47 protein-coding genes, 3 pseudogenes and 1 riboswitch (2 of these 51 running past the window's edge) are annotated in these 45,847 nt (G+C 69.3%); of the genes and pseudogenes, 25 read left to right on the forward strand and 25 right to left on the reverse strand.

The genetic code is table 11. The features are described from left to right. Positions 1-518 carry the 3' portion of a zinc-binding alcohol dehydrogenase family protein gene (locus ACWPN3_RS25530; protein ID WP_492239942.1) on the forward strand. 508 nt of this gene lie to the left of the window's left edge, so 518 of the gene's 1,026 nt are visible here — the last part of the coding sequence; its start codon lies beyond the left edge, outside the window; the stop codon is at positions 516-518. 38 nt (positions 519-556) lie between these two features. On the opposite strand, the gene ACWPN3_RS25535 is transcribed toward ACWPN3_RS25530, so the two are convergent. Next, on the reverse strand, positions 557-1,450 hold the full coding sequence (locus tag ACWPN3_RS25535; RefSeq protein ID WP_109449595.1) for a LysR substrate-binding domain-containing protein: 894 nt from the start codon (positions 1,448-1,450) through the stop codon (positions 557-559). A 197-nt stretch (positions 1,451-1,647) separates the two neighbouring features. Here ACWPN3_RS25535 and ACWPN3_RS25540 point away from each other — a divergent pair, with 197 nt between their 5' ends. Further along, positions 1,648-2,184, forward strand: coding sequence for a hypothetical protein (locus ACWPN3_RS25540; protein WP_492239943.1), 537 nt, complete (start codon positions 1,648-1,650; stop codon positions 2,182-2,184). A gap of 5 nt (positions 2,185-2,189) precedes the next feature. Here the strand turns inward: ACWPN3_RS25540 and ACWPN3_RS25545 are convergent, their stop codons facing one another. Next, a complete protein-coding gene (locus ACWPN3_RS25545; protein ID WP_492239944.1) occupies positions 2,190-3,740 on the reverse strand; it encodes a helicase HerA domain-containing protein in 1,551 nt (516 codons plus the stop codon). Positions 3,741-4,354: 614 nt separating this feature from the next. Here ACWPN3_RS25545 and ACWPN3_RS25550 point away from each other — a divergent pair. Genes ACWPN3_RS25550 through ACWPN3_RS25560 form a run of 3 tightly spaced genes read left to right on the forward strand, consistent with a single transcriptional unit; the run spans position 4,355 to position 6,827 of the window. After that, on the forward strand, positions 4,355-6,223 hold the full coding sequence (locus tag ACWPN3_RS25550) for an EAL domain-containing protein (protein WP_492239945.1): 1,869 nt from the start codon (positions 4,355-4,357) through the stop codon (positions 6,221-6,223). A gap of 51 nt (positions 6,224-6,274) precedes the next feature. Next, on the forward strand, positions 6,275-6,550 hold the full coding sequence (locus ACWPN3_RS25555) for a BrnT family toxin (RefSeq protein ID WP_492239946.1): 276 nt from the start codon (positions 6,275-6,277) through the stop codon (positions 6,548-6,550). A gap of 31 nt (positions 6,551-6,581) precedes the next feature. Next, entirely contained in the window at positions 6,582-6,827 is a 246-nt protein-coding gene (locus ACWPN3_RS25560; RefSeq protein ID WP_014248848.1) for a helix-turn-helix domain-containing protein, read from the forward strand. A 22-nt stretch (positions 6,828-6,849) separates the two neighbouring features. On the opposite strand, the gene ACWPN3_RS25565 is transcribed toward ACWPN3_RS25560, so the two are convergent. The 6 genes from ACWPN3_RS25565 to ACWPN3_RS25590 form a co-directional block, all read right to left on the reverse strand. Beyond that, positions 6,850-7,626 (reverse strand): ABC transporter ATP-binding protein, encoded by a 777-nt coding sequence (locus ACWPN3_RS25565; protein WP_492241368.1) that lies wholly within the window; start codon positions 7,624-7,626, stop codon positions 6,850-6,852. Between the two features lie 5 nt (positions 7,627-7,631). Continuing rightward, positions 7,632-8,504 carry an ABC transporter ATP-binding protein gene (locus tag ACWPN3_RS25570; RefSeq protein ID WP_492239947.1) on the reverse strand — a complete coding sequence of 291 codons (873 nt, stop codon included), beginning with the start codon at positions 8,502-8,504 and terminating at the stop codon, positions 7,632-7,634. 4 nt (positions 8,505-8,508) lie between these two features. Then, entirely contained in the window at positions 8,509-9,429 is a 921-nt protein-coding gene (gene nikC / locus ACWPN3_RS25575) for a nickel transporter permease (protein ID WP_492239948.1), read from the reverse strand. Beyond that, positions 9,426-10,436 carry an ABC transporter permease gene (locus ACWPN3_RS25580; protein ID WP_492239949.1) on the reverse strand — a complete coding sequence of 337 codons (1,011 nt, stop codon included), beginning with the start codon at positions 10,434-10,436 and terminating at the stop codon, positions 9,426-9,428. Before ACWPN3_RS25580 ends, nikC begins: the two co-directional genes overlap by 4 nt. Positions 10,437-10,557: 121 nt before the next feature. Next, a complete protein-coding gene (gene trxB / locus ACWPN3_RS25585) occupies positions 10,558-11,562 on the reverse strand; it encodes a thioredoxin-disulfide reductase (protein WP_492261813.1) in 1,005 nt (334 codons plus the stop codon). Positions 11,563-11,677: 115 nt separating this feature from the next. Then, positions 11,678-13,606, reverse strand: coding sequence for a hypothetical protein (locus ACWPN3_RS25590; protein ID WP_492239951.1), 1,929 nt, complete (start codon positions 13,604-13,606; stop codon positions 11,678-11,680). Positions 13,607-13,812: 206 nt separating this feature from the next. Here ACWPN3_RS25590 and ACWPN3_RS25595 point away from each other — a divergent pair, with 206 nt between their 5' ends. The 10 genes and pseudogenes from ACWPN3_RS25595 to sigJ all read left to right on the forward strand — a co-directional run bounded on the left by ACWPN3_RS25595 (position 13,813) and on the right by sigJ (position 20,626). Then, complete coding sequence (locus ACWPN3_RS25595) at positions 13,813-14,454, forward strand: PadR family transcriptional regulator (protein WP_492239952.1); 642 nt, start codon at positions 13,813-13,815, stop codon at positions 14,452-14,454. Positions 14,455-14,490: 36 nt separating this feature from the next. After that, positions 14,491-14,799 (forward strand): DUF2218 domain-containing protein, encoded by a 309-nt coding sequence (locus ACWPN3_RS25600; protein ID WP_492239953.1) that lies wholly within the window; start codon positions 14,491-14,493, stop codon positions 14,797-14,799. A gap of 200 nt (positions 14,800-14,999) precedes the next feature. Continuing rightward, a pseudogene (locus ACWPN3_RS25605) lies at positions 15,000-15,456 on the forward strand (RrF2 family transcriptional regulator). A gap of 110 nt (positions 15,457-15,566) precedes the next feature. Next, on the forward strand, positions 15,567-16,526 hold the full coding sequence (cysK, locus tag ACWPN3_RS25610) for a cysteine synthase A (RefSeq protein ID WP_492261814.1): 960 nt from the start codon (positions 15,567-15,569) through the stop codon (positions 16,524-16,526). 154 nt (positions 16,527-16,680) lie between these two features. Continuing rightward, on the forward strand, positions 16,681-17,472 hold the full coding sequence (locus tag ACWPN3_RS25615; protein WP_492239954.1) for a hypothetical protein: 792 nt from the start codon (positions 16,681-16,683) through the stop codon (positions 17,470-17,472). A gap of 98 nt (positions 17,473-17,570) precedes the next feature. Further along, positions 17,571-18,359: a HesA/MoeB/ThiF family protein gene (locus tag ACWPN3_RS25620; protein ID WP_247873157.1), complete on the forward strand. Its 789-nt coding sequence runs from the start codon at positions 17,571-17,573 to the stop codon at positions 18,357-18,359. A 57-nt stretch (positions 18,360-18,416) separates the two neighbouring features. Continuing rightward, positions 18,417-18,881 carry a DsrE family protein gene (locus ACWPN3_RS25625; protein WP_492241369.1) on the forward strand — a complete coding sequence of 155 codons (465 nt, stop codon included), beginning with the start codon at positions 18,417-18,419 and terminating at the stop codon, positions 18,879-18,881. A 16-nt stretch (positions 18,882-18,897) separates the two neighbouring features. Beyond that, positions 18,898-19,155 (forward strand): hypothetical protein, encoded by a 258-nt coding sequence (locus tag ACWPN3_RS25630; protein WP_109449563.1) that lies wholly within the window; start codon positions 18,898-18,900, stop codon positions 19,153-19,155. Positions 19,156-19,253: 98 nt separating this feature from the next. Then, entirely contained in the window at positions 19,254-19,706 is a 453-nt protein-coding gene (locus ACWPN3_RS25635) for a carboxymuconolactone decarboxylase family protein (RefSeq protein WP_492239955.1), read from the forward strand. Then, on the forward strand, positions 19,703-20,626 hold the full coding sequence (gene sigJ, locus ACWPN3_RS25640; protein ID WP_492261815.1) for an RNA polymerase sigma factor SigJ: 924 nt from the start codon (positions 19,703-19,705) through the stop codon (positions 20,624-20,626). The genes ACWPN3_RS25635 and sigJ overlap by 4 nt, the downstream gene beginning before the upstream one ends. Before the next feature lie 76 nt (positions 20,627-20,702). Here sigJ and ACWPN3_RS25645 read toward each other — a convergent pair whose 3' ends face one another. The 4 genes from ACWPN3_RS25645 to ACWPN3_RS25660 all read right to left on the reverse strand — a co-directional run bounded on the left by ACWPN3_RS25645 (position 20,703) and on the right by ACWPN3_RS25660 (position 22,998). Beyond that, entirely contained in the window at positions 20,703-21,077 is a 375-nt protein-coding gene (locus tag ACWPN3_RS25645; protein ID WP_492239957.1) for a response regulator, read from the reverse strand. A gap of 76 nt (positions 21,078-21,153) precedes the next feature. Further along, entirely contained in the window at positions 21,154-21,900 is a 747-nt protein-coding gene (locus ACWPN3_RS25650) for an HAD family hydrolase (RefSeq protein WP_492261816.1), read from the reverse strand. A gap of 99 nt (positions 21,901-21,999) precedes the next feature. Then, positions 22,000-22,365, reverse strand: coding sequence for a hypothetical protein (locus ACWPN3_RS25655; protein WP_109449555.1), 366 nt, complete (start codon positions 22,363-22,365; stop codon positions 22,000-22,002). 120 nt (positions 22,366-22,485) lie between these two features. Beyond that, the gene (locus ACWPN3_RS25660) at positions 22,486-22,998 is read right to left on the reverse strand and encodes a Fur family transcriptional regulator (protein WP_492261899.1); all 513 of its coding nucleotides are present in this window, start codon (positions 22,996-22,998) and stop codon (positions 22,486-22,488) included. A gap of 460 nt (positions 22,999-23,458) precedes the next feature. Between ACWPN3_RS25660 and ACWPN3_RS25665 the strand changes: the two are divergent. Next, positions 23,459-24,586: pseudogene (locus tag ACWPN3_RS25665) on the forward strand (sensor histidine kinase); the annotation flags it as partial. A gap of 109 nt (positions 24,587-24,695) precedes the next feature. Here the strand turns inward: ACWPN3_RS25665 and htpG are convergent. Both htpG and ACWPN3_RS25675 read right to left on the reverse strand, forming a co-directional pair. After that, positions 24,696-26,576: a molecular chaperone HtpG gene (gene htpG, locus ACWPN3_RS25670; protein WP_109449551.1), complete on the reverse strand. Its 1,881-nt coding sequence runs from the start codon at positions 26,574-26,576 to the stop codon at positions 24,696-24,698. Between the two features lie 166 nt (positions 26,577-26,742). Next, complete coding sequence (locus ACWPN3_RS25675; RefSeq protein WP_492239959.1) at positions 26,743-27,387, reverse strand: MSMEG_1061 family FMN-dependent PPOX-type flavoprotein; 645 nt, start codon at positions 27,385-27,387, stop codon at positions 26,743-26,745. 114 nt (positions 27,388-27,501) lie between these two features. Between ACWPN3_RS25675 and ACWPN3_RS25680 the strand changes: the two genes are divergently transcribed. After that, entirely contained in the window at positions 27,502-28,212 is a 711-nt protein-coding gene (locus tag ACWPN3_RS25680) for a TetR/AcrR family transcriptional regulator C-terminal domain-containing protein (RefSeq protein WP_109449546.1), read from the forward strand. A gap of 24 nt (positions 28,213-28,236) precedes the next feature. Here the strand turns inward: ACWPN3_RS25680 and ACWPN3_RS25685 are convergent, their stop codons facing one another. The 6 genes from ACWPN3_RS25685 to ACWPN3_RS25710 form a co-directional block, all read right to left on the reverse strand. Then, positions 28,237-29,880 carry a hypothetical protein gene (locus ACWPN3_RS25685; RefSeq protein ID WP_492239960.1) on the reverse strand — a complete coding sequence of 548 codons (1,644 nt, stop codon included), beginning with the start codon at positions 29,878-29,880 and terminating at the stop codon, positions 28,237-28,239. Positions 29,881-29,974: 94 nt separating this feature from the next. Continuing rightward, positions 29,975-30,643, reverse strand: a complete 669-nt coding sequence (locus tag ACWPN3_RS25690; protein ID WP_109449542.1) for a glutathione S-transferase family protein — start codon at positions 30,641-30,643, stop codon at positions 29,975-29,977. A gap of 114 nt (positions 30,644-30,757) precedes the next feature. After that, the gene (locus tag ACWPN3_RS25695; RefSeq protein WP_109453048.1) at positions 30,758-31,219 is read right to left on the reverse strand and encodes a GNAT family N-acetyltransferase; all 462 of its coding nucleotides are present in this window, start codon (positions 31,217-31,219) and stop codon (positions 30,758-30,760) included. A gap of 150 nt (positions 31,220-31,369) precedes the next feature. Further along, entirely contained in the window at positions 31,370-32,647 is a 1,278-nt protein-coding gene (locus ACWPN3_RS25700) for a TAXI family TRAP transporter solute-binding subunit (protein WP_492239961.1), read from the reverse strand. 109 nt (positions 32,648-32,756) lie between these two features. Beyond that, positions 32,757-33,251 carry a HupE/UreJ family protein gene (locus ACWPN3_RS25705; protein ID WP_492239962.1) on the reverse strand — a complete coding sequence of 165 codons (495 nt, stop codon included), beginning with the start codon at positions 33,249-33,251 and terminating at the stop codon, positions 32,757-32,759. 119 nt (positions 33,252-33,370) lie between these two features. After that, entirely contained in the window at positions 33,371-33,931 is a 561-nt protein-coding gene (locus ACWPN3_RS25710; RefSeq protein WP_492239963.1) for a hypothetical protein, read from the reverse strand. 188 nt (positions 33,932-34,119) lie between these two features. On the opposite strand from ACWPN3_RS25710, the gene ACWPN3_RS25715 reads away from it, so the two are divergent. Continuing rightward, entirely contained in the window at positions 34,120-35,664 is a 1,545-nt protein-coding gene (locus tag ACWPN3_RS25715; RefSeq protein ID WP_492239964.1) for a Y-family DNA polymerase, read from the forward strand. A 33-nt stretch (positions 35,665-35,697) separates the two neighbouring features. On the opposite strand, the gene ACWPN3_RS25720 is transcribed toward ACWPN3_RS25715, so the two are convergent. Together ACWPN3_RS25720 and ACWPN3_RS25725 are read right to left on the reverse strand one after the other, a co-directional pair. Beyond that, positions 35,698-36,075, reverse strand: a complete 378-nt coding sequence (locus ACWPN3_RS25720; protein WP_492261900.1) for a methyl-accepting chemotaxis protein — start codon at positions 36,073-36,075, stop codon at positions 35,698-35,700. 496 nt (positions 36,076-36,571) lie between these two features. Continuing rightward, a pseudogene (locus ACWPN3_RS25725) lies at positions 36,572-37,915 on the reverse strand (FIST signal transduction protein); the annotation flags it as partial. A 116-nt stretch (positions 37,916-38,031) separates the two neighbouring features. Then, positions 38,032-38,131: riboswitch (TPP riboswitch) on the forward strand. Here ACWPN3_RS25725 and thiO point away from each other — a divergent pair. From thiO to ACWPN3_RS25750, 5 genes are all read left to right on the forward strand, one after another. Beyond that, positions 38,123-39,304, forward strand: a complete 1,182-nt coding sequence (thiO, locus tag ACWPN3_RS25730) for a glycine oxidase ThiO (RefSeq protein WP_492239966.1) — start codon at positions 38,123-38,125, stop codon at positions 39,302-39,304. Its footprint overlaps the riboswitch before it by 9 nt. Beyond that, a complete protein-coding gene (thiS, locus tag ACWPN3_RS25735) occupies positions 39,301-39,522 on the forward strand; it encodes a sulfur carrier protein ThiS (RefSeq protein WP_492239967.1) in 222 nt (73 codons plus the stop codon). The genes thiO and thiS overlap by 4 nt, the downstream gene beginning before the upstream one ends. A gap of 114 nt (positions 39,523-39,636) precedes the next feature. Then, positions 39,637-40,437, forward strand: a complete 801-nt coding sequence (locus tag ACWPN3_RS25740; protein ID WP_492239968.1) for a thiazole synthase — start codon at positions 39,637-39,639, stop codon at positions 40,435-40,437. 168 nt (positions 40,438-40,605) lie between these two features. After that, a complete protein-coding gene (locus tag ACWPN3_RS25745) occupies positions 40,606-41,049 on the forward strand; it encodes a PaaI family thioesterase (protein WP_098740586.1) in 444 nt (147 codons plus the stop codon). Positions 41,050-41,078: 29 nt separating this feature from the next. Next, positions 41,079-41,543, forward strand: coding sequence for a hypothetical protein (locus ACWPN3_RS25750; RefSeq protein ID WP_492239969.1), 465 nt, complete (start codon positions 41,079-41,081; stop codon positions 41,541-41,543). A 43-nt stretch (positions 41,544-41,586) separates the two neighbouring features. Here ACWPN3_RS25750 and ACWPN3_RS25755 read toward each other — a convergent pair whose 3' ends face one another. The 3 genes from ACWPN3_RS25755 to ACWPN3_RS25765 all read right to left on the reverse strand — a co-directional run bounded on the left by ACWPN3_RS25755 (position 41,587) and on the right by ACWPN3_RS25765 (position 44,366). Then, positions 41,587-43,758, reverse strand: a complete 2,172-nt coding sequence (locus tag ACWPN3_RS25755; RefSeq protein ID WP_492261817.1) for a hypothetical protein — start codon at positions 43,756-43,758, stop codon at positions 41,587-41,589. A gap of 129 nt (positions 43,759-43,887) precedes the next feature. After that, positions 43,888-44,133 (reverse strand): hypothetical protein, encoded by a 246-nt coding sequence (locus ACWPN3_RS25760; protein ID WP_492239972.1) that lies wholly within the window; start codon positions 44,131-44,133, stop codon positions 43,888-43,890. Positions 44,134-44,156: 23 nt separating this feature from the next. Further along, positions 44,157-44,366 (reverse strand): hypothetical protein, encoded by a 210-nt coding sequence (locus ACWPN3_RS25765; protein WP_492261818.1) that lies wholly within the window; start codon positions 44,364-44,366, stop codon positions 44,157-44,159. A 251-nt stretch (positions 44,367-44,617) separates the two neighbouring features. On the opposite strand from ACWPN3_RS25765, the gene ACWPN3_RS25770 reads away from it, so the two are divergent. Further along, the gene (locus tag ACWPN3_RS25770) at positions 44,618-45,331 is read left to right on the forward strand and encodes a response regulator (RefSeq protein WP_042696260.1); all 714 of its coding nucleotides are present in this window, start codon (positions 44,618-44,620) and stop codon (positions 45,329-45,331) included. 102 nt (positions 45,332-45,433) lie between these two features. Then, positions 45,434-45,847, forward strand: partial view of a 2-hydroxychromene-2-carboxylate isomerase gene (locus tag ACWPN3_RS25775; RefSeq protein WP_492261819.1) — the 5' portion only. 201 nt of this gene lie beyond the right edge of the window; only the first 414 of its 615 coding nucleotides appear in the window; the start codon lies at positions 45,434-45,436; its stop codon lies off the right edge, out of view.

Genomic DNA, 45,847 nt, shown 5'->3' on the forward strand with positions numbered 1-45,847 from the left:
CCATCCAGCTGGCCCGCCGGCTGAGCGGGGTGCGGGTGCTGGCCACCGCGTCGCGTCCGGAGACCGCCGACTGGGTGCGCGAGCTTGGCGCCCATGACGTGATCGACCACAGCCGGCCGATGGCGGAACAGGTGAAGGCGCTGGGACTGGCCGGCGTCGATTACGTCTTTTCCACCAATGCGACCGACCGCCATTTCCAGGATCTGGTCGAGCTGGTGGCGCCGCAGGGCCATATCGGCCTGATCGACGATCCGGAGCCCATCGACGTCCGCCTGCTGAAGCGCAAGAGCGTCTCGCTGCACTGGGAGCTGATGTTCACCCGGCCGCTGTTCCAGACCGACGACATGATCGCCCAGCACGAGCTGCTGACCGAAGTGTCGCGGCTGGTCGATGCCGGCACGCTGCGCACCACCCTGACCGAGACGCTGGGCCGCATCGATGCCGCCACCCTGCGCAAGGCCCATGCCCTGATCGAATCCGGCAAGGCCCGCGGCAAGGTGGTGCTGGAAGGCTTCTGATCAGCGTCTTCCGGCCTGTCCGCGCTTGCCCGGTCTTTTCAGCCGGCCAGGGCGAGCGGCGGGCGGGCCGGGCGCATCGCCGCCAGGCTTTCGACGATGAAGCCGACCAGCGGTTCGGCGAGGCGGCGGTTGCGCGGCGTCTCGCCGAAGATCGCCATTTCGACGTCGCCCAGTTCGGGAAGACCGTCCTCCACCCCCAGCCGGCGCACGCCGTCGGGCACCGAGGAGTCGCTGAGCACCGCCACCCCCAGCCCGGCGCGGACGGCGGCCTGCACCCCCATGACGCTGGCGCTGGTATAGACCACCCGCCAGGACCGTCCGGTCTCGCCCAGCGCCGCCAGTCCACGGTTGCGGAAGACGCAGGGCGCCGGCAGGGCGCAGAAGGGCAGCGGGCCGTCGTCCGGGATCTCCAGCCCGGGGGCGGCGATCCAGCGCATCGGCTCGGTCCAGATGGCCCGGCCGCGGGTGTCGCCGGCATCGCGGCGGGAGATGACGAGGTCCAGTTCGCCAGTGTCCAGGGCCGAGACCAGATCGCTGCACATGCCCACCCGGACGTCGATGTGCAGGCGAGGGTGCAGCTTCGTAAAGCGGCGCAGCACATGGGGCAGGTGGTCGGAGAGGAAATATTCGGCCACGCCCAGCCGAAGCTCGCCCTCCGCCGCCGGTTCGGCGAAACGGCGCACAGTCTCGTCGTTCAGATCCAGCAGGCGGCGGGCATAGCCCATCAGCAGCTCGCCGTCATGGGTCAGCGCCAGCGACCGGCTGGTGCGCTCGAACACCCGGCGGCCGAGCATGTCCTCCAGCTTCTTGATCTTGACGCTGATCGCCGACTGGGTGCGGCCCAGCCGCTCCGCCGCCGCGGTGAAGCCGCCGGCCTCCGCCACGGTGACGAAGGCCCGCAGCGCGTCGATCTCCAGGTCGGGCAGGGACATCGGCAATGCATTCCATATGGTGATCGTTTCCTGCCATCCTATCGGAAATGCTCATGGATGGCGAGCGGCGCATCGGGACACGGCAATCGGCATATGGCGGGCGTGCCGTTGAAGCGGGCCGGGGGCGTTCTCATTGTCAGAGCCCTCCGGGCCTTGCCGCCCGGCGGCCTGACGATCCTTGAGGAGAGAGACGCCCGATGACCCGTTTTTCCGCTCCGGCCGGCAGAGTGGCTTTCAAACATCTGGCCCTCGCACTTGCCGCTGCGGCTTCGCTGGCCGGCTGCCAGATGCCGGGCCTCACGCCGCCGCCGCAACAGACCGCCGCCCTTCCGCCGCCGGCCGTGCCCAAGCCGCCGCCGGAAGCCCGCGGCATCTGGATCGTCGGCAGCCCGGCCCTGCGCGGCACCGTCGATCAGGCCGCCGCCAAATACACCGGCGGTCCCGACACCAAGCCGCATCTCGACGCCCGCGGCACCGTCTCCGGCTTCCGCGCCTTCTGCGGCGGCGTCGGGCTGGACCATCCCGACATGGTGGCCTCCGACCGCCCGATCGGCGCGGCCGAGTATCAGCGCTGCCGCTCCGCCGGCATCACGATGACCGAATACGGCTTCGGGCCGAAGCGCTTCGTCTACGTCAAGGACTCGCACATGATGGCGGTCCCCGGCGTGAACGACTTCGTCGCCAGCTGGGGCCAGCCCGGCAAGCCGGTGAGTGCGCCCACCGCCGGAAGCTGAGGGGCTCACCCCGCCGCGAACAGCCCGCCCTCGTCGGCGGCGTCGGCGGCATCGTCGGCGTTGGGGTCGCCCAGCGCGGTTTCCCAGCCCAGCGCCGGCAGGGCGATGGCGCGGGTGTTGCCCAGGCCGCTGCGGCTGGCGATGAAGCCGCGCTGTTCCATATAGGTCAGCAGGCGGCGACCCCGCCCCTTCGACCGGCTGCCGCAGGCACGCGCCACGTCGGCGTCGGATGGGCAGGGGGCGTGGTCGAGGGCGGCGCGGGCCAGCAGCAGGAAGACCGGCTGGATGTCCTCCGCCAACGTCGCGGCGACCTCCGTCGCCCGCTGCCAGGCGGGATCGTCGCCGCTGCCGGCCCCGGCGCGGGCGGTCGCCAGACGGCGGCGGAAGGCGGGCAGGGCCAAGCGGTCGCCATCGACCCCGCGGCCGCGGCAGCGCACCAGGAAATCCTGGTACAGGACGGCGAGCGAGCGGTAGGGCGCCTCCGGATCGGCCAGAACCTCGGTCAGCACCTCGCCGTACTGGGCCTCGCGTTCGGCGGCCTGCTCCGGCGTTTCCACGGGCTCCAGCGGCAGCAGCGCCGGCTGTTCGGCGGCGCTGTCGTCGGGCGGCGGCGGGGCGGCCGCGCGGCCGCGCGCCAGCTGTGCCATCAGGTCGGCGCTGGCCGAGGTGGAGGGGCGGCGCACGTAGCGCGGCGGCTCCGGCCCGGTGGTGGTGAAGATCAGGTCGCGGGCGTCCTCCACCGGGGTGGTGGGCGGCGGCATCAGCGTCGGGCTGCCGGTGCGGCCCTGCGTTTCCACCGCGCCGATGCGCAGCGGCAGCGGCCGGCGCGACAAGGCGGGGCCGAGCGCGATGAAATGCCCGCGCTCCAGATCGCGGAACATCTCCGCCTGCCGGCGCTCCATGCCCAAGAGGTCGGCGGCGCGCGCCATGTCGATGTCGAGGAAGGTGCGGCCCATCAGGAAGTTCGACGCCTCGGCCGCGACGTTCTTCGCCAGCTTCGCCAGGCGCTGGGTGGCGATCACCCCGGCCAGCCCGCGCTTGCGCCCGCGGCACATCAGGTTGGTCATGGCGCCGAGCGAGACCTTGCGCGCCTCGTCCGACACCTCACCGGCGGCGGACGGGGCGAACAGCTGCGCCTCGTCCACCACCACCAGCATCGGGTACCAGAAATCGCGGTCGGCATCGAACAGCCCGCCGAGGAAGGCGGCGGCATGGCGCATCTGCATTTCCGCGTCCAGCCCTTCCAGGTTCAGGACGACGGAGACGCGGTGCTGGCGCACGCGGGCGGCGACGGATTGCAATGCTGCCTCGCTGTGCGCGTCGGCCTCCACCACCACATGGCCGAACCGTTCGGCCAGCGTGACGAAGTCGCCCTCCGGGTCGATCACCGCCTGCTGCACCCATGGGGCGCTCTGTTCGATCAGCCGGCGCAGCAGGTGCGACTTGCCGGAACCGGAATTGCCCTGAACCAGCAGACGGGTCGCCAGCAACTCCTCCAGGTCGAGAGTCGCGGCGCTGCCCGCGTTCGTCGCCCCCATGTCGATGCCGACCTTCATCCCGCTCGCCTCCCGCTCAAACCCGAACCGCCACTCTGAAAGAGGGGGCCTTCCTATAGCGCAGGCGGGCGCGGCGATACGAGGATTCGATTCGGGACAAGCCGGCCGGGGCCGGGCGATCATTCTCCGGCCGATTGAGCCGGAGCGGTGCGGATGAGCGCTCCGGTGGTGGGCTGGATCTTGCGGCAGAGGGCGGCTTGACCATATTCTTGCGGACAGGAGGGTGCGGCGCCAACCGCACCCTCCTGTCCGGTCCGGTTACTTCAGCAGATCGAGGATCGCCTTGATCAACTGAAGCACCAGGACCAGGAGTACGAGTGCTTTTTCCACTCAGTGCTCCCCGGTAGGTGGGACGCGGGCGGTGGCCACTCCGCCGCCCGGTTCCCACCATTGCATGCATAGCGATGGCGGGTGGAGCGGGTAACCGGCATTCCACCGCACCGTGTGCGTGAGTGGATCTGATCAACCAGAGTTTCCGGTCCGATCCGGCTCCCGCCTCTCAGGCAGGTAATCGCGTTGCACAACAACGTGACCCTTCGGTCATGAAACCGCAAACAAGCTCTGTTACAAGCGGATGCCGACCCCATGCGCGATCGGCGCTGGCGGACCGAGCGATGACTGTGCTGACCACCACAAAAGCCGGAGCCAAAACCGCAAGGCCGGACAGCGACCGTGCCGACTCCTATGGCGCGGGCTGGGACGCCGTCCGCTCCGCTGACGATGATGCCGCATCGTTCGATTGGGCCTCGGCGGTGGGATCCCTGCGCTATGCCTTCCAGCCCATCGTCCAGTTGCGCTCCGGCCGCTGCCATGGCTATGAGGCGCTGCTGCGCGGCTTCGAGCGCACCGGCTTCGCCAACGCGGGCGAGCTGCTGGACGCCGCCGAGGCCGCCGGCCTGCTGGCGACGGTGGAAACCGCGCTGCATGCCAAGGCGGTCGCCGCTTATCGCGCGTTGCCGGGCTGGAACGAGGCAAAGCTGTTCCTGAACCTGGACGCCCGGCTGATCGGCCGTCCCGACGCGCCCTGGCTTGCCCGCGACCCTGCCGCCTTGCGCAACAGCGGCATCGTGCTGGAGCTGTCGGAAAGCCGCCCGGTGCCCAGCGGCGTCGCGGTGGACGCGGCGGTCGACCGTTTCCGCCAGAGCGGGGCCGGCATCGCCATCGACGATTTCGGTGTCGGGCATTCCGGGCTGCGCACGCTGTACGAGGCGCGGCCCGATTATGTGAAGATTGACCGCTTCTTCATCGCTGGCATCGATGCGGACGCGCGCAAGCGGGCGCTGGTGGCGGCGCTGGCCGGCCATGCCCATGCGCTGGGCATCCAGATCGTGGCGGAGGGGGTGGAGACCGTCACCGAGTTCTACACCTGCCGGGATTTGGGCTGCGACTTCGCCCAGGGCTTCCTGATCGCCCGGCCGCGCGTCGATCTGGCCGCCCTGCCCAACCGCTATCCGGTGGTCGAGGATCTGAACCGCAAGGACCGCCGCCAGCCCAGCGAGTCGCACCGCCGCCTGTCGGAGGTGATCGAACGGCTGCCGCCGCTGCGGGTCGACTCGCGCAAGACCGAGCTGCTGGACTATTTCCGCCGCGACGGCAGCGCCGCCATCGCACCGATCATCGACGAGCATGACCGGCCGCTCGGCCTGATCCGCGAGCGCGACCTGAAGCGCTTCGTCTATTCGCGCTTCGGCGGCGAACTGCTGCGCAACCGCGGCCTGGGCGACCGGCTGGACGATCTGGTCATCCGCTCGCCGGTCTGCGACATCTCCACCCCGCTGGACCGGGTGATCGAGGCCTTCTCCACCGAGTCGGCGGCCGACGGCATCGTCATCGTCGAGGGCGGCGCCTATGCCGGCGTGCTGTCGAGCGGTGCGCTGCTGCGGCTGGTGCATGAGCGCAACCTGGCGATGGCGACCGACCAGAACCCGCTGACCCGGCTGCCGGGCAATGCGGCGATCCTGCGCCACATCGAAGGGGCGCTGGCCGACCCTGGCCGCGGCCATGTGCTGGCCTATCTGGATTTCGACAACTTCAAGCCCTTCAACGACAATTTCGGCTTCCGCCAGGGCGACCGCGCCATCCTGATGTTCAGCGAGCGGCTGAAGGCCTGGGCCGGCAGCGCCGGGGCGGCCATCGACGCCGACGCCTTCGCCGGCCATATCGGCGGCGACGACTTCTTCCTGGGCGTCAGCGGCGGCGCGGAGTGCGAGGTGCTTGCCCGGCTGGCGGAATTGCTGGCCCTGTTCCGCTCCGACGCCGAAAGCCTGTACGACGCCGAAACCAGGGTCAGCGGCGGCTTCCTGGCGAAGGACCGCTATGGCGCCGTGCGGCGCTTCCCGCTGCTGGCGGCCAGCGGGGTCGCCGTGGTGATCCCACCCGGCAGCGATGGGCTGACCCCCGACGCCATCAACGCCGCCATCGCCGATCACAAGTCCGCCGCCAAGGGGGCGGAGGACAAGCTGTTCGTGGTGCGGCTGGGTTGAAGTGACATCCCCCCTGGTGCAAACTCCGTCAATGACGTAGTATTGGTTTCCATGGGCGAGCCTTTCGATCCAGTCAAGAACCTGCTCAATCGCCGCAAGCACGGCTTGGACCTGTCCTTTGGGGCCGAGGTCCTTCGTGACCGCGATCTGATCGAAGCTCTCGATCTGTCCATGGATTATGGCGAGGAGCGCTTCAACGCGCTGGGCATGGTCAAAGGCAAGGTCTACGCCGTCACCTATACTGAACGTGCGGAGGGGGTAAAATTCATTTCCGTGCGGGAGGCCGACAAACGCGAAGCAGCCCACTATTTCAAGGCCAACGCTTGAGCAACGGCATCCTAGACCCAAGGTGATCCCGATGAGCGACCACGAAACTTTCACCGACGAGCAACTTGCCGCCATGAGGCATCCGCCTCTGGCGAAGCGGGTCCGTCGTTCGACCGGTCTGTCGCAGGAAGCCTTCGCCGAGCGCTTCGGCATTCCGCTGCGCACCTTGCAGGAGTGGGAGCAGGGGCGGCGGGAGCCTGATGCCGCCGTCGCGTCCTACCTGCGCGTCATCGAAAAACAGCCGGACATGGTCGCCCAGGTTCTGGCGGCCGAGTGAGTGCGAAGCGGAGGGCGCCCTCTCACGCATAATCCCGGAAGCTCTCCGCCGTCGCGCGGTCGTAGCCCTGGCTGGCACGCAGGAGCTGCAACGTGTAGGGCTGGCGCGCGGCACCGCGGCGCAACTCCTCGACGCTCATCTCCTCGACCAGACGGCCGCGGTTCATCACCGCCAGCCGGTCGCACAGGTTGGCGACGACGGCGAGGTTGTGGGTTACCAGCACCAGGGTCAGGCCATGCTCCGCCCGCAGCCGGCGCAGCAGGTTCAGGATCTCCGCCTGCACCGACACGTCGAGCGCCGAGGTCGGTTCGTCGAGCAGCAGGACCCGGGGTTCCAGCACCAGGGCGCGGGCGATGGCGACGCGCTGGCGCTGGCCGCCCGACAGCTGGTGGGGGTAGCGGAAGCGGAAGGCGGGGCCGAGCCCGACATCGCGCAGCACCCGGTCGATGCGGGCATCGGCATCGCCCAACCCATGGATGGCGATGGGTTCCGCCAGGATGCGGTCCACCGTGTGGCGCGGGTGCAGCGAGCCGTAGGGATCCTGGAACACCATCTGGCAGAGCTTGTAGAAGCCCGTCTGGCGCTTCGGCCCCTGTTCCGTGCCAGCGACGGCGATGCGGCCGGTCCACTCGTCGTTCAGGCCGCTGACCGCGCGCAGGACCGTCGATTTGCCGGAGCCCGACTCGCCGACGAGGCCGAAGCTCTCGCCTTCCCGCACCGACAGGGTGACGCCGTCCACCGCGGTGACGGCGTCGGCGCCCCGGCCGAAGCGGACCTGCAAATCCTGGATGTCGATCATCGTCATCAGGCTCCCCGCCCATCGGTCAACCAAGCTGGATCGCGGCTCAGCACCGGCAGGTCGCCCGGCGGCTCGTCGATCCGCGGCAGGCTGGCCAGCAGGCCGCGGGTGTAGGGGTGCTGGGCCGCGTGCAGTTCCGACGCGCGGCAGCTCTCCACCACCCGGCCGGCATACATGATCAGGATGCGGTCGCAGAAGGAGGCGACGAGGTTCAGGTCGTGGCTGACGAAGATCATGCCCATGCCGCGCTGGGAGCAGAGGTCGTCGAGGATCGCCAGCACCTGCATCTGCACGGTGACGTCGAGCGCCGAGGTCGGCTCGTCGGCGATCAGCAAATCGGGGTCGGGGATCAGCATCATCGCGATCATGATGCGCTGGCCCATGCCGCCCGACACCTCGTGCGGGTAGCGGTCATAGACCCGCTCCGGGTCGCGGATGCGCACGGCGGCCAGCATCTCCAGCGCGCGGCGCTTCGCCTCGGCGGCGCCGGCCTTGCTGTGGACGCGGTAGGCCTCGGCGATCTGGCGGCCGACGGTCATCACCGGGTTCAGCGAGTATTTCGGATCCTGCATGACCATGGCGATGCGCCGGCCGCGGATCTCGCGCAGGCGCCTGGGCGACGCCGCCAGCAGATCCTCGCCGTTGAAGGCCAGCCGGTCGGCGCTGACCCGGCCGGGCGGCGGCACCAGGCGCAGGATGGAGCGGCCGGTCATCGACTTGCCGGAGCCCGACTCGCCGACGATGCCCAGCTTCTCCCGGCCGAGCGAGAAGGAGACGCCGCGCACCGCCTCGGCCATGCCGGTGCGGGTGGGAAAGGCGACACGGAGGTTGGAGACCTCCAGCAGGGGGGCGTCGTGCGCCGTCTTGTTGTCGGCCATGGCTTCAGTCCCCCTTCGGGTCCAGCACGTCGCGCAGACCGTCGCCCAGCAGGTTGAAGCCCAGGCTGACGATGAAGATGGCGAGGCCCGGCATGGCGGCGACCCACCATTGCTCCAGCACATATTGCCGGCCGCTGGCGATCATCGCCCCCCATTCCGGCAGCGGCGGCTGGGCGCCGAGGCCGAGGAAGCCGAGACCGGCGGCGGTCAGGATTACGCCGGCCATGTCCAGCGTCGTCCGCACGATCAGCGAGGCGATGCAGAGCGGCATGATGTGGCCGAGGATGATGCGCAGGCTGGACGCTCCTTGCAGCCGGGCGGCGCTGATGAAGTCGGCGCGGCGGACGGTCAGCGTCTCCGCCCGCGCGATGCGGGCATAGGGCGGCCAGGAGGTGATGGCGATGGCGATCACCGCATTCTCGATGCCGGGGCCGAGTGCCGCGACGAAGGCCAGTGCCAGGATCAGCTTGGGGAAGGCGAGGGCTATGTCGGTGATGCGCATCAGCACGGTGTCGACCCAGCCGCCGAAATAGCCGGCGGCCGTGCCGATCACCAGACCGGCCAGCGGCGCCGTCGCCGCCACCAGCGCCACGATCATCAGCGTCAGCCGCGCGCCGTGGATCAGGCGGGACAGGATGTCGCGGCCGAAGGCGTCGGTTCCCAGCCAGTGGGCCGCACTGGGCGGCATCAGCCGGTTGTTCAGATCCTGGGCATAGGGGTGGTGGGGCGCCAGCACCGGCGCCAGTGCGGCGACGATGACCAGGGTCAGCACGATCAGCAGACCGGCGACGGCAAGCCGGTTGCGGCGGAAGGCGGTCCAGCCGGCCCAGGCACGGCCCAGCCGGGCCTGCGCACGGGACTGCGGCGTGTCGGTGGTCAGCCAGTCCCGCCAGCCGGCGGAGGAGGTATCGGTGCGCGCGGTCATCGGGCCCGGGGATCCAGAAGGCGGTAGAGCAGGTCGGACAGCAGGTTCAGCGCGATGAAGACCGCACCGACCACCAGCGTCCCGCCCAGCACCGCATTCATGTCGGCGCTGAGCAGCGAATTGGTGATGTAGAGGCCAAGGCCGGGCCAGGCGAACACCATCTCGGTCAGCACCGATCCCTCCAGCAGGCTGGCGTAGGACAGGGCGATGACGGTGATCAGCGGCACCGTGATGTTGCGCAGCGCATGGCCCCAGACCACGCGGGTCTCGGACAGGCCCTTCACCCTGGCGGTGGTGATGTATTCCTGGCGCAGCTGGTCCAGCATGAATCCGCGCGTCATCCGCGCGATGTAGGCGACGCAATAGAGGCCGAGGATCGCCGAGGGCAGGACCAGATGCCCGACCGCGTTCCAGAAGATGTCGGTATCGCCGGCCAGCAGGGCGTCCACCGTGACGAGGCCGGTCACCGGATCGACCATCCCCTCGTAGAAGACGTCGACCCGTCCGGGCCCCGGCGCCCAGTCCAGCTTGGCGTAGAACAGCAGCAGCGCCATCAGCCCCAGCCAGAAGATCGGCACCGAATGGCCGAGCAGACCGAGAAGGCGGATGGCATGGTCGGGCCAGCGCCCGCGGTTGACCGCCGCGAACACCCCGGCGGGGATGCCGAGCACCGCCCCGACGATGGCGGCGACCGTCGCCAGCTCCAGCGTCGCCGGGAAAACGCGCAGCACATCCTCCAGCACCGGGCGGGAGGTCAGCACCGAGGTGCCGAGGTCGCCTTGCAGCACGTCGCCGACATAGCGGAGGAACTGCTGCCACAGCGGCAGGTCGAGGCCGAGCTGCGTGCGCATCTGCGCGTAGCTGTCGGCATTCGCGCGGTCGCCGAGCGCCGACAGCACCGGATCGATCGGCACGACCCGGCCGATCAGGAACGTGACCAGCAGCAGGCCCAGCAGGGTGGCGGCCACCGTGACCAGCAGGGTCAGGCCGCGTTTCAGCGTAGGCAAGAGGACTCCCTCGCGATTGGACGCATCAGGGAATCACAGTCGGAGCTTTGTGCAAAGACCGTCAAGGGCGTAAGGGGGCGCCCCCTCTCCCGATTGGGGGGAGGGGGCGGACCGCTTCAGCTCACCAGGTCCCCGCCGGGCTCTGGTCGCCATGCGCGCCGGCGGCCGGCTCGTAGTGGGCGAGCCAGCGCTCGGCCTCCAGCGCCGCCATGCAGCCCATGCCGGCGGCGGTGACGGCCTGGCGGTAGACCTTGTCCTTCACGTCGCCGGCGGCGAAGACGCCGGGGATGTTGGTGGCGGTCGAATCGGGCACCGTGACGATGTAGCCCAACTCGTCCATCTCCACCTTGCCCTGAAAGATGCCGGTCGCCGGCACATGGCCGATGGCGACGAAGACGCCGGCCACCGGGATGACGCGCTCGTCGCCCGACTTGACGTTCTTGATGCGGACGCCGGTGACGGCGCGCGGGTTGCCCATGGTGCCGTCGCCCTCGCCGACGATCTCCTCGACCGTGCTGTCCCACACCACCTCGATCTTCGGATGGCGGAACAGGCGGTCCTGCATGATGCGCTCGGCGCGGAAGCCGTCGCGGCGGTGGATGACCGTGACCTTGCTGGCGTGGTTGGTCAGGTACAGCGCCTCCTCGACCGCCGAGTTGCCGCCGCCGACGACCGCAACCTCCTTGCCGCGGAAGAAGAAGCCGTCGCAGGTGGCGCAGGCCGACACGCCGAAGCCGCGGTAGATCTCTTCCGTCGAGATGCCGAGCCAGCGCGCCTGGGCGCCGGTGGCGATGATGACGCTGTCGGCGGTGTAGGTGTCGCCGCTGTCGCCCTTGCAGACGAAGGGACGCTTGGTGAAGTCGACGTCGGTGATCAGGTCGAACACCATCTTCGTGCCGACATGCTCCGCCTGCTTCTGCATCTGCTCCATCAGCCAGGGGCCCTGGATCGGATCGGCGAAGCCGGGGAAATTCTCCACATCGGTGGTGATCATCAGCTGGCCGCCCGGCTGCATGCCCTGGACCATCAGCGGCTCCAGGTTGGCACGCGCGGCATAGATGGCGGCGGTGTAGCCGGCCGGGCCGGCGCCGATGATGAGGACCTTGGTGTGGTGCGTGGTGGCCATGGGTCTGATCCCGCAGTGTATCGGCGAATGACGATGTGCGTGTTGGAACGGTTCTGAGCTTTGCATTACGGGCCGATTCACGCGTCAAGGCGAGTCCGCCTTTCCGCGATCGGTCCTAGAAGCCGAACATATGGTCGAGGCTGAAGGCGCTGTCACCGGCCGCAAGGCAGCCATGGTAGCCGAACAGGCGGCAGGTGGTGTCGCGGATCAGCACATAGGCGTGATCGCCCGCCGCCAACCGTTCCGCTTCCGTAAACATCTCGCGATAGCGCCAGAAATGCGAGCCGCCGCAGGGGATCGCCAGCCGCTTGCGCGCCACTTCCACCCCGTCGCGCCGCACCAGCACGAGGCCGGTGTCGGAGGTGGCATGCCATTGGGTCGAGGCAGGGTAGACGAGGTGGCAGAGCGTGTCCCACGGGTCGGTGCCCAGCCGCAGGAACAGGCGGGTCGACAGGCCGGGCGGGCGGCCATGGTAGCTCTGCGGCTCGTCGCGGTAGACCATCGCCATATTGAACATGTGGCTGCCGAAGCTGGTCTCAGCCACATGGCCGGTCGTTACGTCTTCGTAACGGACCAGGGCATGCAGCCAGCCATCGGCAATCGTTCCGGCATCGAAATCATAGACCAGCTCGACATGGCCCCAGCCATCGACGACGGTCTTGTCGGCGACCAGCCCGGTGACGTCCAGCGCCACGCTGTCGGAGCGCTTCAGGTTGCCGAAGCGGTGCTCGGCGACGGCGGCGCCGTTGCGGTCGTAGACCACCGCCTTCACCGGCAACTCGGTCTGCGCCGTGCTCATCGGCGTCGGCAGTAGAACGGTGCGCCAGCGGCCCATCGGCAGCAGCGGCGCCGGCAGGATGTGGCCCTTGCCCACCACGCCCTTGTCCACAGCACCGCCGGTCAGCAGCGGCAGCTTTGGGTCCGGCTTCAGGTCGGTGCGCTCGACATTGGCGTGGGCCATGCGGCGGCGGCCGTCGGCGGCGGCGATCTCGTAGCGCGGGCGGACGAAATGCTTGCCGGCCTGCACCTCGAACTGCTGGGGCCAGCGGGCCTCGGGGAACAGGCTGGCGACGTCCAGTTCAAGGGTGGCGAAGGCCGGGACCGCCCGGTCGAGCGTGCGGATGTCGGCCGAGCCCATCAGGTTGAGGCCGACGGCGCCGGCGGGAATCGGGGTCGGGTGGCTGTTCTGGATCCACAACGACACGCGCTCGCCCTCGCGCGGGGCGGGCAGGCCGGCATAGAGGTCGGCGGGCCAGGCATTGGCGTCGTGGGTGCACGACATCACGCTGTCGTCGTCGCCATAGGTGTCGAGCGCGTATTTCACCACGTCATGCCCGGCGGCGCCGATGATGTGCAGGAACAGCGACCCGCAGAAGGGCGACAGGTTGAAGCGTTCGCGCACCTGCCGGCTGTCGATCACCACGGTGCCGTCGGTCGGTGGCATCGGCTCCGTCCAGTCGGCGATGGGGCGGCCCTCGCCGTCGAACAGGCAGGCCCACAGCCGGGTGCCCTTGGCGCCGTAGCGCGGCCAGTAGTTGGCCGACACCACGCGGGTGTGGTGGCCGTCGCCGTCGCGGAACCAGGCGAAGTTGGTCGCCCAGTTGAACTTCGACAGGTAGTGGCCGGGATCGTTCAGCATGTCTTCCGGCACGCGCATGGCGTCGAGCGAGACGACGCCGGCCTGCTTCGGGATCAGGTGGGCGATGTGGCCTTCCAGGCGCTGCGAATCGAAGGCGACGACGAAGACGGTGCGGGCGCCGCTGGACGGCAGGTCGGTGACCGGGCGGGCGGCATGGCCGAACACCTCCTGTCCGACCTTCTCGACGTCCTGGACATAGATGCCGCAGAAATCGATCGACGACAGGTCGTAGAACTCCGCCAGCCCCGACAGCAGGCCCAGCGGGTCGTAGACCGCCACCGGGCCGAAGGAGGCCAGCCGCGCGATCAGGATCGCCGCCTTGGGCGCCGCCAGCGGGTGGCCCACCGCCTTGAAGAAGCTGGAACCGCCGGTGACGTTGGAAAAGGTCTCGATCCGAAGGGACATCAGGGCACACACGCGCGAAAGCAAAGCCGGGGCGTCGGTTATAGCCGCTTCGGCCGGGCGGGCGACAGTGATTTGCGGACGGACGCGATTTGTCCGGGCCGTGTCCGCCCGATGCGTGTGCCGCCGAACGCTTCCCCCTTGTCAGAGAGCGTGTTTCGATATATCTAAGTTTTCGTTATATCGAAACTGCATCTGATGAGGGTTCCATGCTTCGGCATCTGTTTCACAAACACGGCCGCCGCTTCTCGCGTCCCGACTTCGAGGACGAGGCTCCGGACGGACGCGGCCGTCACGGTCGCCATGGGCATCGCGGCGGCGGGGAAGGTTGGGGCGGTCACGGTTGGGGCGGTCATGGTTTGGGCGGTCACGGCCGCGGCGGCCGCGGCGAGCGGCGGGTCTTCGACCATGGCGACCTGCGCCTCGTCCTGCTGTGGCTGATCGCGGAAAAGCCGCGCTCCGGCTACGACCTGATCAAGACGGTCGAGGAGATGGTCGGCGGCGCCTACAGCCCCAGCCCCGGCGTCGTCTACCCGACCCTGACCCTGCTGGAAGAGCAGGGCCACATCCGCGTCGGCGCGACCGAGGGCAACAAGAAGCTCTACGAGATCACGCCGGAAGGGGCGGAGGCGCTGAAGGCGGCGGAGCCGTCGGTCGCCGCGGTGCGCGAGCGCATCGCCCATGCGCGGGCCCGGCAGCAGCGCGAATCCTCGCCGCAGATCCACCGCGCCATCGAAAATTTCAAGCTGGCCCTGCGGCTGCGGCTGTCGCGCGGCGACCTGACGGCGGAGCAGACCCAGGCCGTCGCCGACATCATCGATGACGCCGCCCGCAAGGTCGAACGCATCTGAGCATCGAACGCATCGGGCCGGACAGGAGACAGGACCATGGCTGCATCCACCGCACGCATCGCCACCCCGAACGGGCGCCGCTACATGACCCAGCTGTGCAAGCACTGGGCGCACAAGTTCGAGGTCGTCCATGACGAGACCCAGGGGCTCGTTCCCTTCGCCGCCGACCGCCGCTGCCGGATGGCGGCCGACGACGCGGGGCTGACCCTGACGATTGAAATCGAGGATGCCGGACAGATGGAGCGCATGCAGGAGGTGGTGATCGACCATCTCAAGCGCTTCGCCTTCCGTGAAGAGACTCTGGTCCGGGATTTGGGGGAGGTGGCCTGGACGCCGGTGGGATGATGGGGTGGGCTGATGGGGTGGGGTGGCGGCACCCCGCCGGACGAGGCGGTGCATTTTCCCGAGTCTGTCTGCGACAAATCCTGTTGAGAATTACCGCATCGACGGTGTAAAACGGTTCTTAACCAACAGGCGGACGTGGGGGAGGGGATGGTGGTTCCACCGTCGGCCACCCACGGTCAGAATACCGGGAGTCGTTCGTGATGCTCCGCATCTCCAAGAAGCTGATGTTCGCCATCGAGGCGGTCCTCGACATCGCCTACAACGCGGGCACCGAGCCGGTGCAATCCGGCGAGATCACCCGGCGCCAGGGCATCCCGAAGCGCTATCTGGAACAGGTGCTGCAACAGCTGGTGCGCGAAGGCGTGCTGGCCGGCGTGCGGGGCCCTCGCGGCGGCTACCGGCTGGCGCGCGAGCGGCGGCGGATCACGCTGGGCGAGATCGTGAAGGTCGTCCGCGCGATGGAGACCGCCACCGATCCGATCGAGGAGCCGGCGGGTTCGGTGCTGGGCCATCAGGTGGTGCGCCCGCTGTGGGGCGAACTCCAGGACGAGTGCATGGCCAAGCTCGACACCATCACCATCGAGGATTCTGTGCATGCGCGCGCGGCGTGCCGGGGTGGAGAGCGAGACCGAGGACCGCATCGACTTCACCATCTGACGCGGGGGACTTGGGTGGCACCACTTCCCGTTTGACAGGCTCCCTCTGCTGGATAATGCTCCGCCTGGGGTGTTGAAATCACATATAACACAAATCTCAGAGGTGGAATCATGGCTGCACCGGAGTTCCGCGGCAAGATCTACGACAGCATCCTCGACACGATCGGCGCCACGCCGCTGGTGCGGCTGGACCGTCTCGCCGCAGAGTTGGGGGTGAAGGCCCAGATCATCGGCAAGCTGGAGTTCTTCAACCCGCTGGCCAGCGTCAAGGACCGCATCGGCCGCGCCATGATCGAGGCCGCCGAGGCCGCCGGCACCATCGCCCCCGGCCGCACCACGCTGGTCGAGCCCACCTCCGGCAACACCGGCATCGCGCTGGCCTTCGTCGCCGCCGCCAAGGGCTATAAGCTGATCCTGACCATGCCGGAAAGCATGTCGGTGGAACGGCGCAAGATGCTCAAGCTGCTGGGCGCCGAGCTGGTGCTGACCCCGGCGGCGGAAGGCATGAAGGGCGCCATCCGCAAGGCGGAGGAGATCCTGGCCGCCGATCCGAACGCCTATCTGTTGCAGCAGTTCAAGAACACCGCCAATCCGGCCGTCCACCGTGCCACCACGGCGGAGGAGATCTGGAAGGACACCGACGGCCAGGTCGATTTCCTGATCTCCGGCGTCGGCACCGGCGGCACGCTGACCGGCACCGCCGAGGTCCTGAAGTCCCGCAAGCCCTCCTTCAAGGCGGTGGCGGTGGAGCCGGAGGACAGCCCCGTCCTGTCCGGCGGCATGCCCGGCCCGCACAAGATCCAGGGCATCGGCGCCGGATTCGTGCCCGACATCCTGAAGAAGGAGCTGATCGACGAGGTGGTGCGCATCTCCAACCAGCGCGCCTTCGAGACCGCTCGTGCCGTTGCCCGTCTGGAGGGCGTGCCGGTCGGCATCTCGTCGGGTGCGGCGCTGGCCGCCGCGCTGGAGATCGGTGCCCGTCCGGAGAATGAGGGCAAGCAGATCGTCGTGATCCTGCCGTCCTTCGCCGAGCGCTACCTGTCGACCGCCCTGTTCGAAGGGCTGGAATAAGAAGGGTTAGCAGGGTGGGGACGTGCTCCGTCCCCGCTCCGCAGCCTGAAGGCGAAATTCCCGTCCGAAATTTGACGGATTTTGCGAATTCGGCTAAACTCCCCGGCATCAGCAACGTCGTTTCCGTCCGTGCCGACGCAGGGGAGTGACCGCCATGTCGGATATTTCCACGTCCACCTACGTCCCGAACCTGTCGAGCAGCTCCTTCTCCCAGTTCAAGGGGAAGACGACCGGGGTCGGCGCCGACGGCGCGAACGCCGACAGCCAGAGCTTCACGGTCAGCAAGGCCGGCGAATACAACTTCAAGATCAACAACAGCTTCACCAACGTCGAAATCCGCAACGAACGCAACGAGGTGGTGACCACCCTGCGGTCGAACGAATCGACGGCGGACGCCAGCGCGCGGCTCGGTCCCGGCACCTACACGGCGACCTTTTCGCAGGCCAACCGCGCGGCAGGCGTGCGCGACTATTCGATGGACGTCACCGAGCGGCAGAACGTCCTGGTGACGGCAGGCGGCGCGACCTTGAAGGGCACCGCCCAGCCGCCGGGGAACGGCGACACCGGCGTCCAGAAGCACACCTTCAACGTCGTGCAGGGCGGCACCTTCACCGCCGACATCTCGCTGCCCAACACGCGCTGGGCGATGATGGACAAGGACGGCAAGGTGGTCGCCGCCAGCGACTCGGGCAAGCCCGACTCCCAGCAGAACTTCCTGCAAAAGCCGACCTACAAGCTGCAACCCGGCCAATACTCGATGGTGGTGGTGCCGCCGTCCGACCTGAAGTCGCCGACCGATTTCCGGCTCGGACTGGTGCCGCGCAATCCGGACCTGACGGAATTCGGCAGCGGCCAGGAAAGCGCCATCCAGAAGACGCTGCGCGAGCGGCAGGCCCGCCTGCAGCAGTGGGCGTCCCAAGGGTCGACGACCTCGACCAAGGCCTGACGGTTTTCCCATCGCGGCGATTGCGCGCTGCCGGCTTCTCGGAAATCGCGGCATCGAATGTTGCTGCAACGGCCCGTCCTTGCGCTATGCTGCGGGCCATGGACTTCACGGACACCCAGCTTCACCGCTATTCCCGCCACATCGTCCTGCCGGAAGTCGGCGGCATCGGCCAGGAAAAGCTGTTGCGATCCAAGGTGCTGGTCGTCGGTGCCGGCGGCCTGGGCGCGCCTCTGCTGCTCTATCTGGCGGCGGCCGGCGTCGGCACCATTGGCATCGTCGACGACGACACGGTCGATCTGTCGAACCTGCAACGGCAGGTGATCCACGACGAATCGACGCTCGGCCACTTGAAGGTGGAGAGCGCCGCCGCCCGCATCCGGGCGTTGAACCCCGATGTCCGGGTCGAGGCGCACCGGACGCGGATCAACCGCGACAACGCGATGGATCTGATCGCCGGCTACGACCTCGTCGCCGACGGGTCGGACAATTTCGCCACGCGCTTCCTGCTGAACGATGCCTGCTTCCTGGCCGGCAGGACGCTGGTGTCGGCGGCGATCCTGCGTTTCGACGGGCAGCTGAGCACTTTCAAGGCGCATCTGGGGGCGCCGCACCCCTGCTATCGCTGCCTGTTCCCCGAACCGCCGCCGCGCGGCACCGTGCCGTCCTGTTCGGAAGGCGGCGTCCTGGGGGCGCTGGCCGGTTCCGTCGGCTCGCTGCAGGCGACGGAGGTGCTGAAGGAACTGCTGGGGCTGGGTGAGAGCCTGTCGGGCAGCCTGCTGATGATGGACACGCTCTATGCGTCCTATCAGCGCATAACCATCAGGCGGGATCCCGACTGCGCGCTTTGCGGCGATCATCGGACGATCCACGACCTCTCCGCCCACTGACGGGCGCCGTGGCAAACATGGGAGGCGGCCATCATGTCCACTGCCCTGCCTGAGACCATGCCGGAGACTATCCCTGCGGCCGGAGCCGGCGGGACGCCGGCCCTGTCCATCGTGCTGTTCGCCGGCGGCTTCGACCGGGTGCATTACGCCCTGGTGATGGCCAGCGCCGCGGCGGCCACCAACCGCAAGGTCACGCTGTTCTTCACCGGCCGCGCGCTGCGCGCCCTGGTCCATGAGACGGAGCCGGGCGTGCTGGGCTGGCACGACCTGGACCCGGCCGACGACGGCAGCACGCCGGTGGCGCGCGACCGCTATTTCGCCACCCACGGCCTCGCCACCTTCGAGGAACTGCTGGAGGCCTGCGTCGCCATGGGCGTCACGGTGATGGCCTGCGAGATGGGGCTGCGGGCGCTGGGGCTGCCGCCCGGCGTCTCCCTGCGGGCGGATGTGCCGGTCGCCAGCGGCGGCGTCGTCACCTTCCTCAACGAGGCGCCCGGCGGCGGCGCCATGCTGTTCGTCTGACGATGCTGGAACGGTCATGAGCGACAACCGCGAGATCCTCGACCTCGCCAACCGGTTCGAGTCGATCGCCACCGACGGGTTCGAGGGGCGACCCTACCGGCCGGCACTGGCCGCACTTGCCACCGGCTTGCGGGAGCGGCCGGGGATGGCCCCGCGGGTCGCGCATGCCCTTGGCATCATGATCCAGCTGATCGACGAGAGCGACCCGGAGGGGCGGTTCGCCGCCAAGGTCGCCATCCTGCGCGAGGCGGTGGGAATGCTGAGCGACGCCTGAAAGCCAGGGCTTGAGTGGAGCGCAGGGCAGGCATGCGTCACGCCGGAGACACGCGGCCCGTCATGGGGGCGATGACACTCCAGACGAGGATGAACACCATGGCTTTCCGTTTCACCGTCGCTGCCGACACTCCGTCCCTGTTCGCCACGCTGTATGCCGCCTCCAAGGCCATCCGCAGCAGCGGCCTGCCGACCGGGCTGGTCCACCTGATCGACCTGCGCGTGTCGCAGATCAACGGCTGCGCCTATTGCATCGACATGCACAGCAAGGAAGCCCGTCACGACGGCCAGTCCGAAGAGCGCATCGCCGCCCTTGCCGGGTGGGAGCGGTCGGACCTTTTCCTGCCGGACGAGCGCGCCGCCTTCGCCTGGGCGGAGGTGCTGACCCGCACCGAGCATGACCGCATCGATGAGGCGTACCGGGAACTGCAACGCCATTTCAACGCCGAGCAGATCGCCCAGTTGACGGTAACGGCGGCGCAGATCAATGCCTGGAACCGCATCGGCATCGCCCAGCATATCGAGGGCACCGCCATCGGGATGGCGGCGTGACGGCGCTGGCCGACCCGGACACCGCGCTCGCCGCCTTCGCGGGCGAGCGGGCGCGGCTGCGCGCCCTGGCCTACCGGCTGCTCGGCTCGGTGGCCGAGGCGGAAGACACGGTGCAGGACGCCTGGCTGCGCTGGTCGGCCGTGGCGCCCGGCAGCGTCGGGTCGGCCCCCGCCTATCTCACCACCCTGGTGACGCGGCTGGCGCTCGACCGGCTGCGGTCCGCCCGGGTGGCGCGGGAGCGCTATTACGGGCTGTGGCTGCCCGAACCGGAGGTCGCCGGCTGGGATTCGGAGCCGGAGGACGGCATGGAGCCCGAGTTGGTGCCGCTGGCGATGCTGCTGCTGCTGGAACGGCTGGCGCCGGACCAGCGGGCGGTCTTCGTCCTGCGCGAGGCGATGGACCTCGATTACGCGGAGATCGCGGCGATGCTCGGCAAGTCGGTGGAGGCCTGCCGCCAGATCATGCGGCGCGCCCGCGCCAGACTGGCCGAGCCCGCCGCCTGGGGCCAGCCGGCCGCCGCGGATGCCGGGCGGCGCCTGGCCGATGCCTTCGCCGAGGCCAGCGTCCGGCGCGACTATGCCGCCATCGTCGCCCTGCTGTCCGACGACGCCCAATGGCTGAGCGACGGCGGCGGGATGGTGCGGACGGCGGTCAACCCGCTGTTCGGCGCCGACCGCATCGCCCGCTTCCTGATCGGCGTCCAGCGCAAGCGCGGCATCAGCTTCGGCTTCGTCCCGGTGCGGGTGAATGGCGGGCCGGGGCTGCTGGCCGAGCTGGGCGGGGCGTTCCGCAGCGTCCTGGCCTTCGACATCGCCCCCTGCGGCGGCACCGGCAACAGGATCCTGCGGGTCTATCAGATCGCCAACCCGGAAAAGCTGGAGCGCGTTGCCGGCTTTTATAGCTCGGTGCGTTTAATATGAAACGCACCGAGCTATAGCTTTATATTTAACGATCGGATTCACGCTTCAAATCGATCCCGATTTTACGCGATCCGATCTAAACCGTCGCCTCGTCCAGCCAGCGGTCAAGCGCGGTCAGATCGACCGGACGGGGCAGGATGGGGAAGGGCAGGTTCGGCATGCGCGGGCCGGTCATCAGGATGCGGGTCTGCGGATAAAGCATCGCCGCCAGCGCCGCGGCGCGGTCGCCGTCGTCGCCCTCATGGTCGAGCGGAAGCAGCGCCACGGCCGGCGCCTCCGCACCGATGATGGTCAGCGCCTCCAGCGCGTCGTCGGTCTGCGAGACCTGAAAGCCGCGGCCGGACAGATGGCCGGCCAGCGCCTCGCGCTGGACGCGGTCGGCATCGGCAATCACCGCACGGCGTCCGCCGTAACCCGGCATCCGGATGTCGGCTTCGATGCTGAAAGCCACGGTTCTCCTCCGTCCATCATGTTTTTGTTATGGACGGACGGAGTATGCGGGCGGGCGCCGGGGTTGTAAACGCCTGCTACCTGCGGTTCGACCTTCGTCGAATGCGGACCACTTCGCCCTTGTGCATCAGCGCCAGCATCGGCAGGTCGCTGGGATGGTTGCCATAGCCCCAGGTGGCGGCGACCGGGCCATGGCCGGCGATCCAGCCGGTCACCCGCTCCGCCTTGTCCAGCCGCACGCAGTTGGCGGTGCTGAGCCGTCCGGTCAGCCTGCCGTCCACCACCTCCATGCCGGTCGCCAGCAGATCGTCCACCTCCAGCCCGCGCAGCAGCGCCGGCATGTAGAGGTCGAGCGCGCCGGTGGCGACCACCACGCGGCGGCCCTGGCGGCGATGCTCGGTCAGCACGTCCAGCATCGGCTGGTGCCAGCGCACGCGCGGCACCATGCGTTCGGCCGCGGCCAGCGCGTCGGCCACCGGCAGCCCGTGCAGCGTGCGCTTCAGGTAGATCGCCTTGACCGAGCCCGGAAAGTCGCAGCCCGGCCCGCGGCCGCGGACATGGCGGTGCAGGGCAGAGCGGATGGCATCGGCCAGCGCCAGGGCAGCACGGCGCCGGCCGATCACCTCGCCGACGAACATCGGCAGGCTGTCGCCATGGATCAGCGTCCCGTCGAAGTCGAAGAAGGCGACGCCGGCCGGCCCGGAGACCTGCGAGTTCGGCATCGCCGCCAGGATCGACTCCGGCGTTGCCGTCGGCAGAGGCAGGGGCAGTGCGATGCCGGCTTGAGGCTCCAGGCCGGGCGGCGGGGATGACGTCGTTTGCATGACCGCAGTTATCCGGCCGCCACAGGGCGGCGGGCAAGGAGTTTCAGGTCGACATCGAGGAAGACCTGACCCGATGCGGAGGCGGATGGCGCGTCCGGGTCAATGCAGCATGGTCGGCCCGCAGGGCACCTCGAACAGCGGTCCGTCCTCGGAGCCGTCCTCGGAGCCGTCGTCCTGCCCGGTGCCGTCGTCGGCTTCCTCCAGCTGGGCGATCAGGTCGCCTGACGCTTCCTCCAGCCCGGCCTTGACGGCGATCAGCAGGTTGATGATCTCACCATTGTCCTGCTCCAGGCTGCGGACCCGTTCCTCCAGCCGGTCGATGCGGCGCATCAGCAGATCCGACAGGCGGTCGAGCCGTTCCAGGACGGGGTCGGGGGTCGGGGAGGCGGGCCCGGCGGTGCTCGGCGGGCTCTCGGGCCGGGTGTGGGGGGGCTGCCCCTGGCGGTTGTTGGGACGGTCATCCATGGTGAGGCCGGTTCCGGTCTGTTTTGAGGTTTGCTCCTCGCCTAACCTTGGGCCAGCGCCCCGCAAGGTCCAGACCGGCACCCGATGCACCCCGCAAGCGATGATCGCCTGACCCACCCGTCATGCGGGTGGCGATTCCCGGATGGTGGCGACGTCAGCCGCCACCCCTTGTGCGTATCGGAAATGAGTTCCGTATATAGTTAAGACTTCAGATTTGTCGGCACGGCGTTTGCGCGGGACGCCGTACAGTTCCAACCGATGGCCGATCAGGTCATAGCCCAACTCGCGGGCTATGCTTTCCTTCAGCCGTTCCATTTCATCGTTGGTGAACTCGATGACTTCACCTGAGTCGACGTCGATCAGATGATGGTGATGATCGGTTCTGGTTTCTTCGTAACGGGCGCGGCCGTCGCCGAAATCGAGCCGGTCGATGACATGCGCCTCCTCGAACAGCCGCATCGTCCGGTAGACGGTGGCGATGGAGATGCGCGGGTCGATGGCGGATGCACGGCGATGCACCTCCTCCACATCGGGATGGTCCGTCGCCTCCGACAGCACGCGCGAGATCACGCGGCGCTGGTCGGTCATCTTCAATCCCTTCTTCACGCACAGTTCTTCGAGGCGCGAGGGCATGGACATCCCCTGTAATCCTGTCTTCGTTCGACGGGCGGCGGTTCGCCCCTCCGGTCTCCCTGATGCCCGGAACGCCAGCGGAAAGAGCCGGCAACGGAGGCGATCGTTCAGTTCGCCCCGGCCAGCCGTTCGCGGCACCCCGAATACCCGACCATCATACTGTGTTTCGCAGACATTCTCAAACACCCACGTTCCCGCCGGACGGCCGAGCGGAGGAGGCTTTTTTGGCCAAGGGCATAATACTTTCAGGCTATTGGGCGATGCCGCCATGGAGCGGGTCGGAAACCAATTGCTCATAATCCGCTGCTAGGTTTTCCCCCAAGGCAGCGCCGTCCGATCCGGGGCGGCGCGCCTGCCGGACATCCACCGGGCCCGACAATGCCCGACAGGAGGGAGGGAAGCCGCAGTGACGCCGTTCGATTTCCCGCCTTCCACCTCTTCGTTCACGGCGGAGCCGCATATGGACGAACCCGCCTTCACAGCGGCCGGTTTGGCCGTTCCGGTCGCTCCGCTCTCCTCCTCGCAGGATTGCGCCACCGCCCTTGCCCGGTTCCAGCGCCAGCCGGAGCTTGCCGCCCTGCCGGTGGTCGACGGCGACGGCCGTGTCGCCGGACTGCTGGAGCGCGGCCGGCTGCTGCCGGACGGCAGCGGAGAGGGGGGCGGCATGCAATCGGTCACCGAGCTGATGGACCCGCATCCGCTGCTGATCGACGGCGCTACTCCGCTGGCGGAGATCGGGCGGCGGCTGGCGCGGCTGAAGCCGGCGGCGCTGGTGACCGGCTTCCTGGTGGTGGAGCAGGACCGCTATCTGGGCGTCGGCACGGTCACCGGGCTGATGGCGCGCTCCGCCGAACAGACGGAACTGCGCGCCCGCCAGCTGGACGAGGCGCGCCGGCAGGCCGAGCAGGCGATCCGCGCCAAGACCGCCTTCCTCGCCAACATGAGCCACGAGATCCGCACGCCGCTGACGGCGATGATGGGTTTCGCCGAACTGCTGGAGCAGGAGGTGCTGGGACCGCACGCCATTCCGCTCTATCGCGAATATGCCCGCGACATCGCCGAAAGCGGCCGGCACCTGATGGAGCTGATCAACGACCTGCTCGACCTGTCGAAGGCCGATGCCGACCGGCTGGAGCTGGTGGACGGGACGGTGGATGTGGTGCGGGTGGCGATCGGCACGGCGCGGCTGCTGGCCGAACGGGCCGCGCGCCATGGCGTCAGCATCGCCACCGCGGTCCCGCTGGACCTGCCGCCGCTGCGGGCGGATGAGCGCAAGCTGCGCCAGATGCTGTTGAACCTGCTGTCCAACGCGGTGAAGTTCACGCCGGCCGACGGGATCGTGACGCTGCGCGGCCGCGTGGCGGCGGACGGTACGCTCTGGCTGTCGGTGCACGACACCGGCATCGGCATGACCGGGGAGGAGCTGGCCAAGGCGCTGGAGCCCTGGGGGCAGGTGGACAGTGCGCTGGCCCGCAGCCAGGTCGGCACCGGTCTCGGACTGCCCCTGACCAAGCGGCTGATCGAGCTGCATGGCGGCCGGCTGGACGTGGTCAGCCGCCGCGACGAGGGCACCACCATCTCGCTGGTCTTCCCGCCCCGGCGGGTGGGGCGGGGGGAAGCGGAAGGTAGAACGGAAAAGCCCCCCGTCTCCGGAGAGAGGGGGGCTTTCCTTCAGACTTTCCCGGTGCAGGCGACCCTTACGCCAGCCCCTTCTCCATCGCGCTCGCCAGACGGCGGGCGAAGGCGGCGGGGTCGGGCAGGGGCTCGCCCTCGACGATGCGGGCCTGGTCGAGCAGCAGCCAGGCCGCATCCTCCAGCGCGTCGGTGGCGCCGCTGCCCTTGGCCCGGTCGGCCAGCCGCTTGATCAGGGCGTGCGACGGGTTGATCTCCAGGATGCGCTTGCCGACCTCGCCGTTCAGCTGCTTGTGCTGCTTCAGCAGGCGCTCCAAGTGCATGTCCATGTCGTTGTCGTCGGCCACCAGACAGACGGCGCTGTCGGTCAGGCGTTCGGACTTGCGGACATCCTTCACCGCGTCGGACAGGGTCAGCTTCAGCAGGGCCAGCAGGTCGGTCAGCTCGCCTTCCGGGGTCTTCTCCTCCGGCTTCTCGGTCTCCTCGCCCTTGATCTTGCCGAGATCGGCGCCGCCGCGGGTCACCGACTTGAACGGCTTGCCCTCATAGACGCCGACCGACGGCATCCAGAACTCGTCGACCGGATCGGTCAGCAGCAGGACCTCGACGCCCTTGGCCCTGAAGCCTTCCAGCTGCGGGCTGCGCAGCAGGGTGTCGATGTCGTCGCCGCTGATGGTGAAGATGGCGTCCTGGCCCTCCTTCATGCGGGCGACATACTGCTCCAGCGAGACGAGATCCTCGCCGGCGGTGGTGCGGAAGCGCAGCAGCTTCAGCAGCTCGTCCCGGTGCTCGTAGTCCTCATAGAGGCCTTCCTTCAGCACCGCGCCGAAGTTTTCCCAGAAGCTGTCGTACTCGGCGGCGTTCTCGCTGTCCTTGGCCTTCTTCGACAGCTCCGACAGGACGCGCCGCGTGATGCCGGCCTTGATCTTGGCCAGCATCGGGTTGTGCTGCAGCATCTCGCGGCTGATGTTCAGCGGCAGATCCTCGCTGTCGACCACGCCGCGCAGGAAGCGCAGGTAGGGCGGGATCAGCCCTTCCGCCGCGTCGGTGATGAAGACGCGCTTGACGTACAGCTTCACCCGGTGGGCGCGCTTGGGGTCGAACAGGTCGAAGGGCTTGGTCGAGGGCACATAGAGCAGGTTGGTGTATTCCAGCGCCCCTTCCGCCCGCCAGTGCAGGGTCAGCCACGGATCGTCGAAGGCGTGGCCGACATGGTGGTAGAATTCCTTGTACTGGTCGGCGGTGATCTCCGACTTCGACCGGGTCCACAGTGCCGACGCGCTGTTCAGCGCCTTGGCCTCCTCGCCCTCGCCGAACAGGATCGGAATGGCGATGTGGTCGGAGTATTTGCGGACGATGCCGCCGAGACGGGCCTCGTCGAGATATTCGTCGTCGCCCGCACGCAGGTGCAGGACGATCTGCGTGCCGCGCGGCAGGCCGTCGGCCTCGGCGATGGTGAATTCACCCTTGCCGTCGGACTCCCAGCGCCAGCCGGTGGCCTCGCCGGCCTTGCGGGTCAGCACGGTGACCTTGTCGGCGGCCATGAAGGCGGAATAGAAGCCGACGCCGAACTGGCCGATCAGGTTGACGTCCTTCTTGCCGTCGCCCTTCTCGGCCCCTTCCAGCGACTTCATGAAGGCGGCGGTGCCGGAACGGGCGATGGTGCCGAGATTCTCGACCAGATCGTCGCGGTTCATGCCGATGCCGTTGTCGGCGACGGTCAGGGTCCGCGCGTCCTTGTCGACCAGCAGGCGGACCTTGAGGTTCGGATCGTCGGCCGAGAGTTCCGGCTGGGTCAGCGCCGCATAGCGCAGGCGGTCGCAGGCATCCGACGCGTTGGAGACCAGTTCGCGCAGGAACACTTCCTTCTCGCTGTAGAGCGAGTGGGCGACGATGTCGAGCAGACGGCTGACCTCGGCTTGAAAACTGAGCCGTTCCTCGGTCATGGGGGCACCTTCGTTGGTTTTGCACGGGTGGGCGTCAAGACGGCGGAGATATGTGAAAGCGTCCCCGCCGTTCAAGAGGCTTGTGCCATGCAACCGCGGGAGGTGTGCGGCGGGGTGTCGCGGTGAAGGGGCCCAAACCGGCGGTCCCGTCTCCGTCCTCCGGCCTTCATTCCATATGCGGCGATTCGCTGTAGAGCTGTTCCGCCAGTCCCTTCCGGTACATCGCGTCGATCTGCTCGACCGACAGGTCCGCCAATCCCGCCTGGTCCTTCACCACCTGGCCGGGAGACGGCATGTCGCGCGGCACCGACCAATCGTCCGGCTGCCACAGATGCGAGCGGCGCAGCGCCTTGCCGCAATGGAAGAAGGCTTCCCGCACGGACAGGCGGATGGCGGCCTTGGGGGTGCGTCCCTCCTCCCTCAGCCGGTCGAGCAGGGACGGGGCCGTGGTGACGGTGGCGATGCCGTTGACCCGCAGGAAGATGTCCACCCCCGGCACCAGGAACACCAGTCCGCAGCCGCCGTCGGAGGTGAGGATGTTGGTGATCGACGAGAGCTTGTTGTTGCCGGGCCAGTCGGGCAGAGCCAGCGTCTGGCGGTCTTCGGCATGGACGAAGCCCGGACGCCCGCCGCGCGGCGAACAGTCCATCCCGCTTTCCGCCATGGTGGCGACGAAGACCAGCGGGGATTCGGCGACGAAGCGCAGGCAGTGATCGTCCAGAAAGGGAAAGCTCATCTTCACGATGCGCTCGGACGGCATGTCGTAGAGCTGCCTTAGCGCCTCGACCGTGTGGATGCGGTGGGGGTCCATGGGCGTTCCTCTGCTGGGCCGCGGAGCGCGGCGACGGGTAAACTAACGTTGTTAGATTTCACCTAACGGCGTTAGTTTGTCAATCCCGGCAGGAAGAGGCGGAACTCAAGGGCCATGCGTGTGCAGCGACAGGACATCATTGATGCTGCGATGATTCTGCTCGACGAGGTCGGGATCGAGGGGCTGACGATGCGGCGTCTCGCCGGGGCTCTGCGGATCCAGGCGCCGTCGCTCTATTGGCATTTCGCCGGCAAGCAGGCGCTCCTCGACGCGATGGCCGACGCCCTGCTGGCGGAGATGAGGCTTCCCGCCGATGCCGGCCTGCCCTGGGACGCGTGGTTGCGGGAGATGGCGACGGAGTTCCGCCGTGCCTTGAAGTCCAGGCGCGACGGGGCGCGGGTCTATGCCGGAACCTTCCCGGTCATGGACAATGTTCTGCGCATCAGCGACCGCACCATCGCGACCCTGCGCGCGGCCGGCGCCGACGAGCGAACGGCGGCGCACATGCTGTTCACGATGCTGTATTTCGTGATCGGCTTCACCATCGAGGAACAGGCGACGCTGCCGCCCCCGGGCGGAAAGGGCGAGGGGATCGACCTGAAACGGGTGGCGCAGCAGCTGACGGCGGAGCAGGAGGCACGCTATCCCCACGCCGCCGCCACGGTGAGGCTGCTCATCGCGGACAATGACGACGACGCCCGCTTCCGGTTCGGTCTGGACCGCCTGATCGACGGGTTGAGGGCTGCCGTTCCTGTTCCCGGCTCCAATCCCCAAAAGAAAGCCCCCGATCCGGGGTTGCCGGAATCGGGGGCTTCGCCGGGCTGAAGCTCGGCGTGCCGTCTGCCGGGCTTACTTCTTCTTCGGCTTCTCCGCCGGGGCCGGAGCCGGGGCGGGTTCGCTGCCGCCGGCCAGCAGGGCGGTCATGTCGGCGCCGTTCAGCAGGAGCTGTCCGGCCTCCGTGATGTCGATCTTGTAGGTGCGGGTGTCGGCCCCGGTGTCGTCCTTGCCGGCCTGGCCCAGGGCCTGCACCATCGCCAGACCGGCGAGCAGATCCTGGGTCTCCTTGTCGGGCTTGGCGCCGGGGGCCGGCTGCATCGCCTTCACCGCGGCGTCGATGCCGCGCAGCAGGACGGTGGCGCCGCCGGTGACGCCGAAGGCGGCCTGGGTCGCGACCTTGACCGCGCCGGTGGCGGTGCCGGCCGTCGCCGGGGTGTCGAGGTTCAGCGCGTCGATGCGCAGCTCGGTCCCGGCTTCGCCCATCGCGGCCATCGCCTGCTGCATGACCACGTCCGCCGAGGGCGACGCGGGTGCTGCCGCCTTGGGCTTGGCGCCCTTCTTCGCCGGCGGGGCCTCTTCAGCCTCGGCGGACTTGGCCAGCTCGGTGAAGGCCTTCCACAGGGCGCTGTTCGGCAGCTTGGCGACCGACAGCTTCATCTCGAAGGCGCGCGGGGTGAAGGCGACCGGGGCCGGCGACGGCGTCATGGTGAAGTCGCGCGCCTCGATGCCCATGCTGACGGCGGACATCGCCTGGTCGAGATCGGTCAGGCCGCTGCGGAAGGCGAGATGGCCGAGAGCCACCGCGGTGCCGTCCTCCGGATTGACGAAGGACAGGTTGGACAGGCGCATCGCGCCGCTGATGCCGCCGAACATGCCCTGCAGCTTCGGCAGCAGTTCGGAGCTGGTCGGTGCCACACCCTTGGCGGCGGTCTGTTCGGACAGCTTCTGCAGCGCGCTGACCTTGGTCAGGTCGACGCGGGTGTAGGTCGCCTCGCTGGTGACGCCGCCGATCTTGAACAGCTCCTTGTTCTTGTCGTCCTGCACCGAGAGGCCGCCGAAGGCGAAGGCGGCCGGGCCGCTCCACAGGGTGGCGCCGTTGGTCCCGGTCTCCGGCTTCAGATCCTGCACCATGGTCATGGTGGCGATGGAGACCTTGCCCTTGCCGTTGGCGGCGGTGACCGCCAGGTCGTTGAAGGCGCCGTCGACCGTCAGCAGCGTCTCCAGCGCACCCGACCAGGTGCTGGTGAAGGACTGCTTGCCGATGGTGATGGTGGCGGCATCGACATAGTCGTCGTTGTCGTCGAGGTTCTGCACCTTCATGGCGCTGGGCAGCGTGATCGACACGCCGTACTGGCTGTCGTCCTTCGGCGTCACCGCCAGCAGGATGGTGCCGATGTCGAACAGGGTGCCTTCCGCATCCTCGGCCGACAGGCGCGGCAGGGCGACGTCGTAATGGTCGCCGGCCGGCTTGACCGTCGGTTCGCCCTCCCATTCGAAGCCGATGCCCTCGCCATCCTCGGCGGGCGGCGGGAACCAGCGGGGCAGATCCTTCTTCAGCGACGCGGCGAGCGCCTTGGCGCCGGCATCGTCGACGGCCGGTGCCGCCTGGGCAGGCGACCAGCCGGCCACCAGAGCCAGCATGCCGCCGGCGATCAGGGCGGGCCTGAGGGAACGGACCGGCAGGGCCGGAGCGGGCGAAGAAAGGCGGAGACGCATCGAGCAACTACTCCCAACTACGATTTAGGGAGCACGTTAATCTTGATACGCTCGGCCGGTCCATGCCCCTCTTGGGCGAAATCCAAACAGGATATTAAAAATCCAGGTCGGCATAGTGCTTGGGCGGTGGGCAGCCGGTGATGTTGTCGGCCAGCAGCGCGCGGAAGCTGGGGCGCGACTTGATCCGGGCGTACCAGTCCTTGGCCTCCGGGCTGCGGTCCCACGGCACGTTGTCGATATAGTCGAGGCAGGACAGCTGCACCGCGGCGGCGATGTCCGCCAGGGTGAAGGACGACCCGGCCAGCCAGGGCCGGCGCTCCGACAGGAAGGCGATGTAGTCGAGATGGTAGGTGACGTTGGCCAGCCCGGCGCGAATCGCCGGCGCGAAGGGGTGGCCCTGGCCGGACAGCCGCTTGATCAGCTTTTCGCCGACGAGGTTTTCCGCCACCTCGCGCTCGAACTTGTGGAGGAACCAGTCGGCGACCCGCCGCACCTCGGCCCGCGCCGCGATCTCGCGCGGCAGCAGGGGGGTGTCGGGATAGGCCTCCTCCAGATATTCGATGACGGCGAGGCCGCCGGCGACGACCGTCCCGTCCTCCTCCACCAGCACCGGAACCTCGGCGGCCGGGTTCAGCTTCAGGAAGTCGGTCCGCCGTTCCCACGGCCTTTCGACCACGGGTTCAAAGGGCAGGCCCTTCTCGGCGAGCATCACGCGCGCTGTGCGCGACAGGGCGTGGATCGGGTGGTGGTACAGGGTTCGCATGGCGGCGGGACTTTACCGCAACGCGGCAAGCGAAAACAGCCCGCGCATCCGAGCCAAATCGTCTCGTTGGAGGAAGTTCCGCGGGGCAAGCGGGAAGGCGAGGGGAGCGGCCATCTACCCCGCCCGCGACAGGCGGTAGAGCACCAGCGCGTCGGGCTGGTTCGACGCTTCGCCGACCGGCATCCAGCCGTTGCGCTCGTAGAAGGCGCGGGCGTCGGCGTTGCGGGCGGCGCAGGCCAGCTCGGCCGGGCCGGCGGCGCCCTGCAGCAGTCCCAGCGCCTCGCGCAGCAGGGCCGATCCGATGCCGCGCTTGCGCCAGCCGGGGTCGATGAACAGGTTGTGGATGATGCCGGCCTTTGGATCGAGCGAGACGAAGCCGACCACCGTCCCGTCCGTCTCGGCCACCAGCACCGAATCCTCGCGGACGCAGTCGTAATAATCGTCCAGCCCGAACCGGTCGGCGGGCTGCCAGGAGAAGGCCTGGCGGCGGCCGTGCAGGAAAATCTCGGCACAGCGGGCGGAGTCGGCGTCGCGGGCGGAACGGATCGCGATGCGCACCCCTTCGCCGGCCGTCATGCCTGTCTCCTTCCGTCCGTTGCGCCCGATCGCGCGGATCAACCGGATACCGGTCAGATTATTCCACAGGAAGGGCGTGCGGAAACGGTCCTTTCGTCCTGTCCGGCCAGTTGGCGACCAACGGGCGATCGGTTGGCGATCAGCCGGCGGTCAGCGCTGGGGCTTGTCTTCGCTGCTTTTCCCGGTGGCGCTCTTCTCGGCAGGAGGAGTCCCGTTCCCTGCCTTGTCCCCGGCGGCGGGGGGCGTGTCGGCCGCGCCGGCCGGCGGACGGGCAGGCTCGTTGGCGGCGCTGCCGAGCAGGCCGGCCTCGCGGTAGAAGCGCTCCGCCCCCGGATGCAGGGGAACCGAGACGTTGGCGACCGCGCGGGCGGGATCGAAATTGCGGCCCTGCGGATGCCCGTCGGCCAGGACGCGGCGGGTGTTCTCGTGCCACAGCGCGCGGACGACGCCATAGATCAGGTCGGGGTCGCGGTCGGCGCGGGTCAGCAGCTCCGCCCCCAGGCTCAGCGTCGGGGTGGGGGCGCTGCCGGGATAGGCGTTGGCCGGGATTTCCTGCTCGATGTAGAAGCGCTGGCCGCGCAGCAGCCGGTCGGCCGGCTCGCCGTCCAGCGGCACCAGACGGATCGGCACCCGCGCCGCCACGTCGCTGACCGCCGCCACCGGATAGCCGCCGACCATGAAGAAGCCGTCCAGTTCGCCCTTCGCCAGCCGGTCGGCCGCGGTGCCGGGCTTCAGGTAGAGCGGCGTGATCGTGCTTTCCGACAGTCCGTAGGCGTCCAGGATCAGCCGCGCCTCGACCAGAGTGCCGGAGCCTTCCTCGCCGACAGAGATGCTGCGGCCCTTCAGGTCGGCCATGCGGTCGATGAAGCCGTCGGAGCGGACGACGATCTGGATCGCCTCCGCATAGAGCATGCCGAGCGAGCGCAGCTCGGTGAAGGGGCGCTTGCCGGTGAAGCTGCCGGTGCCGCTGTAGGCCCAATAGGCGACGTCGGCCTGGGCGAACCCGGCCTCCACCGTGCCCGCCCGCAGCATCTCGACATTGTCGACCGAGCCGTTGCTGGCCTGCGCCACCACGATCAGGCCGGGGATGCCGCAGCTTCCGCCCTTGTCGCAGGGGCGCGAGCCCGGCGGGTTGGAGATGGCGTTGGCGATCAGCCCGCCGATCGGAAAATAGGTGCCGGAGGTGGTGCCGGTGCCGATGCGGAAATAGCGCAGATCCTGGGCGGTGGCCGGATTTCCAAGCAATCCGCCGCCCGGCAACGGGGCCAGGGCCACGCCTCCCATCAGCCCGCCCAGCAGATGGCGGCGGGTCAGGCCGAGGTGAGTCAGGCCGAGGTGAGGCAGGGGAGCCGCATCGGGATGCGGCCCGGCTCCCGGAGAGCGGAGCCCCGGTGAGGGTGGGCAGGCTTTGGCGGCTGCGCGGGACACCGGATCGTTCCGTTCGTCTGGCCCGTGCCTCCCAAGCGGGACGGGCGGGGAGGGGAGGTCGTGCCTTCAAAGATTTCCGCGCACCCCTGTCATTTCAAGGCGCATCCGGTCAAATCACGCCGACGAGGTCGAGAACGCCGGCGACTGCTACCGCACCGCCACACAAACGCACGGCCCGGTCCGACTCGGCCTGCGTCACCGCAATCGACAGACCCAGCCCGCCGCAGGCGACCAGCATCAACCCTGACGCGAAACCGGCCCAGTAGAGCGGCGGTCCCTGATGTGCATGGCCGTGGAACACCGCGGCGACCGCGGCGATCAGCACCGCCACCACCGCCGGCGCGCGCACCCCCAGCGCCACCAGCGACCCGACCACCACCAGCGAGGCGGCCAGTCCCGGCGCGGCATAGGGCAGCCGCACGCCCATCTGGGCGGCGAAGCCCGCCGCCAGCGCGGCGGTCACCGCGGCGGCCGGCACCTGCCACACCGCGGTGCCGCCGGCTTGTCCGGCCCACAGGCCGATGCCGAGGATGCCCAGCAGATGCTGCAGCACCCACACCGGCGTGGTCAGCCCGTTGCCGAAGGCCCCCGTCACCGTCGTCATGCGCCCGCATCCCCCCGTCCGTTCAGCTGTCTGTCCAGCTCCAGCTGCCGGTATGGCGGCTGAGCGGGGGCGGGGTCAAGCCGTCAGGACCGGCGCTGCCGGGGCGCGCAGGGTGGCCGCTACCGTGCCAGCGGGTCGCCGAACTGGCGCAGGTCGTTCTCGCGCCGCATCAGGTCGCGCTGGCCCAGCGGGTCGAGCCGGCCCATGGCGTCGTCGGTCCGCATGCGGTCGACCTCCGGCCTGATCAGGTCGCGCTTGAAGGCGTCGGTGGCGCTCTGGGACGAGGGCGGGGGCGGCACCGGGATCGGGCGCGGCGGCTGGGGCAGGGCGGCCGGGTCGGGCGGCGGCGACGAACTGCCGCGGCGGCGTTTCGGCGGCGGCTGGTCGGTGCCGTCCGGGTCGCGGCGCATCTGCCGGTCGTCGCTCTGGCTGTCGCTGGTTTTGCGGGACTGTGCCGTGGCGGCGGACCTGGAGCCGGTCCGCGACTGCTCCGCCTGGATCTGGCTCCAGGTTCTTCGCTCGCCCCCGCCGGGAACGACCGTCTGGTTGTAGACGGGTGGAAAGGCCTGGGCGCGGCCGGGATTGTCGTCGCGCAGGTCCGTCGGCGCGCAGGCGCTTGTCGCCAGCAGGAGAAGGAGCGGCGTCAGTCGAATGGCGAGCGATGGGAGAGGTGGGGTCATTGATGGAATGTCGGCATTGCTGATCGTTTCGGCAAGATGACCCCAAAGGAGGGACTCCCCTTGCAGCCAAGCCGGCGCTAAGATGTTCTTTGTTTGTTCCTGATTGTCGGGTTTCTTATGACGCATCCCCCTCCCCACCCGCCCTTGTCCCCCTCTCCCCCCGGGGAGAGGATCGGGGGGAGAGGGGATTGTTCCGCCGGGCGGAGAGACCCAAGCGCCGCATCCTCGCTTTGTGGCTGCCGCGCCTGCCGACCGACGCGCGGGAACGGCTCATGCCGCCGGAGTTGCGCGCACGCCCCTTCGTCCTGCTGCGGACGGAGCGCCAGCGGCGGGTGGTGGTCGCGGTCAACCGGGCGGCGGCGATGCTGGGCATCGCTCCCGGCCATACCCTCAGCGATGCCCGTGCGCTGGAACCGGCGCTGGAGGTGGCGGAGGCGACGCCGGAGGCCGATGCGGCCCTGCTCGGCCGCATCGCCGACTGGGCGCGGCGCTACAGCCCCTGGACCGCGGCGGACGAGCCGGACGGGGTGGTGATCGACATCACCGGCTGCGCCCATCTCTTTGAGGGCGAGCCGGCGCTGGCCGCCGACCTCACCGGCCGGCTGCGCGCCGCCGGTTTCGCCGCCCGCGCCGCCATCGCCGACACCCCGGCCGCCGCCTGGGGGCTGGTGCGGTTCGGCAGTCCGGAGCAGCGGCGTCGCGAGGCGTTGGATGGTCTGCCGCTCGCCGCCCTGCGGCTGCCGGCGGAGATTGTGGAGGGGCTGCACGCGCTGGGCCTGCGCCGGATCGGCGACCTGCATGCCATGCCGCGGGCGGGGCTGGCGGCGCGGTTCGGAGCCAGGTTGATGCAACGGTACGATCAGGCCTTCGGCCGGCTGGACGAGCCGATCTCCCCGCGCCGGCCGGTGCCGGACCATCGCGAGCGCCTGACCTTCGCCGAGCCGATCGCCACGCCCGAATCGATTGCCGGGGCGCTGCGCCATCTGCTGGGGAGGCTATGCAAGGGGCTGGAGGCGGCAGGGCAGGGGGCGCGCCGGCTGCGGCTGGACGCCCACCGCACCGACCAGCGGGTGGACGACGACCCGCAGAGCCTGACGCTCGGCACCAGCCGCCCGGCGCGCGACCCGGCGGCGCTTGCCCGGCTGTTCGCCCCTCTGCTGGAACGGATCGAGCCGGGGCCGGGGCTGGAAACCCTGGTGCTGTCGGCGACGGAGACGGGACCGCTGTCCGCCGTCCAGACCGCAATCGACGGGGAGGAGGGCGGTGAGGAAGGCAATGACGACAAGTTGGCCGAGCTGGTCGACCGGCTGGCGCTGCGGCTGGGGGAACGGGCGGTGCTGCGGCTGGTGCCGCGGGAAAGCTGGCTGCCGGAGCGCTGCGTGGCGCCGCATCCGCCGATGGAGCGCCTGCCGGCGCCGAAGCCTTGGCCGGCCGGGCAGGTGCGCCCCTTGCGCCTGCTGACCCCGCCCGAGCCGGTGGAGGCCACCGCCCCGCTGCCCGACGACCCGCCGCTGCTGTTCGTCTGGCGCGGCGTGCCACACCGTGTGCGCCGGGCCGAGGGGCCGGAGCGGATCGAATGCGAATGGTGGCGCGGGCAAGGATCGCTGGGGCTGGCGGTGCGCGACTACTACCGGGTCGAGGATGACGGCGGCCGGCGCTTCTGGCTGTTCCGCGCCGGCCTGTACCGGCCCGACGAGCCCCCGCGTTGGTTCCTGCACGGGTTCTTGGGGTGAGGCGCCGGGACGCCGCCCGCTCACCCCGCCCGCTCACCCCGCCCGGTCGAGCTGCTTCAGGAAGGCGATGTAGCGGTTGATGTCCTCCATGCGCCGGGCATGGTCGTTCATGTCGGACAGGCGGTCTTCGATGGCCTTCTGGGCGCCCTCCACCTCGTCGATCACCGCATGGATGTCGGTCTGCAACTCCTGCGAGGCGGTGGCGGCTTCGTCCATGCGGGCGCTGGTGTCGTCGAGCTGGCCGCCGACGGAGCGGACGGAGGTCACCACCTGGTCGATGGCGCGGCGGGTGTCGGCCAGCGTCTGCTTGGTGTCGTTGGCCAGCTTGCGCACTTCGGCCGCCACCACGGCGAAGCCCTTGCCCGCCTCGCCGGCGCGGGCGGCCTCGATGGTGGCGTTCAGCGCCAGCAGGTTGGTTCTGGCTGGCGATGCCGTCGATCACCGCCAGCACCTTCTCGATGCTCTTCACCACGGTGGACAGCTGGTTGAATTCGCGGACCAGCGCCTCCTTGCGGTCGGCGTGGCCGTCGAACAGGGTGGCGTGGCGGTTCAGCGTCGCCTCGATCGCCGACATCGAGCCGCCGATGCGCGCGGCATAGCTGGCGGTCTCCTGCACGCCGCCAGTCAGCGTCACCAGCGCGTCGAGATAGCTGTGCATCCGTTCGATCACGCTGTTGCGGATGCGGCTCAGCAGCTCCAGCCGGTTGTAGCGGGTGGCGATGAAATAGCTCTGGAACCGGGCGTAATGCACCGCGAACCGGTCGACCATGTCGTCGCTGAACGCGGCGCCGGGCGGCACCTCGAAGAACATCAGTGCGGACAGGGTCTGGTTGATGTTGATGCCCAGCAGCTCGCCGAAGGTGGAGAAGCCGGCGGCGGCCAGCCCGTCGAAGGCATGGACGCGCGACAGCTGGTCGGGGTTGTTCAGCCGGCGCAGGATGCAGTCGTTCAGGATGGCGCCGAGGGGACGCGGCTTGCCGCGCAGATAGGCCGAGAGGTCGTCCTCGGTCTGGCGGACGAAATCGGTCGCCTCCACCAGGCACAGCGAATCGCCGGGATTGACGTCGCAGTAGAAGGCGACCTCCCCCTTCTCGAAATCGAAGCCGGAGATGGAGCGGACGAACAGCTCCCCCTCCATCTCGATGGCAAAGGTGTTCTTGGCCAGCTTGCCCGGCAGCTCCTGCGGCTTGCAGCGCAGGGATTTGGCGAGCGCGTCGATGAAGCCGACGACCTCGAAGCCGTCGCGGTCGATCACGCTGCGCACGATGCGGCGCATCGGGTCGGCGTCGACCACGGCGAAGCGGGTCTGGGTCGGCCGGAAATTCTGCGACTTGAAGATGCCGTAGCGGATGCCGGGTGCCATCTTCAGGAAGACCGTCACCGCCGCGTTCTCCAGCACGCGCTGGCCGTCGAACAGATGGGTGTTGCGGAAGTCGAGCTTGCCGCCGGCCGAGCCGCCGATGAACAGGCAGGGGAAATGGCCGGAGCGGTAGACCGCCTCCATGAACCAGCTTTCGCTGGCCGACAGCCCGTCGATGAAGGTCAGCGCCACCGTGTCATGGCTGTCGACCGGGAAGGGGACGCGGATGCGGTCGAGTTCGCCGCGGATCGCCTCCACCCTGGCCGGCACGTCGCGGGTCGGCCGGCCGCCGCGCAGGTCGTCGCAATGCAGCGGGACCGACTGGATGCTGACCCCGGCGAGCAGGCGTGGGCTGAAGGATTGCAGCACCACGCTGTCCCAGCGGTCGCCGGCCTTGCGGTAGAGCGGCTGGCCCTCGGCCGCGCACAGCTCGCCCGCACTGGAGACCAGCACCAGCTGGGTCGCCGCCGGCAGGGCGGAGCGGACCGCCCGCGCGGTGGCGGCGAAATCGACATGCGGCGACACGAAGCCGACGACCAGCGCCGGTGCCCCGGCGGCGAAAGTCAGCCCCTCCAGCGCCGCGGCACCGATCCGCTCCGCCGGCAGGCACAGGCTGCGGATCGGCTGTTCCGCCGGTCCGGCGGCGTGCGCTGCCGCTTCGGGCCCGCCAGCCGGGGTGCCGGAAACGGGGGCGGTCGGAGAGTCCGAGCGGAAGAAAGACAGCATGCTGGCGAATCCTCGGTCGTCTTCGTTGTTCATTCCGCGCACCGGCGGTGCCCGTTTGCGGCTGTGAGTGCCCGGGTATGGCTCATTTTGCCGACAATCTAGCTGCCGATTGGTAGCGTTTCCTGTCGGGGGAACTCCGTATCCGGCTGCGGCCTGTCGCCGCATCCATCGTCAGGTTCAGGCCGGGCTGAAGCTGTGGGCTGATACGGCGGCCTTGGGTGGCGAAGCCGGGCAACGGTCGATTCCGCTTGTGGGGCCAGCGGAAGATTGGCATAAGGCAATCCATAGGCCTGGGGTGCCGTGCGGTGGTCGCGCGGCTGAGAACACACCCATCGAACCTGTCTGGGTAATTCCAGCGAAGGGAGCCGCCGCATGATCCATGCGCCAGAATCACATTCTTTTTCCGTTTCTGAATCCGGACTCCGTCCCTCCATTGCCATCGTCGGCGCCGGCTGCATCGGCCTCGCCATCGCCTGGAGGCTGGCGTCGGCCGGCTGCCGGGTCGATGTCTTCGAGCGGGGGGAGGCCGGGCGCGGCGCCACCCATGCCGCCGGCGGGATGCTGGCCGCCTGCGTCGAAACCGAGCCGGGCGAGGAGGGGCTGCTGCCGCTGACCCGCGCGTCGCAGGCCCTGTGGCCGGACTTCGCCCGCGCTCTCGAGGCGGCGAGCGGCATGGCCGTCGATTTGCGCAGCGAGGGCACGATGGTCATCGCGCTGACCGCCGACGATGCCGCGAAGGTCCGCTTCCTGCACGGTTTCCAGCGCGATCTTGGATTGCCGGTGGAGTGGCTGAGCGGGGCCGAGGTGCGGCGGCGCGAACCCTTCCTGCAACCGGGTGTCGCCGGCGCCCTGTTCTGTGCCGGCGACCATCAGGTCGACAACCGCAAGGTCGCGGCCGCCCTGCGCCGCGCCGCCGTGGCTGCCGGCGCCCGCCTGCACGAGCAATGCGGCGAGGTGGCGCTGGCGGTGGAGGGCGGCCGCGCCGTGGGGGTGCGGGTTGCCGAAACGCTGCATCGGGCCGACCGGGTGGTGCTGGCCGCCGGGGCGTGGTCGGCCGGCGTGCCTGGGCTGCCGCCCGCCGCGAAGCCGCCGGTGCGTCCGGTGAAGGGGCAGATGGTCTGCCTGCGCATGGACCCCCGTCTGCCGCTGCTGCGCCATGTGGTGTGGACGCCCGGCACCTACCTGATCCCGCGGCTGGACGGCCGGCTGCTGATCGGCGCCACGACGGAGGAGCGCGGCTTCGACGACCGTCTGACCGCCGGCGGGCAGTTCGCCCTGCTGGAGGGGGCGTGGCGGGCGCTGCCGGGCATCGCCGAACTGCCCATCGAGGAAGCCTGGGCGGGTTTCCGTCCCGGCAGCCGCGACGATGCGCCGATCCTGGGCGAGAGCGGCATTCCCGGCCTGATCCACGCCACCGGCCACCACCGCAACGGCATCCTGCTGACCCCGGTGACCGCCGACGGCATCGCCCGCCTGGTGCTGACCGGCGAGACCGACCCGCTGCTGCGCCCCTTCGCCGCCGACCGCTTCGTTGCCGCGGGAGCCGCCGCATGAGCGCCGTTTCACGTGAAGCCATCCGCGTCAACGGCCGCGAAGAGCCGCTGTCCGCCGCCTCCGTCGCCGAGTTCCTGGCCGGGCGCGGCATCGCCGAGGGCGCGAAGGGCGTCGCGGTTGCCCTGAACGGCGCCGTGGTCCCACGGCGGCGCTGGCCCGAGACCCTGCTCCAGCCCGGCGACAGCCTGGAAATCGTCCGCCCGATCCAGGGCGGCTGACCCTGAATTTCCCTCTCCCGCGACCAGCCCGGGAAGGATCCCCTCTCCCCCCGGGGAGAGGGGGAGTATCCCCGGACCGCTTGCGCGGGAGGGCCTTATCAAAAGGCTCCCCCCATGTCCCAACCCGACACCCTCACCATCGCCGGGCGTTGCCTCGGCTCACGGCTGTTCCTCGGCACCGCCGGCTATCCGAACCAGCAGGTGATGCTCGACGCGCTGGCGGCCAGCGGCAGCGAACTGGTCACGCTGGCGATCCGCCGCATCAGCCTGGACGGCTATTCGGAAAGCCTCGTCGACGTGCTGGCCCGCGCCACCGCCGGGCGGCCGACCGGGCCGGTCGGGCTGCTGCCCAACACCGCCGGCTGCATGACCGCCAAGGAAGCCGTGCTGACCGCCCAGCTGTCGCGCGAGGCCCTGGACACCCCCTGGATCAAGCTCGAGGTCATCGGCGACCGCGACCTGCTCTATCCCGACGTGGAGGAACTGCTGCGTGCGACCGAGGAGCTGGTGAATGACGGCTTCGTCGTGCTGCCCTACTGCAACGACGACCCCGTCACCTGCCGCAAGCTGGCCGACCTGGGGGCCGCGGCGGTGATGCCGTTGGGGGCCTTCATCGGGTCCGGCATGGGCATCCGCAACCCGCACGCCATCGAGACGATCTGCGCCCGCAGCCCGGTGCCGGTGGTGCTGGACGCCGGCATCGGCACCGCGTCCGACGCGGCGCTGGCGATGGAGCTCGGCTGCGCCGCCGTCCTGCTGAACACCGCGGTGTCGAAGGCGCGCGATCCGGTGCGGATGGCGGCGGCGATGCGCGACGCGGTCAATGCCGGCCGCGCCGCCCATCTGGCCGGCCGCATGCCGATGCGCGCCCATGCCGAACCGTCCAGCCCGCAGATGGGCCTGATCGGCGGCTGACGGCGGTCGGTCATAGGCCGCCGGGGCGGCCAGGGTGGGCAAGGTGGTGGGCAAGGTGACGCGCACTCCGTTCGGCCGCTTGATCCTGCGGGGCGGCTGACGCAGGCTGTGGCGCACCGCCTCCCTTGGCACTCCCCCCTTGGCACCCCTCTGCCGGAGACCCTTGCCTTGCCCGCCACCTTTGAACCCCGCACTCCCGATTGGAAGGCGCGCTGTTTCGCGTCCTTTGAACAGCAGCCGATCTGCAAGACGCTCGGCATCGAACTGGCGGCGATGGAGCCGGGTTTCTGCGAGATGCGTCTGCCCTTCCGTGCCGACCTGACGCAGCAGCACGGCTTCTTCCATGCCGGCATGGTCAGCACGCTGGCCGACAATGCCGGCGGCTATGCGGCCCTGAGCCTGATGCCGGCCGGGGCGGAAGTGCTGGCGGTGGAGTTCAAGATCAACCTGATGTCGCCGGCCAAGGGCGACGTCATGATCGCCCGCGCCCGCGTGGTGAAGCCGGGCCGCACCCTGGTCATCACCCAGGTCGAGGTGTCGATGCTGGACGGCGGTGTCGAGAAGGACTGTGCCCTGATGCAGCAGACCACCTTCTGCGTGATGCCGAAATGACGTTTCAACCGGTTCGAAAGGGCTTTTCGATGCTGTCTGCCCGTCTGTTGTCCGTGCCCGCCGCCCTGCTGCTGGCCGGCGGTTTCGCCGTTCTGGCCGCCGCCCCGGCCGAGGCCAAGGACCCACCCTCCTGCGCCGCCATCTCCTTCCGCTCGCTGCCCGGCGGCGCGCCGGACGGCGAACAGGATGCCGGCCTCTACAAGTCGCGCTTCGGCAAGATCGAGGTGAAGGCCGACGTCAAGGGCGGGCAGGCCACCAGCTACTACATGGTGCTGAACGGCAAGAAGGTGGACGGCCCGGCCAACCCGCCGAAGATGTCGGAAGCCTGCCTGAAGTCCAAGCACGTCAAGGTCCCGGTCGCCAAGCAGGCCCAGGGCACCTGCACCGGCAGCCGCTTCCGCGTCGTCGTCGACCGGTCCAGCGGCAAGCCGGTCGCCGCCTTCTTCGGCCTGCAGGGCGAGGATTGGGCCTATTGCAGCGCGACGACGCTGTAAGGACAAAAGCGCGAAAGGGGGGCGGACCCCCGCCCCCCTCCTCTCAGATCGCCAGGGCCTTCACCCGTTCGCGCAGCACCTGTCGGGCCTTTTCCGCCTCCGCGCGGGCGGTGGTCAGGTCGCGAGCCAGGCCGTCCAGGCGGTTCTCCGCCTCTCCCATCTTGGCCAGCGTGCGCTTGTGCAGGTCGCTGCCCGCCGGCAGGGCCTTCAGATTCTCGCGCAGGCGGTCCTGGTCGGCGATGCGCTCCGTCCGCTCGTCCTCCAATTCGGCGATGCGGCGCTCCTTCTCGGCCACGGCCGACCGCAGGCCGGCCAGCGTCGTCAGCGCCTGACGCACCTCCGGCGGCAGTTCGGGGGCGGAGGCGCGGGCGGCGATCTGGTCGGCGCTCAGATCGGTCAGCACGATCCGCTCCTGCCGCGGCCGTTCCAGCGTCGCGGTCAGCGTCACCGTCTTGCCGGCCGGCACCGCCAGGGGCAGGCGGTAGGCGCCGGCTGTCGCCTCCGGCTTGCCGTTTGCCGGCTCGGCGAGATCCCAGCCGGGGCGGCGCGGATGCTCGATCACCACGCTGCGGTCGGCGTCCGGGGCGCCCGCCACCGTGTAGGTGGTGCTCTGCCGGTCGGTGACCGACAGGGTCAGCACGCCGTCGGCAAGGGTGGCGCGGGACAGCCGGCGGCTCGGCTTCTCCTCGCGGTCGATGGTCACCGCCTGGTCGACGGCAAAGGACAGCAGGCGGCTGTCGCCCGCCGGCAGGGTCGCCATGCGCGCGTCGCCGACATAGGCGCTGGTCTCCATCCCGGCGCCGCCGGTCCGGTCATAGAAGGTCAGCAGACCCGGCGGCAGGGCGGTGTCGCCGTCGTTGCGCAGCCGCAGCGACGCCAGCGGGTGGCGGGCATCGGTGCCCGGCTGGTAGAGCGCCACCCGCTCCACCGGCAGGCTGCGGACGGCGATCGGCATCATCAGCGTCCCGCCGTTCGGCACGCTGACCGGCTGCGGGTAATGGAACAGCACCTGGGCGCCTTCCGCGGCACCGGCATCGGCACCGCGCACCGCAGCCATCGCCGGTGTCCCGGCGGCGCTGCCGTAGGGCGCCACCTTCGCCAGCGGCTCTTCCATCGGGGCCGGTGCGGGGGGCGGGGGAGCGGCCATCGCTGCGGCGGGCGGCGCTGCGGCACGCGAGAGTTCGGACTGCGGCCGCATCGCCGGATGGGCGTCGTTCAGCGTCACCGTGCCCTCGTCCGCCGTGGGCAGCACCCGGCCCAGCACCTCCACCGGCACCTCCGGCCGCTCGACGAAGTAGGGGGTGTAGAGCGCCTGGCGCAGGGTGACCGGATTGCCCGATACCACCGTCAGATCGACGCCCTTCCAATCCTCGCCGCTGAGATTCTCCAGCACCGCCCAGCCCTGCAGGGCGCCGCTGCCCTCCTTCGCCGCCCCGGTCTGCGGCTGTCCGCTCTGTTGCTGCCCGGTCTGCGTCATGCTGAGCCGGTAGGTCGCCTTCCACAGCGGCATCTCCGCGACATAGCCGACCCGGACCCGCCGCTCGCCGGCGGCCTGCCCATCCTGCGGCGCCCCTTGCGGCGCCCGGCTGTGCACGGTCAGCTGCCGCCGCTCGCGCCGGGCATTGTCCGCCACCGCCGACAGCGCCCGGTCGATCTGGGCCTGCACCGCCGGATCGGTGAAGCGCAGGGCATCGGCCTCCTCCAGCACCAGCTGGCGCAGGCCGTCAGCGGTCATCAGCGTCACCCGGTGGCGCGTGGCGGTGGCGCCGTCGCTGCCCGGCAGCCGCACCGTCTCCTCAGTCACCGACATCAGCCGGCCGGTCAGCTGGCGGGAGCCGCCGGACGTTACCTCCGCCCCGCGCATCGCGTTCAGCAGAGCGGCGGGCGAGGTGAGGTCGCCCGCCGAGAAGGGCAGTTCGCGGAAGGCGGTGTCCAGCGGTTCGGCGCCGGGCAGGCCGATGGTGCCGACACCGCCCTTGTCGTCATAGACGACGATGCTTTTCAGCACGTCGTCGACCTGATCGCGCCGCACCTCCAGCGACAGGTCGGCATCGCCGCTGACCGTCGCCTCATATTCGAAATAGCCGACGCCGCCGGTGGACAGCAGAACCCGCGTCAGCGCCAGTTGCCCGCCGGTTGGTCCGTCCGCCGCGGCCCAGGCGGCCGGGGCCGCCATCAGCAGGGCGGTGGAGGCGAGAAGGATGGCACGGGTCATGATTGTCTCTCCGGTTCTGTTGCTCCCGACCGTCGGCATAAGCGCGAATTCGGGCGGGATTAGGGAGAGCGTTGCCGGAGGCGGCAGGTAAGGCCGCAAGGGTGGGGCCCGAGCGTCAGGGTGCCGCCGTCAGGGCGCTGCTGTCAGCCAGCGTTCCATCATCGTGCGCCACAGCGGCGCGCCGTTAAGGGTCGCAACCTGCACCGGGTTCGGCGTGCAGCCCTGGTGGTGGCTGCAGCGCTCCGCCACCGGACGGCGGTTGCCCTCGGCGGGCAGGCGCCTCGCGGTCCTATGGTGAGCCGGGGAGTGGGCCGGGGCATGCGGTGCGGTGCGCTGGTGCGGCATCGGCAGTGCCGGGACGGTGCAGCCGGACATGATCGTGGCCTTGTCTCTATCTTTCAGCGGCCTGTCGTCCGGCCCGTCAGCCCGGCCGTCCGACCGAGCGTGCCGAGTTCGAGATGGCGCCTTGCCTCCCCCAGCAGCAGCCGGTGCTGCGCCAGCGTTTCGCGGATCGGGCCATGCTGCCCATAGACCCGCACCTCGTTCAGCAGGCGGTCGGCGCGGTCGAGCAGCGCCAGGCGTTCCAGGCAATGATCGATGTTCGACATGGCGGTGCAGTCCCCCATCACGGCATTGGTCCGTCGCCCCTTGGCGGGCGACCGTCCCTGTTCGATGGTCTGGATTTAAACCGCAACGTGTTTCTGGTTAATGTCCGCGCAAGGGTACTTTTATGTCGCTGGTGCGGCAGGGGGTTTCAACCAACTCACGCGGTGGGCGAAAGAGCCGCGGCTGTTACGGGGTTGTAACGCATTGCGTGGCGCTCGCGCGTGAGATAAGAAGGTTTGGGGAGGTAACAGGCATGCATATTCTCGCGGTCGACGACGACGAGCCGATTCGGGAGCTTTTGGCCTCATATCTGGCGGGAGAAGGGTACCGGGTCACGACGGCGCAGGATACCGCATCGGCCCGGCAGGCCCTGGATGGCGAGCCTGTCGATCTCGTGGTCTGCGACCTGCGGCTTCCCGACGGCGACGGTCTGGGGCTTGTCCGCCAGATCCGCACCGAATCGCAGATCCCCGTCATCATCCTGTCCTCCAAGGATCAGGATGTCGACCGCATCGTCGGGCTGGAGCTGGGCGCCGACGATTACCTGACCAAGCCCTTCAACCCGCGCGAACTGCTGGCCCGCATCAAGGCGGTGCTGCGCCGCGTCTCCAACGACGCCCGCCCGGCCCGCAGCCCGGAAGAACTGCGCGCCGTCGTGCAGTTCGCCAACTGGGAACTCGACCTCACCGCCCAGCGCCTGCGCGGCCAGGAGGGGCGCGAGGTGGAGCTGACCAAGGCGGAGTTCGGCCTGCTCGCCGCCTTCGTCAAGCGGCCGCAGCGGGTGCTGACCCGCGACCAGCTGCTCGACCTCACCCGGGTCGACGGGGCGGAGGTGTTCGACCGCTCCATCGACGTGCTGATCCTCCGCCTGCGCCGCAAGATCGAGGCGAACCCGAAGGAACCCCGCATCATCAAGACCGAGCGTGGCGCCGGCTACGTCTTCGACGCCAAGGTCCGCACCGTCTGAGGGCCTGTCGATCCCTGTCCGTGGCTCCCCCGGACGCCACCCTGGACGCCTTCCCACGCCCGCGTTAGCCTTTCCTGAAAACCTGTCGGAGAGGAAACGCGCGTGCCTGATCCCATCGATTTCTATTTCGACTTCGGCTCCCCCTACGGTTACTTCGCCAGCCTGCGCATCGACGAGCTGGCGGCGAAGCACGGCCGCACCGTCACCTGGCACCCAGTCCTGCTCGGCGCCATCTTCAAGGTGACGGGGATGAAGCCGAACCTGGAGCAGCCCCTGCGCGGCGAGTATCTGACCCAGGATGTCGGACGCATCGCCCGCCTGACCGGCGCGCCCTTCACCTTCCCCAATTCGGCCCCGGCCAACGGCGTCGCCGCCTCGCGCGCCTTCTACTGGCTGGCCGACGAGCATCCGGAGCAGGCCAAGCTGCTGGCCCGCGCCATCTATCATGCCCATTTCGGCGAGGGGCAGGACATCGGCCCGGCCGACACGGTGGCGGAGATCGCGGCGAAGACACTG

It is taken from the genome of Azospirillum sp. UENF 111221 (assembly GCF_058780625.1).

Excerpts from the sequence above, each read along its gene's own strand:
- ACWPN3_RS25750 (WP_492239969.1), top strand. The coding sequence starts at position 41,079 with ATGCTGTCTGCCCGTCTGTTGTCCGTGCCCGCCGCCCTGCTGCTGGCC.
- ACWPN3_RS25675 (WP_492239959.1), bottom strand. The coding sequence starts at position 27,387 with ATGGACCCCCACCGCATCCACACGGTCGAGGCGCTAAGGCAGCTCTAC.
- ACWPN3_RS25560 (WP_014248848.1), top strand. The coding sequence starts at position 6,582 with ATGAGCGACCACGAAACTTTCACCGACGAGCAACTTGCCGCCATGAGG.
- ACWPN3_RS25565 (WP_492241368.1), bottom strand. The coding sequence starts at position 7,626 with ATGATCGACATCCAGGATTTGCAGGTCCGCTTCGGCCGGGGCGCCGAC.
- ACWPN3_RS25595 (WP_492239952.1), top strand. The coding sequence starts at position 13,813 with ATGCTTCGGCATCTGTTTCACAAACACGGCCGCCGCTTCTCGCGTCCC.
- thiO (WP_492239966.1), top strand. The coding sequence starts at position 38,123 with ATGATCCATGCGCCAGAATCACATTCTTTTTCCGTTTCTGAATCCGGA.
- ACWPN3_RS25765 (WP_492261818.1), bottom strand. The coding sequence starts at position 44,366 with ATGTCGAACATCGATCATTGCCTGGAACGCCTGGCGCTGCTCGACCGC.
- ACWPN3_RS25755 (WP_492261817.1), bottom strand. The coding sequence starts at position 43,758 with ATGACCCGTGCCATCCTTCTCGCCTCCACCGCCCTGCTGATGGCGGCC.
- ACWPN3_RS25550 (WP_492239945.1), top strand. The coding sequence starts at position 4,355 with ATGACTGTGCTGACCACCACAAAAGCCGGAGCCAAAACCGCAAGGCCG.
- ACWPN3_RS25690 (WP_109449542.1), bottom strand. The coding sequence starts at position 30,643 with ATGCGAACCCTGTACCACCACCCGATCCACGCCCTGTCGCGCACAGCG.
- ACWPN3_RS25770 (WP_042696260.1), top strand. The coding sequence starts at position 44,618 with ATGCATATTCTCGCGGTCGACGACGACGAGCCGATTCGGGAGCTTTTG.
- ACWPN3_RS25710 (WP_492239963.1), bottom strand. The coding sequence starts at position 33,931 with ATGACCCCACCTCTCCCATCGCTCGCCATTCGACTGACGCCGCTCCTT.
- ACWPN3_RS25535 (WP_109449595.1), bottom strand. The coding sequence starts at position 1,450 with ATGTCCCTGCCCGACCTGGAGATCGACGCGCTGCGGGCCTTCGTCACC.
- ACWPN3_RS25625 (WP_492241369.1), top strand. The coding sequence starts at position 18,417 with ATGCCGGAGACTATCCCTGCGGCCGGAGCCGGCGGGACGCCGGCCCTG.
- ACWPN3_RS25650 (WP_492261816.1), bottom strand. The coding sequence starts at position 21,900 with ATGCAAACGACGTCATCCCCGCCGCCCGGCCTGGAGCCTCAAGCCGGC.
- htpG (WP_109449551.1), bottom strand. The coding sequence starts at position 26,576 with ATGACCGAGGAACGGCTCAGTTTTCAAGCCGAGGTCAGCCGTCTGCTC.
- ACWPN3_RS25635 (WP_492239955.1), top strand. The coding sequence starts at position 19,254 with ATGGCTTTCCGTTTCACCGTCGCTGCCGACACTCCGTCCCTGTTCGCC.
- ACWPN3_RS25620 (WP_247873157.1), top strand. The coding sequence starts at position 17,571 with ATGGACTTCACGGACACCCAGCTTCACCGCTATTCCCGCCACATCGTC.
- ACWPN3_RS25740 (WP_492239968.1), top strand. The coding sequence starts at position 39,637 with ATGTCCCAACCCGACACCCTCACCATCGCCGGGCGTTGCCTCGGCTCA.
- ACWPN3_RS25695 (WP_109453048.1), bottom strand. The coding sequence starts at position 31,219 with ATGACGGCCGGCGAAGGGGTGCGCATCGCGATCCGTTCCGCCCGCGAC.
- ACWPN3_RS25555 (WP_492239946.1), top strand. The coding sequence starts at position 6,275 with ATGGGCGAGCCTTTCGATCCAGTCAAGAACCTGCTCAATCGCCGCAAG.
- ACWPN3_RS25630 (WP_109449563.1), top strand. The coding sequence starts at position 18,898 with ATGAGCGACAACCGCGAGATCCTCGACCTCGCCAACCGGTTCGAGTCG.
- ACWPN3_RS25660 (WP_492261899.1), bottom strand. The coding sequence starts at position 22,998 with ATGCCCTCGCGCCTCGAAGAACTGTGCGTGAAGAAGGGATTGAAGATG.
- ACWPN3_RS25540 (WP_492239943.1), top strand. The coding sequence starts at position 1,648 with ATGACCCGTTTTTCCGCTCCGGCCGGCAGAGTGGCTTTCAAACATCTG.
- trxB (WP_492261813.1), bottom strand. The coding sequence starts at position 11,562 with ATGGCCACCACGCACCACACCAAGGTCCTCATCATCGGCGCCGGCCCG.
- ACWPN3_RS25570 (WP_492239947.1), bottom strand. The coding sequence starts at position 8,504 with ATGGCCGACAACAAGACGGCGCACGACGCCCCCCTGCTGGAGGTCTCC.
- cysK (WP_492261814.1), top strand. The coding sequence starts at position 15,567 with ATGGCTGCACCGGAGTTCCGCGGCAAGATCTACGACAGCATCCTCGAC.
- ACWPN3_RS25590 (WP_492239951.1), bottom strand. The coding sequence starts at position 13,606 with ATGTCCCTTCGGATCGAGACCTTTTCCAACGTCACCGGCGGTTCCAGC.
- nikC (WP_492239948.1), bottom strand. The coding sequence starts at position 9,429 with ATGACCGCGCGCACCGATACCTCCTCCGCCGGCTGGCGGGACTGGCTG.
- ACWPN3_RS25705 (WP_492239962.1), bottom strand. The coding sequence starts at position 33,251 with ATGACGACGGTGACGGGGGCCTTCGGCAACGGGCTGACCACGCCGGTG.
- ACWPN3_RS25545 (WP_492239944.1), bottom strand. The coding sequence starts at position 3,740 with ATGAAGGTCGGCATCGACATGGGGGCGACGAACGCGGGCAGCGCCGCG.
- ACWPN3_RS25655 (WP_109449555.1), bottom strand. The coding sequence starts at position 22,365 with ATGGATGACCGTCCCAACAACCGCCAGGGGCAGCCCCCCCACACCCGG.
- ACWPN3_RS25680 (WP_109449546.1), top strand. The coding sequence starts at position 27,502 with ATGCGTGTGCAGCGACAGGACATCATTGATGCTGCGATGATTCTGCTC.
- ACWPN3_RS25615 (WP_492239954.1), top strand. The coding sequence starts at position 16,681 with ATGTCGGATATTTCCACGTCCACCTACGTCCCGAACCTGTCGAGCAGC.
- thiS (WP_492239967.1), top strand. The coding sequence starts at position 39,301 with ATGAGCGCCGTTTCACGTGAAGCCATCCGCGTCAACGGCCGCGAAGAG.
- ACWPN3_RS25685 (WP_492239960.1), bottom strand. The coding sequence starts at position 29,880 with ATGCGTCTCCGCCTTTCTTCGCCCGCTCCGGCCCTGCCGGTCCGTTCC.
- ACWPN3_RS25760 (WP_492239972.1), bottom strand. The coding sequence starts at position 44,133 with ATGTCCGGCTGCACCGTCCCGGCACTGCCGATGCCGCACCAGCGCACC.
- ACWPN3_RS25600 (WP_492239953.1), top strand. The coding sequence starts at position 14,491 with ATGGCTGCATCCACCGCACGCATCGCCACCCCGAACGGGCGCCGCTAC.